Here is a 57671-nt window from a genome sequence, read left to right on the forward strand (position 1 = left end):
GCTGTTCACTTCAGCCATTGGGGCCGCCTTGCGGCCCTTCGCGGGCAAGCCCGCTCCCACAAGTACGCTGCAAACCTCAAGGAATGCACGCTCCTGTGGGAGCGGGCTCGCCCGCGAAGGGCTGCAAGGCAGCCCCAATCGATGTCATATCCGACTTAAGTGAGCAGCATTACGGCACAAGGCCGAGGGTCTGTCTGCCCTACATGCCGATCAGAGCAGCGAACGGCCCTTGTTGGCGGCAATGCGCATGCGCAGTGCATTGAGCTTGATGAAGCCAGCGGCATCGGCCTGGTTGTAGGCGCCACCGTCTTCCTCGAAGGTCGCGATGTTGGCATCGAACAGCGAGTCGTCCGACTTGCGGCCGACGACGACGACGTTACCCTTGTACAGCTTCAGGCGCACCACGCCATTCACGTTGACCTGGGAGGCGTCGATCATCTGCTGCAGCATCAGGCGCTCCGGGCTCCACCAGTAGCCGGTGTAGATCAGGCTGGCGTACTTGGGCATCAGCTCATCCTTCAGGTGAGCGACTTCGCGGTCCAGGGTGATCGACTCGATGGCACGGTGGGCCTTGAGCATGATGGTGCCGCCGGGGGTTTCGTAGCAGCCGCGGGACTTCATGCCGACATAGCGGTTCTCGACGATGTCCAGGCGACCGATGCCGTTCTCGCCGCCGATGCGGTTGAGGGTGGCCAGCACGGTGGCCGGGGTCATCTCGACGCCGTCGATGGCGACGATGTCACCGTTGCGGTAGGTGAGCTCGATGTAGGTCGGCTTGTCGGGGGCGTTCTCCGGGGAGACGCTCCAGCGCCACATGTCTTCCTCGTGCTCGGTCCAGGTATCTTCCAGGACACCGCCCTCGTAGGAGATGTGCAGCAGGTTGGCGTCCATCGAGTACGGCGACTTCTTCTTGCCGTGGCGCTCGATCGGGATGCCGTGCTTCTCGGCGTAGTCCATCAGCTTCTCGCGGGACAGCAGGTCCCATTCGCGCCATGGCGCGATGACCTTGACGCCTGGCTTGAGCGCATAGGCGCCCAGCTCGAAGCGCACCTGGTCGTTGCCCTTGCCGGTGGCGCCATGGGAAATGGCGTCGGCGCCAGTTTCGTTGGCGATCTCGATCAGGCGCTTGGCGATCAGCGGACGGGCGATGGAAGTACCCAGCAGGTACTCGCCTTCATAGACGGTGTTGGCGCGGAACATCGGGAAGACGAAATCGCGCACGAACTCTTCGCGCAGGTCGTCGATGTAGATTTCTTTCACGCCCAGGGCCTGTGCCTTGGCGCGGGCCGGCTCGACCTCCTCGCCCTGCCCCAGGTCAGCGGTGAAGGTCACCACTTCGCAGTTGTAGGTATCCTGCAGCCACTTGAGAATCACCGAAGTATCAAGGCCGCCGGAATACGCCAGTACGACCTTTTTTACGTCCGCCATGCCATCACTCCACGGGGTTGTACGGAAAGCCGTCGATTCTACCGGCCCTGCCGAAAAATTTACAGTGGGGCGACAGCTTGTGACGACAAAGCGACAAGAACTGTCGAGAGCGCGACCACCTGTCGCACTCAGGACGCCTTGCCGGCCGGTGGTACGGCGGTAGCAGGGGCCGGTGCGTTGGCTGCCGGCGCCGCAGGTGGCTGCGCAGCAGGCTTTTGCTGGGGCTGCTCGACCGGCGTGACACGATCGAGGGTGATGTTGACCCGGCGGTTGCGCGCACGGTTGGCGGCGCTGTTGTTCTTCACCAGCGGGTAGCGCTCGCCATGGAAGCGCACGCTGATCTGCTCTTCGGGCACGCCGTGGGCCTTGAGGTAGTCGGCGACCGCCAGGGCCCTGCGCCGCGAGGTGTCACGGTTGGTCAGGCGATTGCCGCTGTTGTCGGAGTGACCGTCGAGCTCGATGTGGTTCACCGACGGGTCGGCCTTGAGGTAGTCGAGGATCACGTCCAAGCGGGCGCGGGCCGCGCTGTCCAGGTCGATGCCCGCGCTGGGGAAGCCTACCTGGGTCTGGCGGATCTGGTCGAAGTTCATCGGCAACAGCTTGCCCACGCACAGCTGGTAGTCGCTGTAGGCCTTGGCGAAACTCACCGGCAGCACGCGCACTTCCATGGGCCTGCCACCTTCGCCGGTGTAGTTGCGCACCACCGTGCTGCGCCCATCGAGCAGGCCATTGATCAAACGGCTGGCCTGGCCCTGGGAGGAGCTCAAGAGCACCCCGCTGCGCCCCAGTCGTACCGCGCCGAGGTTGATGTCGCCCCGCCCGGGCTGCCAGGGCGCCGCGGCGGCCAGCAAGGTCGCCGAGCCTGCGCCCAGGACGTTGCTGTGCGAGCGCAGTTGGAAAACCGCCTGTTCACCGGCTCGCCGCACGAACTCGCCACTGCCGAAACCGTCGATCGGCTGGACCAGCCGGCATTCGAACTGATCGCCCTCGACTGTCCAGGCGATGTTCTCCACGCGCGTCTGGAAGGTCAGTGCCCCAGCCGGCAGGCTGGCAAGCAGGGTGAACAGGGCTAGGTAACGCTGGCGCACAGGCGGCTCCACAGATTCTGGCGGCTTACCAGCAGGCTATCGGACGCCGCCCGGAAAACTTGATAGCCGTGCTCGCCCCGGGGTTTTCCGGTAGCATTCGTCCTTGAGTTCGAACCGCCTGGAATCCCCAATGTCCGATCGCCTGACCCTCCTGCGCCCCGACGACTGGCACATCCATCTGCGCGATGGTGCCGTCCTCCCCCATACCGTCGGCGATGTGGCGCGCACCTTCGCCCGCGCCATCGTCATGCCCAATCTCGTTCCGCCGGTGCGCGATGCCGCCGAAGCCGGTGCCTACCGTGAGCGTATCCTCGCCGCGCGGCCTGCCGGCAGCCGCTTCGAGCCGCTGATGGTGCTGTACCTCACCGACCGCACCAGCCCCGAGGATATCCGCGCGGCCAAGGCCAGCGGTTTCGTGTACGCCGCCAAGCTGTACCCGGCCGGCGCCACGACCAACTCCGATTCGGGCGTGACCAGCATCGACAATATCTTCCCAGCCCTCGAGGCCCTGGCCGAGGCCGGTATGCCGCTGCTGGTGCACGGTGAGGTGACGCGCGCGGAAATCGACGTGTTCGATCGCGAGAAGCGCTTCATCGACGAGCATATGCGGCGTGTGGTCGAGCGCTTCCCCACGCTGAAGGTGGTGTTCGAGCACATCACCACTGCCGATGCCGCGCAATTCGTCACCGAGGCGCCCGCCAACGTCGGCGCGACCATCACCCCCCAGCACCTGCTGTACAACCGTAACCACATGCTGGTGGGCGGTATCCGCCCGCACTTCTATTGCCTGCCGATCCTCAAGCGCAACACCCACCAGGTGGCGCTGCTGGACGCGGCCACCAGCGGCAACCCCAAGTTCTTCCTCGGCACCGACTCGGCGCCGCATGCCCGCCATGCCAAGGAAGCCGCCTGTGGCTGCGCCGGCTGCTACACCGCCTATGCGGCCATCGAGCTGTATGCCGAGGCATTCGAGCAACGCAACGCACTGGACAAGCTGGAAGGCTTCGCCAGCCTGCACGGCCCGGCCTTCTATGGCCTGCCGGCCAACACCGACACCATTACCCTGGTCCGCGAAGAGTGGGCCGCCCCGGACAGCCTGCCGTTCGGCGACAACACCGTGGTCCCGCTGCGCGCCGGTGAAAAACTGCGCTGGCGCCTGCTGGAGGGCAAGGCGTGAGCGAAGTTCTCTTTGATGATGACCAGGAAGGTCAAGGCGGTGGTTCGCGCCATCCGATGGCCGAGCGTTTTCGCGGCTACCTGCCGGTGGTGGTCGACGTCGAGACCGGTGGCTTCAACTGCGCCACCGATGCGTTGCTGGAGATCGCCGCGGTCACCATCGGCATGGACGAGAAGGGTTTCCTGTTCCCGGAGCACACCTACTTCTACCGCGTCGAGCCGTTCGAAGGCGCCAACATCGAGCCGGCGGCCCTGGAGTTCACCGGTATCAAGCTGGATCACCCGCTGCGCATGGCGGTGAGCGAGGAAACCGCGCTCACCGACATCTTCCGCGGGGTGCGCAAGGCATTGAAGGCCAATGGCTGCAAGCGGGCGATCCTGGTCGGCCACAACAGCAGCTTCGACCTGGGCTTCCTCAATGCCGCGGTGACGCGCAACGACCTCAAGCGCAACCCGTTCCACCCCTTCTCGAGCTTCGACACCGCCACCCTGGCGGGCCTTGCCTACGGCCAGACCGTCCTGGCGCGAGCCTGCCAGAGCGCCGACATCGACTTCGACGGCCGCGAGGCCCACTCGGCACGCTACGACACGGAGAAGACTGCCGAGCTGTTCTGCGGCATCGTCAATCGCTGGAAGGAAATGGGCGGCTGGCGGGACTTCAACGACTGAGCGGCAAGCGAGAGTCGGGCACGAACAGCTTTTTCTCGAAACCCCAAGCGAAAAAAAACCGGCCACGAAGGCCAATGCCAGTCAGTTAAGACTTTCAGTTGTCATTTGGGGCCGCTTCGCGCCCCATCGCCGGCAAGCCGGCTCCCACACTGTCCGTGCAAACCGCATCATGTGTGGTCGCCGCGGTCCCTGTGGGAGCCGGCTTGCCGGCGATGGGCTGCAAGGTAGCCCCAAAAATGACAAAGCGCCGCTTAACTGACTGACATTGGCCACGAAGGCCGGTTTTTTTCGCGGGCGATTACAGCTTGCCGGCGTTCTCGCTCAGGTAGGCAGCGACGCCTTCCGGCGAAGCGGTCATGCCCTTGTCGCCTTTCTTCCAGTTGGCCGGGCAGACTTCGCCGTGCTCTTCGTGGAATTGCAGGGCGTCGACCAGGCGCAGCAGTTCGTCCATGTTACGGCCCAGCGGCAGGTCGTTGATGATCTGCGAGCGAACGACACCGTTCTTGTCGATCAGGAAGGCGCCACGGAAGGCAACGCCGCCCTCGGACTCGACGTCATAGGCCTTGCAGATCTCATGAGAGATATCGGCCGCCAGGGTGTACTTGACCTGGCCGATACCGCCCTTGTCGACCGGGGTGTTACGCCAGGCGTTGTGAGTGAAGTGCGAGTCGATCGACACGCCGATCACTTCCACACCGCGCGCCTGGAAGTCAGGAATGCGGTTGTCCAGGGCGATCAGCTCGGACGGGCAGACGAAGGTGAAGTCCAGCGGGTAGAAGAACACCAGGCCGTACTTGCCCTTGATGGCCGAAGCCAGGTTGAAGCTGTCGACGATCTCGCCGTTGCCCAGCACGGCTGGAACGGTGAAATCCGGGGCTTGTTTACCAACGAGCACGCTCATTCGTTATCTCCTGATGATGGTGAAAAACCGTGGCCCGGACGGGTAGGCCCGCCCGGCATCCGACAAAGGCCGCCCATCATACACGGCTTCGCGTGACAGGCCGAATGCCAACCGCCGGTCGCGCGAATGCGCACCGGGCGAGAATGCGCTTTGACAAGCATTCTCATTACCATTAATCTCCAAGCCATCAAATCAACCAGCGATGGTCTGACCTTATGTATGTGTGTCTTTGTGTCGGCGTCACCGACGGACAGATCCGCGATGCGATCTATGAAGGATGCTGCAGCTACAAGGAAGTCCGAGCCGCCACCAATGTCGGCAGCCAATGCGGCAAATGCGCCTGCCTGGCCAAGCAGGTGGTCCGCGAAACCCTGACCGACCTGCAGGTCAGCCAGCAAGCCGCCCTGCCCTACCCCGTTGAATTCAACGTGGCCTAGAGACAACGAATTCGAAGAACCGGACCTTGTGTCCGGTTTTTTTATGTCTGAAATTCAATAAGTTAGCACCATAACGCGGTTCACAAACATTCTTATTCCTATTAAATTTCACTTATTATTCAATAACTTAGGTTTGACAGAAGAAGTTATCGGGCTCAAACTTCCTTGTATTGGCACACTTCTACAGGGCAGGAACCCGACATGAAAGGCGACGTAAGCGTCATCCAGCATCTCAACAAGATCCTCGGAAACGAGCTGGTCGCGATCAACCAGTACTTCCTGCACGCGCGCATGTACGAAGATTGGGGCCTGAACAAGCTCGGCAAGCACGAGTACAAGGAATCCATCGACGAGATGAAGCACGCTGACAAACTGATCAAGCGTATCCTCTTCCTCGAAGGCATCCCCAACGTGCAGGACTTGGGCAAGCTGCTGATCGGCGAGCACACCAAGGAAATGCTCGAATGCGACCTGAAGATCGAGCAGAAAGGCCTGGTCGACCTCAAGGCCGCCATCGCCCACTGCGAGACTGCCGGCGACTTCGGTTCGCGCGAGCTGCTGGAAGACATCCTCGAATCCGAGGAAGAACATATCGACTGGCTGGAAACCCAGCTGGGCCTGATCGACAAGATCGGTATCGAGAACTACCTGCAGTCGCAGATGGGCGAAGAATAAGGCAAGCAATGGTCAGGGCTGCCTCGCAGTCCTTTCACGACACAAGGCCGCTTCCACACGCACAGCGCTTATGAAGAATAGCGCCATGCCTGTGGAGCGGCCTTGTTTCATATGCCAGCCAGGCAAGCGGCATTGAGGCTGCTTGCAGCCTATCGCCGGCAAACCGGCGATGGGCCGCGAAGCGGCCCCAGAATGGCGGCTGAAAGACCGGCCGTGAATACGTCAGCGGCCTCCCAGACGATGGCCGATTCAGGCCTCGGAAGCCTTGGCCTTGGCGGCAGCTTCCTTGATCAGGGTCTGCAGCTCACCCTTCTCGAACATCTCGAGCATGATGTCGCTGCCGCCGACCAGCTCACCGCCGACCCACAGTTGCGGGAAGGTCGGCCAGTTGGCGTACTTGGGCAGGTTGGCGCGGATTTCCGGGTTCTGCAGGATGTCGACGTAGGCGAACTTCTCGCCACAACCCATCACGGCCTGCGCGGCACGCGCCGAGAAGCCACACTGTGGGGCATTCGGCGAGCCTTTCATGTAAAGCAGAATGGTGTTGTTGGCAATCTGCTCTTTGATTGTTTCGATGATATCCATGGAGCACCTCGGCTGAACTTTCCGACGCGGTCGTCGGCACGGTGACGCATTGTAACGGAAAGCCGAGCAGCATGCTCGGCCCTGCCGGCCTTCAGGCGGCCTCCACATGCACAGGGACGCCATTGAGCACGGCATTGCCCGATACAGCATCGAGCAGGTGCTCGTCGGTGAGGTCATTGGCGCTGACCCCGGGCTGGCTGCTGGCGATGCGCAATTGCGCGCCCTGGCGCCCGTGCCCGTAGCCATGAGGCAGGCTGACCACGCCCGGCATCATCTCCTCGCTGGCCTGGACCTGCACTTCCAGCTCACCTGTACGCGAGCGGATCCGCACCCATTGGCCATCCGCCAGCCCGCGCGCCTGCAGGTCCTGCGGATGCATCAGCAACTGATGGCGTGGCTTGCCTTTCACCAGCCGATGGAAATTATGCATCCAGGAATTGTTGCTGCGCACATGCCGGCGACCGATCAGCAGCAGTTGGTCCGGTGCAGGCGGCCTCTGCCGAGCCAGGCGTTGCAGGTCGTCCAGCAAGGCCGCAGGCGCCGCCTCGATGGCCTGGCTGGCGGTGCGCAGGCGCCCGGCCAGGTTCGGCCGCAACGGCCCCAGGTCCAGGCCGTGGGGATGGCGATCCAGGGTCTGCAGCGACAACCGCCAGGGTGAATCGTCGCCATGACGGCCCTGGCGCAGGGCCAGGTCGATCATCTGCGCCGGTGCCAGGGTCGGCTTGAGTGCCAGCCCGGCACGCTCGGCGTAGGCCCTGGCCAGGCCGACGAAGATCTCCCAGTCGTGCAACGCGCCTTCCGGCCTGGGCAGGATCGCCCGGTTGAAGCGCGTGACATTGCGCACCGCCAGCAGGTTGAAGGTGGTGTCGTAGTGGTCGTTTTCCAGCGCCGAGGTAGAAGGCAGGATCAGGTCGGCGTGACGGGTCGTCTCGTTGATGTACAGGTCGATGCTGAGCATGAAGTCGAGCCCCGCCAAGGCCTCGTCCAACTGCCGGCCATTGGGCGTGGATAACACCGGATTGCCGGCCACGGTCACCAGCGCCCGCACCTGCCCCTCGCCGGGCGCCAGGATTTCCTCGGCCAAGGCAGCCACCGGCAGCTCGCCACCATATTCTGGCAGGCCCGAGACCCGGCTCTGCCACTGGTTGAAATGCCCGCCCGAGGTACTGCCCACCAGGTCGACCGCAGGCTCGGTGCACAGCGCCCCACCCTCGCGGTCGAGATTGCCGCTGACCAGGTTGATCAATTGCACCAGCCACTGGCAGAGGGTCCCGAAGGCCTGGGTGGAAACGCCCATGCGCCCATAGCACACCGCCCGCTCGGCCGCCGCGAAATCCTCTGCCAGTTGGCGGATATCGGCCGCCGCGATACCGCACAGCCCGCTCATCGCCTCGGCGCTGAACGGCATAATCGCCTCGCGTACCTGCTCGAGCCCGTTCACTGGCAGGTGCGAGCCCTGGGCCAGGCCCTCGGCGAACAGGGTGTTGAGCATCGCCGCCAGCAGCGCAGCGTCGCCACCGGGGCGAATGAACAGGTGACGGTCGGCCATCGCCGCTGTCTCGCTGCGCCGAGGATCCACCACCACCAGCCGACCACCCCGCGCACGCAGGGCCTTCAGGCGCTTCTCCACATCCGGCACGGTCATGATGCTGCCATTGGAAGCCAGCGGGTTGCCGCCGAGGATCAGCATGAAATCGGTGTGGTCGATATCCGGCACCGGCAACAGCAGGCCATGGCCGTACATCAGGTAGCTGGCCAGATGGTGGGGCAATTGGTCCACCGAGGTGGCGGAAAAACGGTTGCGGGTCTTGAGTAGGCCGAGAAAGTAGTTGCTGTGGGTCATCAGCCCGTAGTTGTGCACGCTGGGATTGCCCTGGTACACCGCAACGGCATTGCGCCCATGGGCCTGCTGGATACTCCACAGCCTGTCGGCGGCCAGGGCGAAGGCCTCGTCCCAGGCGATCGGCTGCCAGCCCCCGCCGACCCGCCGGTGGGGTTGGCGCAAGCGGTCGGGGTCGTCCTGGATGTCCTGCAGGGCCACGGCCTTGGGGCAGATATGGCCACGGCTGAACGGGTCGTGCGGGTCGCCCTTGATCGAGGCGATGCGTACCCGCCCATCGGCTTCGTGGGCCAGTTCGATGTTCAGGCCACAAATGGCCTCGCACAGGTGACAGGCTCGGTGATGCAAGGTCGTGCTCATGGCCGCCTCCGCCGTGACGTTGTGGAACTGCGACTATGCGCTCGCCCCGCAGCGCCGACCAGCGAGGTTCGCCGCATGAATCCCGCGACATCAGGCGGCACGATTGGCGACGCAAGGTTTGCCAAGCGGCCTGCAAGCCGTGTACAAAACCTGTAGAAAATAAAAAACAGTCGCTGCACAACGGGTTACGACATCCTTTGCAACAGAGCGACCGTTCCCCCCCTTGGTTTTAGGCGACATTTAATTATAGTATTGCGCCTTTCCCTATTCCGTCCGCCCCGTGCGGCTTACGCCGCAGGTCACTCCCGTTGTCAAGAAAACCCATACGGTCGACCTGCAAACCGTTGCAGATAAGGTAGTCAATCATGAGCGCTAGGCACTTTCTCTCCCTGATGGATTTCACTGCTGACGAATTGCTCGGCGTGATCCGTCGAGGCATCGAGCTGAAGGACCTGCGTAACCGCGGCGTGTTGTTCGAGCCGCTGAAGAACCGCGTGCTGGGGATGATCTTCGAGAAGTCCTCCACGCGCACCCGCCTGTCGTTCGAAGCCGGCATGATCCAGCTCGGCGGCCAGGCCATCTTCCTGTCGCCCCGCGATACCCAGCTGGGCCGCGGCGAGCCGATCGGCGACAGCGCCATCGTCATGTCGCGCATGCTCGATGCGGTGATGATCCGTACCTTCGCCCACGGTACCCTGACCGAGTTCGCCGCTCACTCGCGCGTCCCGGTGATCAATGGCCTGTCCGACGACCTGCACCCTTGCCAGCTGCTGGCCGACATGCAGACCTTCCTCGAACACCGTGGCTCGATCCAGGGCAAGACCGTGGCCTGGATCGGCGATGGCAACAACATGTGCAACACCTATGTCGAAGCGGCGATCCAGTTCGACTTCCAACTGCGCGTGGCCTGCCCGGAGGGCTATGAGCCCGATCCGCGCTTCCTCGCCCAGGCCGGCGATCGCGTGCAAGTCATGCGCGACCCGAAGGAAGCGGTGCGCGGCGCTCACCTGGTGAGCACGGATGTCTGGACTTCCATGGGCCAGGAGGAGGAAACTGCACGGCGCCTGGCGCATTTCGCGCCTTACCAGGTCAACCGCGAACTGCTCGACCTGGCGGCACCCGACGCCCTGTTCATGCACTGCCTGCCCGCCCACCGTGGCGAGGAAATCAGCCTGGACCTGCTCGACGACCCACGCTCGGTCGCCTGGGACCAGGCCGAGAACCGCCTGCATGCGCAGAAGGCCCTTCTGGAATTCCTTGTAGAACCGGCTTACCACCACGCATGAGTCAACCCCTATTGCTCAACCTGCGCAACCTCGCCTGCGGCTACGGCGACCAGCGCATCGTCCAGAACCTCAACCTGCACCTGAACGCAGGCGACATCGGTTGCCTGCTGGGCTCCTCGGGCTGCGGCAAGACCACCACCCTGCGCGCCATCGCCGGCTTCGAGCCGGTGCACGAAGGCGAGATCCAGCTGGCCGGCGAGGTCATTTCCCGCGCCGGCTTCACCCTCGCGCCGGAAAAACGCCGGATCGGCATGGTATTCCAGGACTACGCCCTGTTCCCGCACCTGACCGTGGCGCAGAACATCGCCTTCGGGTTGGGCAAGCATCCACGCCAGGGCGAGGTGGTCGAGGAGATGCTCGAGCTGGTCAAGCTCGGCAAGCTGGGGGGACGCTATCCTCATGAGTTGTCCGGCGGCCAGCAACAGCGCGTGGCCCTGGCCCGGGCCCTGGCTCCGGAACCACAACTGCTGCTGCTCGACGAACCCTTCTCCAACCTCGACGTGGAACTGCGCCGGCGCCTGAGCCATGAGGTCCGCGACATTCTCAAGAGCCGCGGGACCAGTGCCATCCTGGTGACCCATGACCAGGAAGAAGCCTTCGCCGTCAGCGACCATGTGGGCGTCTTCAGGGAAGGACGCCTGGAGCAGTGGGACACGCCCTACAACCTCTACCACGAACCGCAGACGCCCTTCGTGGCCAGCTTCATCGGCCAGGGCTATTTCATCCGCGGGCAGATGAGCAGCCACGAGGCGGTCAATACCGAGCTGGGCGAGCTGCGCGGCAACCGTGCCTACATCATGGCGCCAGGCAGTTCGGTGGATGTGCTGTTGCGCCCGGACGACATCGTCTACGCACCGGACAGCGACCTGCGGGCGAACATCATCGGCAAGAGCTTCCTCGGCGCCTCTACCCTGTATCGCCTGCTGTTGCCCACCGGCAGCCAGCTGGAGGCGATCTTCCCGAGCCATGTCGATCATCAGGTCGGCGAGGATGTCGGCATTGCCGTGTCTGCCGACCACCTGGTGCTGTTCCCGGCACCAGGCAGCGTCGCGGCGCAGTTGCCACGCCCGGAGAACGGGGTACGACGCTACAGTTCGGCGACCTGAGTTTCAGCGGAGCTTGGGCTTGCTCGCGAAAGGGCCAGCTCAAGCTTCGCAACGGCAAAAACTCAGCCCCGCCCAATCCCGGCGAACGTCGCCTGGGTATGCGTAGCCAGCACCGCCGCCGCCAGCTCCACCTCCAACCCGCGTCGTCCAGCGCTCACATGGATGGTTTCGAACTGTTGCGCCGATTCGTCGATGAAGGTGCGCAAGCGCTTCTTCTGCCCCAGCGGGCTGATCCCGCCCACCAGGTACCCCGTGGCGCGCTGCGCCGCAGCTGGATCGGCCATCTCGCATTTCTTCACACCCGCCGCCTGGGCCAGCGCCTTCAGGTCGAGGGTGCCGCCCACCGGCACCACCGCCACCAGCAACTCACCCTTCTCGCTGCAGGCCAGCAGCGTCTTGAACACCCTCTGGGGATCGAGCCCGAGCTTTTCCGCCGCCTCCAGGCCATAGGACGCAGACTTGGGATCATGTTCGTAGCTGTGCACGCGGTGTTCGGCACGTGCCTTCTTCAGCAGGTCGAGGGCGGGGGTCATGTACGGCTCCAGTCGATGACAGGTCGGCGGCTACTTTAGGGCAAATCCTACAGGCCAGCCAGCACATGGCTGACATGCCTCACGACCTCCGAGTTCGCAGTGAATGCAACCAGTCAGATTGTGGCCGACCGTTCACTTTCGACCTTTGACATCAGCGTTTCTTGTCTATATTTTTTCGTTTGCGAATATTCGATGCACTTTTAAGGTGCATTTTCTTACGTCCGCCCGGGGTCAATGGGGATAGACACCGGGCTTTGCTGTCGAGCGCCCAGCGCCTCACAACAACAAGAACCGAGGTCATACATGACGACTGCTGCAAGACAACCGACGCTTTCCGGCCAGTGCACGGCCGAGTTCCTCGGCACCGCTCTGCTCATCTTCTTCGGCACAGGCTGCGTCGCCGCGCTCAAGGTCGCCGGCGCCAGCTTCGGCCTGTGGGAAATCAGCATCATCTGGGGGATCGGCGTGAGCATGGCGATCTACCTCACCGCCGGCGTGTCCGGCGCGCACCTGAACCCGGCCGTGAGCATCGCCCTGTGCCTGTTCGCCGGCTTCGACAAGCGCAAGCTGCCGTTCTATGTCCTCGCCCAGGTCTGCGGTGCCTTCTGCGCCGCCGCGCTGGTCTACACCCTGTACAGCAACCTGTTCTTCGATTTCGAACAAGCCCACGCCATGGCCCGTGGCAGCCAGGCCAGCCTGGAGCTCGCCTCGGTGTTCTCCACCTACCCGCATCCGGCGCTGTCCATCGCCCAGGCCTTCCTGGTCGAATTGGTCATCACCGCTATCCTCATGGCGGTGATCATGGCCCTGACCGACGACGACAACGGCCTGCCCCGCGGCGCCATGGCGCCCTTGCTCATCGGCCTGCTGATCGCCGTGATCGGCAGTGCCATGGGCCCGCTCACCGGCTTTGCGATGAACCCGGCGCGGGATTTCGGGCCCAAGCTGATGACCTTCCTGGCCGGCTGGGGCGAGATCGCCTTCACCGGCGGACGCGACGTGCCCTACTTCCTGGTGCCGCTGTTCGCTCCGATCCTCGGCGCCTGCCTGGGCGCCGCCTTGTATCGCGGCCTGATCGCCCGCCACCTGCCGATGGCACAAGCCGCGAACCGGCAAACAGACGATAATCCTCAGGGCGACACCCAGGTTTCCTGACGCCGCCGCCGGGCCCCGGGCCCGGCCTGCCCTGACCTACTCCTATTTTGTGCAAGGCCACCGACATGACAGATACCCAGGACAAGAACTACATCATCGCCCTGGACCAGGGCACCACCAGTTCGCGGGCCATCATCTTCGACCGTGACGCCAACGTGGTCGGTACCTCCCAGCGCGAGTTCGTGCAGCATTATCCGCAGGCCGGCTGGGTCGAGCACGACCCGATGGAAATCTTCGCCACGCAGAGCGCGACCATGGTCGAAGCCCTGGCCCAGGCCGGCATCAGCCATGCCCAGGTGGCCGCGCTGGGCATCACCAACCAGCGCGAGACCACCGTGGTCTGGGACAAGGAAACCGGCCGCCCGGTGTACAACGCCATCGTCTGGCAATGCCGGCGCAGCACCGAGATCTGCGAGCAGCTCAAGCGCGACGGCCATGAGGCGTACATCCGCGAAACCACGGGCCTGGTCACCGACCCGTATTTCTCCGGCACCAAGCTCAAGTGGATCCTCGACAACGTCGACGGCGCCAGGGCCCGCGCCGAACGGGGCGAGCTGCTGTTCGGCACCGTCGACAGCTGGCTGATCTGGAAATTCTCCGGTGGCAAGGTGCATGTCACCGACTACACCAATGCCTCGCGCACCCTGATGTTCAACATCCACACCCTGCAGTGGGACGAGAAGCTCCTCGAGATCCTTGGCATTCCACGGCAGATGCTGCCAGAGGTACGTCCGTCTTCGCAGGTGTACGGCCATACCAAGAGCGGCATCGCCATCGCCGGCATCGCTGGCGACCAGCAATCGGCACTGTTCGGCCAGATGTGCGTGGAGCCCGGCCAGGCCAAGAACACCTATGGCACCGGCTGTTTCCTGCTGATGAACACCGGCGACAAAGCGGTGAAATCTTCCCATGGCCTGCTCACCACCATCGCCTGCGGCCCTCGCGGCGAGGTGGCCTATGCCCTGGAAGGCGCGGTATTCAACGGCGGCTCCACCGTGCAATGGCTGCGCGACGAACTGAAGATCGTCAACGATGCCTTCGACACCGAATATTTCGCCAGCAAGGTCAAGGACAGCAACGGCGTCTACCTGGTGCCGGCCTTCACCGGCCTTGGCGCACCGTACTGGGACCCCTACGCCCGTGGCGCACTGTTCGGCCTGACCCGTGGGGTGAAGGTCGATCACATCATCCGTGCGGCCCTGGAGTCGATCGCCTACCAGACCCGTGACGTGCTCGACGCCATGCAGCAGGACTGCGGCCAGCGCCTGAGCGAACTGCGCGTGGACGGCGGCGCGGTGGCCAACAACTTCCTCATGCAGTTCCAGGCCGACATCCTCGGCACCTGCGTCGAACGGCCAAGGATGCGCGAGACCACGGCGCTCGGCGCCGCCTACCTGGCCGGCCTGGCCTGCGGCTTCTGGAGCGGCCTGGACGAGTTGCGCGACAAGGCGATCATTGAGCGCGAGTTCAGCCCGCAGCTGGACGAGGCGCAGAAGGAGAAGCTCTACGCCGGCTGGAAGAAAGCGGTGGATCGTACCCGCGATTGGGAGGCGTAGGCTGCAAGCTGCAAGCTGCAAGCTGCAAGCTGCAAGCTGCAAGCTGCAAGCTGCAAGCTGCAAGCCAAGCATAGGGACACCGGCTGGCGTGTTCGGCTTTTCTTGTCGCTTGTAGCTTGCCGCTTGCCGCTGCCTTTTGGTTTCATTGCAGAATTTGTCCGGCAGCCCAAAAGGACCGCCCATGAATCTGCCTCCCCGCCAACAACAAATCCTCGAACTGGTGCGCGAGCGCGGTTACGTCAGTATCGAAGAAATGGCCCAGCTGTTCGTCGTCACCCCGCAAACCATCCGCCGCGACATCAACCAGCTCGCCGAAGGCAACCTGCTGCGCCGCTACCATGGCGGCGCAGCCTACGATTCGAGCATCGAGAACACCGCCTACGCCATGCGCGCCGACCAGATGCGCGACGAGAAACAGCGCATCGCCGAAACCGTGGCCCGGCAGATTCCCGACCATGCCTCCTTGTTCATCAACATTGGCACCACCACCGAATCCATCGCCCGTGCCCTGCTCAACCACAACCACTTGAAGGTCATCACCAACAACTTGCACGTGGCCGCGATCCTCGGCGCCAAGGATGATTTCGAGGTGCTGGTGGCCGGCGGCACCGTACGCCGCGACGGCGGTGTGGTCGGCCAGGCCAGCGTCGACTTCATCAATCAGTTCAAGGTCGACTTCGCCCTGGTCGGCATCAGCGGCATCGACGAGGATGGCAGCCTGCTGGACTTCGACTACCAGGAAGTCCGGGTATCCCAGGCGATCATCGCCAATGCCCGCCAGGTGATCCTCGCCGCCGACTCCAGCAAGTTCGGCCGCAACGCCATGGTACGCCTCGGCTCGATCAGCCTGGTCGACTGCCTGGTGACCGACCAGGCGCCCTCTCCCGCCCTGACCCAGCTACTCAACCAGCACAAGATCCGCCTGGAAGTGGTCTGAGCAGCCCAGGGCTGCTGTCCAGACCACTCGCGCTCCTTCTCAAGGGCGCTGGGGCTGCCTTGCAGCCCCCAAACGGCAACTGCCTCACCGCAAAGCGCCAACCTTATGTTCGATAATGTTCATTTTCTTGTCATCTGATCAGCTTTTCCTATAAGGACTGACTGGCGACAGGCGTTTCATTGCGCTAGTATTTTCGAAAACGAACATAAATGTTCACATTCGATATGAACAGCACTCCCGGAGGCCTTGCCGTGTCACAGCCCGCTTCGTCCTTGCTCCCCCTCGCCGATTGCTACGACCTCGCCGTGATCGGCGGCGGTATCAATGGCGTGGGCATCGCCGCCGACGCGGCCGGGCGCGGCCTGAAGGTATTGCTCTGCGAAAAGGACGACCTCGCCAGTCACACCTCGTCGGCCAGCAGCAAGCTGATCCACGGCGGCCTGCGTTACCTGGAGCACTACGAGTTCCGCCTGGTCCGCGAGGCGCTGGCCGAGCGCGAGGTGCTGCTCGCCAAGGCGCCGCACATCGTCAAGCCGATGCGCTTCGTGTTGCCCCACCGCCCGCACCTGCGGCCGGCCTGGATGATCCGCGCCGGCCTGTTCCTCTACGACCACCTGGGCAAGCGCAAGCGCCTGGGCGCCTCGCGCAGCTTGCGCTTCGGCCCGGGCAACCCGCTCAAGCCCGCCATCACCCGCGGTTTCGAATACGCCGATTGCGCCGTCGACGACGCCCGCCTGGTGGTGCTCAATGCCATGGCCGCCCGCGAGAAAGGCGCACACATCCGCACTCGCACCCGTTGCCTGGGCGCCGAGCGGGTCGATGGCCTGTGGCAGGTAGAGCTGTCGCTCGCCGATGGCAGCCGGCAGACCATCCGTGCCCGTGCCCTGGTCAACGCCGCCGGCCCCTGGGTCGCCAGCTTCATCAAGGACGACCTGGGGCTCGACGCGCCCTACGGCATCCGTCTGATCCAGGGCAGCCACCTGATCGTGCCGCGCCTGTACGAGGGCGAGCATGCCTATATCCTGCAGAACGAAGACCAGCGCATCGTCTTCGCCATCCCCTACCTGGAGCGCTTCACCCTGATCGGCACCACCGACCGCGAATACAGCGGCGATCCGGCCGAGGTGGCGATCACCGAGGCGGAGACCGACTACCTGCTGAAGGTGGTCAACGAGCACTTCAACCACCAGCTCGGGCGGGCCGACATCCTGCACACCTATTCCGGGGTACGGCCGCTGTGCAACGACGAATCGGACAACCCCTCGGCGGTCACCCGCGACTATACCCTGGCGTTGTCCAGCGCCGAGGGCCAGGCGCCGCTGCTGTCGGTGTTCGGCGGCAAGCTGACCACCTACCGCAAGCTGGCCGAGTCGGCCATGGCGGAACTACGGCCGTTCTTCACCCACATGCGCGACAGCTGGACCGCCAGCGCGCCCTTGCCCGGCGGCGAGCGCATGACCACCGTCCAGGCCCTGGTCGACGGCCTGCTGGCCCGCTGCAGCTGGTTGCCGGAGGATATTGCCAGGCGCTGGGTGCAAACCTACGGCAGCCGAGCCTGGCGCCTGCTCGAAGGCGTGCAGGGTCCGGAGGACCTCGGTCAGGCCATCGGCGGCGGCCTGTTCAGCCGTGAGGTGGATTACCTGTGCAGCGAGGAATGGGCGATCAGCGCCGACGATATCCTCTGGCGCCGTACCAAGCTGGGTCTGTTCACCAGCCAGGCCGAGCAGCAGGGGCTGCGCGAGTACCTGCAGCGTGCCGAGTCGAACCGTGCGCGCGTGCGTGCGGCCTGAGCCTGGCCTGGACCTGCTTCTGCCAATAGAGCTGCTTTGCAGCCCATCGCCGGCAAACCGACTCCACACAGGGTGGTCGCGCCGTTCTTGAGATCGGTGCCGAACCTGGGAGCCGGCTTGCCGGCGATGGAGCGTGAAGCGGCCCCGAATGGCAGGCCTGCACACAACCGCCAACCCGTTCGGATTCCCGAACGGCTCACACCCATCCATTCGGAAATCCGTACACAAACATTCCCTGGAAAACCGTCAGAAAAGATTAATCCCCAGTATTTACGCGGCGTTATGATCAGTATCAGGGCTTGGCATGAGTCATGCTCTACACTTGGTAGCCGAATGCACACCGCTTCATGCTGTATTCGTTGAACGAAGAGTCCGCCAACGGCTCCATAAAAAAAACAACGTCGAGGAAAATTTGATGCGCATCGTTCGTCATCTGTTGGGCGCCGCCATCGCGGCCGCGGTCATCGCTTCGCCAGTCATGGCCGAGGAACTGACCGGCACCCTGAAGAAGATCAAGGACTCGGGGACCATCACCCTGGGGCACCGCGACTCCTCCATTCCGTTTTCCTACCTGGCCGGCAAGCCACAACCCGTGGGCTACTCCCACGACATCCAGCTGGCCGTCGTCGAGCACCTGAAAAAGCAACTGGGCACCGACATCAAGGTCCGCTACAATCTGGTCACCTCCCAGACCCGCATCCCGCTGGTGCAGAACGGCACCGTCGACCTGGAATGCGGCTCCACCACCAACAACGTCGAACGCCAGCAACAGGTCGGCTTCTCCGTGGGCATCTTCGAAGTCGGTACCCGCCTGCTGACCAAGGTCAAGGACGGCCAGCCGGCCTACAAGGACTTCCCGGACCTGGCCGGCAAGAACGTGGTGACCACCGCCGGCACCACCTCCGAGCGCATCCTCAAGGCGATGAACGCCGACAAGCAGATGAAGATGAACGTGATCTCCGCCAAGGACCACGGCGAAGCCTTCAACATGCTCGAAAGCGGCCGCGCCGTGGCCTTCATGATGGACGATGCCCTGCTCGCCGGCGAAATGGCCAAGGCACGCAAGCCTGCCGACTGGGTCATCACCGGTACCCCGCAGTCCTACGAGATCTACGGCTGCATGGTGCGCAAGGGTGACGAGGCGTTCAAGAAAGCGGTCGACGAGGCGATCGTGGAGTACTACAAGTCGGGCGAGATCAACAAGACCTACGAGAAGTGGTTCCAGCAACCGATCCCGCCAAAAGGCCTGAACCTGAACTTCCCGATGAGCGAAGAGCTGAAGAAGCTGATCGCCGAGCCGACCGACAAGGCAGCGGACGAAAAGCAGTCCTGACCCCTGAACGTGGCCCGTGGCTCACCTCGAGCGCGAATTAACCCGACGGGCCACTCGTTAGTGTCTAACCTTTCATCCGAGGGCGCATACCGCCCTCGGATGTTCGAAGGTGCCCGTGAAACAACCGTCTGAGGGGAAATCCCGATGAATTACAACTGGGACTGGGGCGTGTTCTTCAAGTCCACCGGCGTGGGCAGCGAAACCTACCTGGACTGGTACCTCACCGGCCTGGGATGGACCATCGCCATCGCCGTCTCCGCCTGGATCATCGCACTGCTGCTGGGCTCCATACTCGGCGTCATGCGCACCGTGCCGAACCGCCTGGTGGCCGGCATCGCCACCGCCTACGTGGAGCTGTTCCGCAACGTGCCGCTGCTGGTGCAGCTGTTCATCTGGTACTTCCTGGTACCGGACCTGCTGCCCGAAGGCCTGCAGGAATGGTTCAAGCAGGACCTCAACCCGACCACCTCGGCGCTGATCAGCGTGGTCATCTGCCTGGGCCTGTTCACCGCCGCGCGGGTCTGCGAACAGGTGCGTACCGGCATCCAGGCCCTGCCGCGCGGCCAGGAAGCGGCCGCCCGTGCGATGGGCTTCAGCATGCCGCAGATCTACACCAACGTCCTGTTGCCGCAGGCGTACCGGATCATCATTCCGCCGCTCACCTCGGAGTTCCTGAACGTGTTCAAGAACTCCTCCGTGGCCTCGTTGATCGGCCTCATGGAGCTGCTGGCCCAGACCAAGCAGACCGCCGAGTTCTCCGCCAACCTGTTCGAGGCGTTCACCCTGGCCACCCTGATCTACTTCACCTTGAACATGGGCCTGATGCTGCTCATGCGCATGGTCGAGAAGAAAGTCTCGGTACCTGGCCTGATTTCCGTGGGAGGTAAGTAATGGACATGGATTTCACCGAGATCGTCCCGGCCCTGCCTGCGCTCTGGGAAGGCATGCTGATGACCCTCAGGCTGATGGTCATGGGCGTGATCGGCGGCATCGTGCTGGGGACCATCCTGGCCTTGATGCGCCTGTCGTCGAGCAAGCTGCTGTCGAACATCGCCGGCGCCTACGTCAACTACTTCCGCTCCATCCCGCTGCTGCTGGTGATCACCTGGTTCTACCTGGCCGTGCCATTCGTGCTGCGCTGGATCACCGGCGAGGACACCCCGGTCGGTGCCTTCACCTCCTGCGTGGTGGCGTTCATGATGTTCGAGGCCGCCTACTTCTGCGAAATCGTGCGGGCTGGCGTGCAATCGATCTCCAAGGGCCAGATGGGCGCCGCCCAGGCCCTGGGCATGACCTATGGCCAGACCATGCGCCTGATCATCCTGCCCCAGGCCTTCCGCAAGATGACCCCGCTGCTGCTGCAGCAGAGCATCATCCTGTTCCAGGACACCTCGCTGGTCTACACCGTGGGCCTGGTGGACTTCCTCAATTCGGCACGCTCCAACGGCGACATCATCGGGCGCTCCCATGAGTTCCTGATCTTCGCCGGTGTCGTCTACTTCCTCATCAGCTTCACCGCTTCGTGGCTGGTCAAGCGCCTGCAAAAAAGGATCGCCGTATGATTTCCATCAAGAACGTCAACAAGTGGTACGGAGACTTCCAGGTGCTGACCGACTGCAACACCGAAGTCAAGAAAGGCGAGGTGGTGGTGGTCTGCGGCCCGTCCGGCTCGGGCAAGTCCACCTTGATCAAGTGCGTCAATGCCCTCGAGCCGTTCCAGAAGGGCGACATCGTGGTCGACGGCACCTCGATCGCCGACCCCAAGACCAACCTGCCCAAGCTGCGCTCGCGGGTCGGCATGGTGTTCCAGCACTTCGAGCTGTTCCCGCACCTGACCATCACCGAGAACCTGACCATCGCCCAACGCAAGGTGCTCGGCCGCAGCGAAGCGGAGGCCACCAAGAAAGGCCTGGCCCTGCTCGAGCGGGTCGGCCTGAGCAGCCAGGCCAAGAAGCACCCTGGCCAGCTTTCGGGGGGTCAGCAGCAACGCGTGGCGATCGCCCGCGCCCTGTCGATGGACCCGATCGTCATGCTGTTCGACGAACCGACCTCGGCACTGGACCCGGAAATGGTCAGCGAAGTCCTGGATGTGATGGTCGAACTGGCCCATGAAGGCATGACCATGATGTGCGTGACCCACGAGATGGGCTTTGCCCGCAAGGTCGCCAACCGGGTCATCTTCATGGACAAGGGCAACATCATCGAAGACTGCACCAAGGAAGAGTTCTTCGGCGACCAGGCCGCCCGCGACCAGCGTACCCAGCACTTCCTCAGCAAGATCCTGCAGCACTGAGCAGGCCCCACGCCGCTGCCCGGCCCCGCCGGGCAGCGGATGCTGGTGGTGACAAGGCCACTGTGATGAAATGCGACCCTTCGCTCCTTCGCCCTGCCCAGCCTGCCGTGAAATCCCGCTTGATCCGCCAGTTGCTCCTACCGCCCCTGATCATCCTGCTGATGGTCGGCCTGGGCATGGCCGGCTACCTGGTCAGCGAGAGCAACGGCATCCGCGCCCTGAGCGAGAATGGCGAGCGCCAGCTGGAACTGCACGCGCGCACCGTCGAGAGCGAGATCAGCAAGTACACCTACCTGCCGAGCCTGCTGGAGCTGGAAAACAGCGTCTCGCAGTTGCTCACCGACCCTGACAGCGGTTTTCGCCAGCGGGTCAACGAATACCTCGAGGGCCTGAACCGCCGCAGCCGCAGCCGGGCGATCTTCGTCCTCGACACCAACGGCCGGGTCCAGGCCACCAGCAACTGGCGCGATGCCGACTCCTTCCTCGGCGAGGACCTGTCGTTCCGTGCCTATTTCCAGGATGCCGTGCGCGGCGAGCCTGGGCGCTTCTATGGCATCGGCAGCACCACCGGCGAGGCCGGCTACTACCTGGCCCACGGCCTGGAGGAGCATGGCAAGATCATCGGCGTGGCGGTGATCAAGGTCCGCCTGGACACCCTCGAGGAGCGCTGGCAACGCGCCCGCCTGGAGGCGTTCGTCAGCGACGAGAACGGCATCATCATCCTCTCCAGCGATCCGGCCCGCCGCCTCAAGTCGGTGCGCCCGCTGACCCCGCAGATCAAGGAGCGCCTGGCGCGCAGCCTGCAGTACTACTGGTGGCCGCTGAACGAGTTGCAGCCCCTGGCTCGCGAAACCCTGGCCGATGGCGTCGAGAAGCTGACCTTCCCGGCCAACAGCGAGAACGGCCGCAGCAAGCCCCACGAGGTGGCCTACCTGACCCAGACCCGGCGCCTGGCCGACACCCCCTGGCATTTCACCCTGCTCACTCCGCTGCAGGACCTGCACCGCGAATCCACGGTGCAGGGCATCCTGGTGGGCGCGGCCTTCGCCTTGCTGGCCATCCTGGCGATCGCCTGGAACGAGCGCCGCAAGGTGATCGCCACCCGCCTGGCCGCCCGCGAGGCCTTGGAAGAGGCCAACAGCCAGCTGGAGCGGCGGATCGCCGAGCGTACCGCGGACCTTCGCGCCAGCAACGAGCGGCTCAAGGGCCAGATCCGCGAGCGCCGGCATGCCGAACAGACCCTGCGCCACGCCCAGGACGAACTGGTCCAGGCCGGCAAGCTGGCGGCCATCGGGCAGATGTCCACCAGCATCGCCCACGAATTGAACCAGCCCCTGGCGGCCCTGCGTACCCTGTCCGGCAATACCGTGCGTTTTCTCGAGCGCGGTGCCCTGGAGACCGCCAGCACCAACCTGCGCACCATGAACGACCTGATCGACCGCATGGGCCGCATCACCGCCAGCCTGCGCTCGTTCGCCCGCCGCGGCGACGACAGCGGCCAGGCCTCGCTGGCCAAAGCGGTGGAGGCCACCTTGCAGGTGCTGGGTAACCGCATCGCCAGCTGCCACCTGCAGTTGCACAGCCAGTTCGACGACCAGCGGCTGGCCATCGACCAGACCCGCCTGGAGCAGATCCTGGTCAACCTGATCGGCAACGCCCTGGACGCCATGGCCGGCCAGCCTCAGCCGCAGTTGTGGCTGGAAGGCGAACCGCAGGGCGACAAGTACCGCCTGCGGGTGCGCGACAACGGCCACGGCATCGATGCCGAGGCACGCAAGCACCTGTTCGAACCCTTCTTCACCACCAAACCGGGCGAGCACGGCCTGGGCCTGGGCCTGACCCTGTCGGCGAGCCTCGCCGCCGCCGCCAAGGGCACCCTGGGCGTCGAGCATCCCGCCAGCGGCGGCACCGCCTTCGTCCTCGCCCTGCCCCTGGTCACGCCCCCAACCGAATTGGCTGAGCCTCTATGAACCAAGCGCCCCTCACCGTCCTGATCGTCGAAGACGACCCGCATGTGCTGCTCGGCTGCCAACAGGCACTGGCCCTGGAAGACATCGCCTGCGAAGGCGTGGGCAGCGCCGAACGGGCGCTGGAACGCATCGGCGACGACTTCGCCGGTATCGTCGTCAGCGACATCCGCCTGCCGGGCATGGACGGCCTGGAACTGCTCGGCCGGCTCAAGGCCCGCGACCGCAGCTTGCCGGTGGTGCTGATCACCGGCCATGGCGATATCGACATGGCGGTCGGAGCCATGCGCAACGGCGCCTACGATTTCATGGAGAAACCCTTCTCCCCGGAGCGCCTGGTGGACGTGGTGCGCCGGGCCCTGGAGCAACGCGGGCTGTCCCGCGAAGTGCATGCGCTGCGCCGCCAGCTGGCCGGCCAGAGCACGCTCGAAGGGCGCATCATCGGCCGCTCGCCGGCCATGCAGAACCTGCGCGAGCTGATCGCCAACGTCGCCGACACCTCGGCCAACGTACTGATCGAGGGCGAGACCGGCACCGGCAAGGAACTGGTCGCCCGTTGCCTGCACGACTTCAGCCGACGCCAGGGCCAGCCCTTCGTCGCCCTCAACTGCGGCGGCCTGCCGGAAAACCTGTTCGAGAGCGAGATCTTCGGTCACGAGGCCAACGCCTTCACCGGTGCCGGCAAGCGGCGCATCGGCAAGATCGAGCATGCCAATGGCGGTACCCTGTTCCTCGACGAGGTCGAGAGCATGCCGCTCAACCTGCAGATCAAACTGTTGCGCGTGCTGCAGGAACGCACCCTGGAGCGCCTGGGCTCGAACCAGAGCATCCCGGTGGACTGCCGGGTGATCGCCGCGACCAAGTCCGACCTCGACGCCATGGGCCAGAGCGGCCAGTTCCGCAGCGACCTGTACTACCGCCTGAACGTGGTCACCCTCGAGCTGCCGCCGCTGCGCGAGCGCCGCGAGGACATCCTGCAACTGTTCGAGCACTTTCTCCAGCAATCGGCGCTGCGCTTCGACCGCGAGATGCCGGAGCTGGACAGCCAGACCTTGTCGCGTCTGATGGCCCACGACTGGCCGGGCAACGTGCGCGAACTGCGCAATGTCGCCGAACGCTACGCGCTGGGCCTGCCGGCATTCAAGAAAAGCGGCGGCGGTGCCAGCCAAGGCCTGGGCTTCGCCGAAGCGGTGGAGGCCTTCGAGCGCAACCTGCTCAGCGATGCCCTGCAACGCACCGGGGGCAACCTCAGCCAAGCCAGCCAGGAGCTGGGCATGGCCAAGACCACGCTGTTCGACAAAGTGAAGAAATACGGCCTCGCCTGAGCCGAAGGAAACCGACGTGGACCTCGTACTGAAAGCCGGCCTGGGTGCCGCCGTGGTGGTGCTCCTGGCCATCCTTTCCAAGACCCGCAACTACTACATCGCAGGCCTGGTGCCGTTGTTCCCGACCTTTGCCCTGATCGCCCACTACATCGTGGGCAAGGGGCGACCGCTGGCGGACCTGAAGACCACCATCCTGTTCGGCATGTGGTCGATCATTCCCTATTTCGTCTACCTGGCGGCGCTGTACCTGTTGGTCGACCGGATGCGCCTGGAGACCTCGCTGGCCCTGGCCACGCTGGCCTGGCTGGTGGCGGCGACCGTGCTGGTGACACTGTGGATGCGCTTTCACTGAGACTGGTCGCGTCTGTACCGGCCCCATCGCCGGCAGCCCCGAAAATGACAACCCGCCGCTTAACTGACCGGCCTCGAGACGGTGCAGCGTCAAAGCCTGGCAAGGTGGGTCAGGTCTTCACGATGCGCCTTCAGGTAAGGCAGCACCGCCCCCAGCAACGGCGCCTTGAACGGCTCCTGGAAGCGATGGGCCAAACCCGGGATCAGCCGCAGCTGGCTCCCCCGGATATGCGCAGCCAGGTGCACCCCATGCATCACCGGCAACAGCGGGTCGGCCGTGCCATGCACCACCAGCGTGGGTACGCGCAACTGGTTGAGCAGCGCCACCCGGCTCGGCTCGGCGAGGATCGCCATGATCTGGCGCTTCACCCCTTCCGGGTTGAAGGCCCGGTCGTAGGCCATCGCCGCCTGGTGCAGCAGGGCCGCACGGTCATCGGCGACCTCGGGGCTGCCCAAGGCCGCCAGCAGGTCGGCCTGGTGCTCGATGGCCAGCGCCCGGTTCGGCGCATCGCGGCGCGCCAACAGTTGCACCAACGCAGGGCTGGGCGCCGGCAGGCCCTCGGCGCCCGAGCTGGACATGACCAGGGTCAGGCTGCGCACACGCCCGGGCGCCATGGCCGCCAGGTGCTGGGCGATCATCCCGCCCATGCTCACCCCCAGCACATGGAACCGCTCGACCCCGAGTGCATCCATCAGGCGCAAACCGTCCCCGGCCATGTCGGTCAGCGTATAGGGCGCAGCCACTGGCAGCCCCAGGCGGTAGCGCAACAGCTCGACCGTCAAGTTGGCCGAGGCCGGCAGTTGGTTCCAGCGCGACAGGCCGACATCCCGATTGTCGTAGCGAATCACCCGAAAGCCCTGGCGACACAGGGCCTCGACCACGTCGTCGGGCCAGTGGATCAATTGTCCGCCCAGGCCCATGACCAGCAGCAAGGCAGGGTCCGACGGTGCACCGACGCTCTGGTACACCAGGCTCAGTTCGCCCAGCTCGGCCCGTTGCACCGGCACCTGGGCGTCGCAGCGCTGAACGGCGAAGCTGGCCGGCACGCTACACAGCAAGAAGAAGAAAACCAGTAAAACCCGCATGAAAAGAAACACCAGAATGCAAATCCCCAGTAGAGCGCGAGTCTGATGAAATTCATGCGGGCGCGCTGCCACAGTTGCGTGACAGTTTGATGAATGGCGCCGAGCGGTCAGCGGGCGTTGCCAGTCGACAGCACCTGCAACATGAGGGAAACTCAACACCCTGTATTTTTTACCAAGTGTTTCCCCGGAGTGCTGCAGTGCTGGAAATCCGCCACCTGAAAACCCTTCATGCCCTGCGCGAGGCCGACAGCCTGGTGGAGGCCGCCGAACGCCTGCACCTGACCCAGTCGGCACTGTCGCACCAGTTCAAGGAACTGGAAGAACGCCTGGGGTTGCCGCTGTTCGTGCGCAAGACCAAGCCGATCCGCTTCACCAGCGCCGGCCTGCGCCTGCTGCAACTGGCCGATGCCACCCTGCCGCTGCTGCGCAGCGCCGAACGCGACATCGCCCGCTTGGCCGGTGGCACCGCCGGGCGCCTGCACATGGCTATCGAGTGCCACAGCTGCTTCCAGTGGCTGATGCCGACCATCGACCAGTTCCGCGACGCCTGGCCAGAGGTGGAACTGGACCTGGCCTCGGGCTTCGCCTTCGCACCGTTGCCGGCCCTGGCCCGGGGCGACCTCGACCTGGTGGTGACCTCCGACCCGCTGGACCTGGCCGGCATCACCTATGTACCGCTGTTCACCTACGAGGCCATGCTCGCCGTGGCCAACCAGCACCCCTTGGCCAGCAAGCCCTATATCGTGCCCCAGGACCTGGCCGACCAGACCCTGATCACCTATCCGGTGGAGCGCGACCGCCTGGATATCTTCACCCGCTTCCTGGAGCCGGCCGACATCGAGCCGGCCGCGGTGCGTACCTCGGAGCTGACGGTGATGATGATGCAACTGGTGGCCAGCGGCCGTGGCGTGTGCGGCATGCCCCACTGGGCGCTGCACGAATACAGCTCACGGGGCTACGTGAAGGGCAAGCGCCTGGGCGAGAAGGGCCTGTTCGCCACGCTCTACGCGGCAGTACGTACCGACATGCTCGATGCGCCGTACATGCGCGACTTCCTGCTGACGGCCAAGGATACGTCCTTCGCCACCCTCGACGGGGTCAGCGCGGTGCGTTGAGGGCCTTGCGGTAGAGCGGCAGGATCAGGTCACGGGTCAGCGGCGCCAGGGGCTGGGCCGGCACTTCGTCGGCGGCCAGCCACACCGCCTCCTCGATCTCCGCCGCCGGGGCCACAGCCTCGGCACTGTCGACCCGGAACAGCTCGGCCTGCACCTCGAAACCCGGCTCGTTGGCCGCCGGGGCGCTGAAGCTGCCCAGGTAGACGGCCTGCTGCGGGTCGATCCGCAACCCCAGTTCTTCATGCAGCTCGCGCACCAGGGCCGCTGCGGGCGACTCCTCGGCATCGATCTTGCCACCCGGCTGCATGAAGGCCTGTGTGCCACGCTTGCGCACCAGCAAGGTACGCCCCTGGGGGTCGATCAGCAGGGCGGCGGCGATGCGAATGATCTTGCTCATGGGCTGGGCTCTTGGGCGGGCTGAAGGCGCGGAAGGATCACATGGGGTGGCCTGGCTGACAAGCCTCGTGCCATCCGCTTCGCGGGCAAGGCCCAGTCAAGCGACATCGGGGCTGCGTTGCAGCCCTGTCAGCGGACGAACGGCCCCTTGCCAACCTGTCCCAGGCCCGCCATAAACGACACATGAACCTCCCCGCCCAGCACCACCCGGTGCTCGAACTGTTCCACCCCGCCGTCGGCGCCTGGTTCGGCCAGCAGTTCGCCACCGTGACCGACGCCCAGGCCCGCGCCTGGCCGCTGATCCATGCCGGCCAATCGATGCTGCTCGCCGCGCCGACCGGCTCGGGCAAGACCCTGAGCGCCTTCCTCGCCGTCCTCGACGAACTGTTCCGCCAGGGCCTGGCGCACGCCGGCCCCCTGCCCGCCCAAACCCAGGTGGTGTACGTTTCGCCGCTCAAGGCGCTGTCCAACGATATCCGCCTGAACCTGCAGGCTCCCCTCGAAGGCATCAGCCAGGCCCTGCAAGCCCAGGGCCTCGAAGCGCCGCGCATCACCACCGCGCTGCGCACCGGCGACACCCCGCAGAAGGAGCGTGCCGCCATGCGCAAGCTGGCGCCGCACATCCTGGTGACCACCCCCGAGTCGCTCTATGTACTGCTCGGCTCGGCGTCCGGGCGCGAAGGCCTGGCCAACGTGCACACGGTGATCGTCGACGAGATCCATGCTCTGGCCGGCAACAAGCGCGGCTGCCACCTGGCGTTGACCCTGGAACGCCTGCAGGCGCTGTGCGCCAGGCCCTTGCGGCGTATCGGGCTGTCTGCCACGCAACGACCGGTGGAGCGCGTCGCACACTTCCTGGTGGGGCACGAGCGCCCCTGCGCCATCGTCGACATCGGCCACGCCCGCCGCCGCGACCTGGCCATCGAAGTCCCGCCCGTACCCTTGGGCGCGGTCATGGCCACGGATGTCTGGGACCTGGTCTACGACCGCATCGCCGCCCTGGCCCGCGAGCACCGCACCACGCTGGTGTTCGTCAACACCCGGCGCCTGGCCGAACGCCTGACCCGTCACCTGGGCGAGCGCCTGGGCACGCAGGCGGTGGCGGCGCACCACGGCAGCCTGGCCAAGGAATATCGCCTGGCCGCCGAACAACGCCTCAAGGGTGGTGAGCTGCAGGTCCTGGTGGCCACCGCCTCGCTGGAACTGGGTATCGACATCGGTGACGTCGAACTGGTGTGCCAGATCGCCTCGCCCGGCTCGATCGCGGCCTTCCTGCAACGCGTCGGCCGCTCCGGGCACCAGATCGACGGCGTGCCCAAGGGACGGCTGTTTCCGACCTCGCGGGACGACCTCATCGAATGCGTGGCCCTGCTCGACTGCGTGCGCCGTGGTGAACTGGACGAGCTGCATGTCCCCCGGGCCCCGCTGGACGTGCTCGCCCAGCAGATCGTCGCCGAGGTGAGCAACCAGCCCTGGCCGGAGCAGGCGCTGTACCACTGCCTGCGCCAGGCCACGCCCTACGCGCAGTTGGACGAAGCACACTACCAGGCCGTGCTGCGCATGCTCGCCGAAGGCTTCAATGGCCGCCAGGGCGTGCGCAGCGCCTACCTGCACCGCGATGCCGTCAGCGGTTCCCTGCGCGGGCGCCGGGGTAGCCAACTGACCGCGTTGACCTGCGGCGGCACCATCCCCGAGACCGCCGACTATGCCGTGCTGCTCGAGCCGCAGGCGCTGAACATCGGCAGCGTCAACGAAGACTTCGCGGTCGAGAGCATCGCCGGTGACATCTTTCAGCTGGGCAATGCCTCCTACCGCATCCTGCGGGTCGAACCCGGGCGGGTACGGGTCGAGGACGCCCATGGCCTGCCGCCGACCATCCCGTTCTGGCTGGGCGAAGCTCCCGGGCGCAGTGACGAGCTGTCCGCCGCGCTCGCCCGCCTGCAGGCACGGCTCGATGAACAGTTGCAGCGCAGCGCCGGCGACATCGCCACGGTGCTGGCATGGCTGCAGGAAAACTACGCACTGGCCCCGGACAGCGCCAGCCAGTTGCTCGACTACCTGGGCCGTACCCGCCAGGTCCTCGGTGCCCTGCCCTCCCAGCAGACCCTGGTGATGGAGCGCTTCTTCGATGAGTCCGGCGGCACCCAGCTGGTCATCCACTCGCCCTATGGCAGCCGTATCAATCGTGCCTGGGGGCTGGCCCTGCGCAAGCGTTTTTGCCGGACCTTCAATTTCGAACTGCAGGCCGCGGCCAGCGAGGACGCCATCGTGCTGTCGCTGTCCACCAGCCACAGCTTCGAGCTGGACGAGGTCTGGCGCTACCTGGCGAGCCGCAGCGCCGAGCCGATCCTGGTCCAGGCCCTGCTCGACGCCCCGCTGTTCGGGGTGCGCTGGCGCTGGAACGCAGCCGTGGCCCTGGCCTTGCCGCGCTATGTCGGCGGACGCAAAGTGGCGCCGCAGATCCAACGAATGAAAAGCGAGGACCTGGTCGCCGCGGTGTTCCCCGACCAGATCGCTTGCCTCGAGAACATCGTCGGCGAGCGGCAGATCCCCGACCATCCGTTGGTGGCGCAGACCCTCGACGACTGCCTGCACGACGCCATGGATTGCGAAGGCTGGCTGGCCCTGCTGCGGCGCATGGAAAACGGCGAGGTGCGCCTGCTCAGCCGCGACCTGCCCGCCCCTTCGCCACTGGCCTCGGCCATCCTCAATGCACGGCCGTATACCTTCCTCGACGACGCCCCGCTGGAGGAGCGCCGCACCCAGGCCGTGCTCAACCGACGCTGGAACGAGACAAGCAGCAGCGACGACCTGGGCGCGCTGGATCCCGAGGCCATCGCCGCCGTAAGGGACGAAGCCTGGCCGCAACCGGCCAGCACCGATGAGATGCACGAAGCGCTGATGAGCCTGGGTGCGATCAGCCGGGCGGAAGCACAGGCCAATGCTGGCTGGGAGAGCTTGCTCGATCAATTGGCGAAGGCCGGTCGCGCCTGCCTGCTGCAGGATGCAGGGCAGGCCCTGTGGCTGGCCCGCGAACGCCTCGACCTGCTGACGGCCCTGTATCCCCTGGGCCGTCTCGAACCACCCCTGGGGCTGCTGCCCGGCTTCGACCAACCGATCGACGCCGATACCGCGCTGACCGAACTGCTGCGTGCCCGGCTCAGCGCTTTCGGCCCGTTGACGGTGACGCAGATCGCCGCGCCCCTGGGCCAGCCGAGCCCGGACATCGAGCAGGCGCTGGCTCGCCTGGAGGGCGAAGGCTATGTGCTGCGTGGTCACTTCAGCCCCGGCCAGCAAGTGCAGCAATGGTGCGAAAGGCACCTGCTGGCGCGCATCCACCGCTACACGATCAAACGCCTGCGCCGGGAGATCGAACCGGTCAGCCTGCAGGACTTCATGCGCTTTCTGTTCGACTGGCAGCACCTGGCCACCGGGACGCGGCTGCGCGGCCCGCAGGCGGTGGCCGAGGCGCTCGGCCAGTTGCAGGGTTTCCCCAGCGCCGCGGGGGCCTGGGAGGCGGAGCTGCTGCCGGCGCGGATCGAGGACTACAGCCGGCACTGGCTGGACGATGCCTGCCGCAGCGGTCAATGGGCCTGGAGCCGGCTGGCCGCCACGGTGTCCACCAGTACGCTGTCCAGCACGCCCCTGGTGCTGCTGCCCCGCGAACACCTCGGGCTGTGGCGCAGCCTGGCCAACACCCCCGACCCCGAGCAATTGGCGCCGCGTGCGCAACGGGTGCACCAGGCTCTTCGGGAGCAGGGTGCGCTGTTCTTCGACGAACTGGCCCACGAGGCCCATCTGCTGCCCAGCGAACTGGAAACGGCGCTGCAGGAGCTGGTGGGTTCGGGGTTGGTCGGGGCCGACAGTTTCAGCGGCCTGCGCAGCCTGATCCTGCCGGCGGCGAAGCGCACGTCGCGCAACAGCCGCCGTGGCCATCCGCCGCTGTCCAGCAGCATGGCCCATGCCGGACGCTGGGCGCTGCTCCGGCGTGGGGGCGGCACTGCGGACACCGAGCAGCGCCTGGAACACATCGCCCGTACCTTGCTGCGGCGCTACGGGGTGATCTGTTGGCGCCTGCTGGAACGGGAAAGCGATGTGCTGCCGCCCTGGCGCGACCTGCTGCGCTGCTATCATCGACTGGAGGCGCGAGGGGAGATTCGCGGTGGGCGCTTCATCGCCGGGCTGGCCGGCGAGCAGTTCGCCCTGCCGGAGGCGGTCGGGCTGTTGCGCCAGGTCAGGCGCCGGGGCATGGACGGCGCCTTGGTGATGGTCAGTGCGTGCGACCCGTTGAACCTGCTAGGAACCTTGCTGCCGGGGGCGAAGGTGCCGGCGGTGGGCGGCAATCGCCTGCTGTACCGGGACGGAGTGGCAGTGGCGACGCGGGTTGCCGGGCAGTATCGGTTTCTCGTCGAGGCGCCGGGGGCGGAGCAGGAGGTTTGGCGGCAGAAATTGCTGCGGGACGTGTATTCGGGCTGATGCGGCTTGGCGAGGTGGATGGCCACAGTCATTTGGGGCCGCTTCGCGCCCCAAATGGCAACCAGGTCCCTTAACTGCGAATGAAGCAGCGCAACCGTATCACCTGACCTTGCCGGCAAACCCGGCGAAGCGCTTGTTGAACCCAGCCACCCGCCCTTCGACGGTAGCCTTGCGCTGTTGGCCGGTGTAGACCGGATGCGAGGCGCTGGACACATCCAGGGCCACATAGGGATAGGTCTGGCCATCACTGTGCACCTGGGTACGGTCAGTCTCCACGGTGGAGCCGATCAGGAAATACACATCGGCAGCGGTGTCATGGAACAGCACAGGACGGTAGGCGGGATGAATATCGGGTTTCATGGTGAATCACCTCAGGTTTGAATCGATACTTTATAACATAATTTATCGAGAATGATTTTCGATACCCGATTTTTCATTTTTCTCCTCCCCTGCACGCTGGCAAAGCGCCGCCCAACCGGGCTATGGTCGGGGTTTGCCCAGGCCCTGAGCCTGACCGAGCCATTCGCAAGGACCCCGTATGAGCCTGTCACTTCTCAGTCGCTATGCCTTCTTCGCTGCCTGCGTGTTATTCACCCTGGCCAGCCTGCCGTTGCTCCACCATGAGTGGCTGTGGCCATTCACCCTGGCCACCGCCGTGCTCAGCCTGATCGGCCTGTTCGACCTGCTGCAGCAACGCCACGCGGTACGGCGCAACTACCCGATCCTCGGCAATATCCGCTACCTGGTCGAAGGCATCCGCCCGGAAATCCGCCAGTACCTGCTGGAAGCCGACAGCGACGCCCTGCCCTTCTCCCGGGCACAGCGCTCGCTGGTCTACGCACGGGCCAAGAACGAAGCCTCGGACAAACCGTTCGGTACCCTCATCGATGTCTATGAGTCTGGCTTCGAGTTCATCGGCCACTCCATGCGCCCGGCGCCACTGGCCGACCCGGCGAGCTTTCGCGTGGAGGTCGGCGGCCCGCAGTGCAGCCAGCCCTACTCCGCGTCGATCTTCAACATCTCGGCCATGAGCTTCGGCTCGCTCAGCGCCAATGCCATCCGTGCCTTGAACCAGGGGGCCAAGCTTGGCAATTTCGCCCATGACACCGGCGAAGGCAGCATCAGCCCGTACCACCGCGAGCACGGCGGCGACCTGGTCTGGGAGCTGGGCAGCGGCTACTTCGGCTGCCGCACGCCAGACGGGCGCTTCGACCCCGAGCGCTTCGCCGAACAGGCGCGCAGCCCGCAGGTACGGATGATCGAGATCAAGATGAGCCAAGGCGCCAAGCCGGGCCATGGCGGCATCCTGCCCAAGCACAAGGTGACCAAGGAAATCGCCGAGACCCGCGGCATCCTCATGGGCGAGGACTGCATCTCGCCGTCACGCCACACCGCGTTCTCCACGCCGATCGAGATGATGCAGTTCATCGCCCGCCTGCGCGAGTTGTCCGGCGGCAAGCCAGTGGGCTTCAAGTTCTGCCTGGGCCACCCCTGGGAGTTCATGGGCATCGCCAAGGCCATGCTGGAAACCGGCATCCTGCCGGACTTCATCGTCGTCGACGGCAAGGAGGGTGGCACCGGTGCGGCCCCTGTGGAGTTCACCGACCATATCGGCGTGCCGCTGCGCGAGGGCCTGCTATTCGTGCACAACACCCTGGTCGGCCTGAACCTGCGCGACAAGATCAAGCTCGGTGCCAGCGGCAAGATCGTCAGCGCCTTCGACATCGCCAGCGTGCTGGCCATCGGCGCCGACTGGGCCAACTCGGCACGCGGCTTCATGTTCGCCATCGGCTGCATCCAGTCGCAGAGCTGCCACACCAACAAGTGCCCGACCGGCGTGGCGACCCAGGATGCCTTGCGCCAGCGTGCGCTGGTGGTCCCGGACAAGGCCCAGCGGGTGCTCAACTTCCACCACAACACCCTGCGCGCCCTGGCCGAGATGCTCGCCGCGGCGGGCCTTGAGCATCCGTCGCAGCTGGAGGCCAAGCACCTGGTGCGACGCATCAGCGCCACCGAGATCAAGCTGTTCTCGCAGATGCACGTGTTCCTCAAGCCCGGTGAATTGCTCACCGGCGAGGTCAATGGCCAGTTCTACTCACGCATGTGGCAACTGGCCCGGGCCGACAGCTTCGAGCCGCACAGCGAGGTGGCGGCCTGAAGTATTCATCGTGGCCTGGGGCTGCTTTGCAGCCCCAGGCCCACTGGGTCAGGAGGCGGTGCTCGCCACTCCTTGCGCTTGGCCCTTGGGCGCCAGGCGGAACACGTGGTACAGCACCGTCAACAGCACCAGGAACGCCGGGCCGATGTACAGCGCCACGCGGGTGTCCTCGAAGTACGCCATCAGCCCCACCACCAGCACCAGGAAGGCCAGCGCCAGGTAGGAACTCAGTGGCCACAGCCACATGCGGTACTTCAGGCCCTGGCGCTCGGCAGTGGAAAGCCCGACACGGAACTTGAGCTGGGCCAGCAGGATCATCACCCAGGTCCAGATCGCACCGAAGGTGGCGATCGAGGTCACCCAGACGAACACCTTCTCCGGGACCAGGTAGTTGGCCAGCACGCCCAGCAACAGCGCACCGATCGACAGCAGCAGGGCATTGCGCGGTACGCCGTTGTTCGAGGTGCGGGCGAAGATGGACGGTGCCTGGCCATTCTGCGCCAGGCTATAGAGCATGCGCCCAGTGCTGAAGATACCGCCGTTGCAGGACGACAGCGCGGCGGTGATCACCACGAAGTTGATGATGCCGGCAGCGGTCTTGATCCCCAGGCGCTCGAAGGTCATCACGAACGGGCTGCCCTGGCTGCCGATCTCGTTCCACGGGTAGATCGACAGGATCACGAACAGCGCGCCGACATAGAACAGCAGGATGCGCCAGAACACCGAGCCGATGGCCTGGGGAATGGTCTTCTGTGGGTTGCGCGCTTCACCGGCGGTCAGGCCGATCATTTCCACGCCCAGGTAAGCGAACATCACCATCTGCAGCGACATCAGCACGCCGGTCACGCCGTTGGGCATGAAGCCGCCATTGCTCCACAGGTTGGAAATGCCTACGGCCACGCCGTCGTTGCCGAAACCGAAGGCGATGATGCCGATGCCACCCAGGACCATGGCGATGATGGTGACGATCTTGATCAGAGCGAACCAGAACTCGAACTCGCCGAACGCCTTGACCGCGATCAGGTTGATCGCCCCCATGCTGCCCAGGGCCGCCAGGGCCCAGATCCAGCGAGGTACGTCAGGGAACCAGATGCCCATGTAGATGGCCACGGCGGTGATTTCCGCGACGCAGGTGACCAGCCACAGGAACCAGTAGTTCCAGCCGGTGAGGAAGCCCGCCAGCGGGCCGAGGTAATCCTGGGCGTAGCGGCTGAAGGAACCGGCGACCGGGTTGTGCACGGCCATCTCGCCGAGGGCACGCATGATCACCAGGATCGCCAGGCCGCCAATGATGTAGGAAAGCATGATCGCGGGGCCGGCCATTTCGATGGCCTTGGCCGAACCGAGGAACAGGCCGACACCGATACAGGCGCCCAGCGCCATCAGACGGATGTGCCGTTCGCCCAGTTCTCGCTTGAGTGGGCCGCCCTGGGCGGTCTCACCATGGGCAGGGTGGTTGCCGACTGGCATAGCAATACAACCTCATTTTGTTATTGGATATGACCTTCGTGCAGAGCCGACCCTGCCGATGGGCCGGGTGTCGTCTTGCCGGGCGAGCCTTGTGGGCCAGCCCGTCCACCGCTGCGCAAGGCAGCCGGCAGGGCGAAGGGGTCGAGCAGTATAGGAATCCGCCGGTAGGGCTTTTCACTATATAAACAAGGAAATTTGGCGAGAATTCTCGGTCAAAAAGCCTTTCGCGGAGGGCATTCAAGCCCTTCCAGCCCCTCTCCACGGATCGGGGCGGCTACCATAGCAACATTGCCGAAGAATGGAAGCAGCACCAAAGCCGCATATTCCCACCTCGGTTTTCGACGCTTCTTACAAATTTTTCACCAAATCCGGCCAACGTCTAAGCTTCAGACAAGCAAGACGAAAATACCCGGCCGGATTGAAGACTATGGGCGCACTGTGGCAATCGGAACCAACCAGAATGGAAGCACCCGAAACACATCTGGCTGAAGCCCCATTGCCAAAGACCCCACGCCAACGCCGCCTGTGGTGGAGGCTGATCGTCCTGGTCCTGCTGCTGGCGATCATCGCCATCGGCTTCGCCGTCTATGACGAAGTGCAGACTTCGAAGCTGCAGTCGCGGGAGTTCAGCCGCCTGGCCAGCACCCTCACCTACTCCCTGGAGCCGGGCCCCAGCGATGCCATCATCTACCCAGGCGACGGCCCGTTCGACAAACGCCTGGGCTACAGTTCGCTGGGCGAGTTCCTGCCACGCCTGCTCAAGCGTGACTATCTGATCAGCGAACAGGTGCGTTTTTCGCCGGCGCTGATGAACTATGTCGAGCACGGCCTGTTCGCGCCCTACGTGGAGAAGATCCAGACCGGCCTGTCGATCACCGACTGCCGCGGCGACACCCTCTATCAATACAAATACCCACAACACCTGTACCCGGACTTCGCCTCGATCCCGCCGGTGATCGTCAACAGCCTGCTGTTCATCGAGAACCGCGAACTGCTCGACCCGAACGATCCACGCAACAACCCAGCCGTGGACTGGCCGCGCTTCGCCAAGGCGGCGTACAGCCAGGTGGCCAAGTACCTGGCCTTGCCCGGCCAGTCCGCTGGCGGCAGCACCCTGGCCACCCAGCTGGAGAAATACCGCCACTCGCCCGACGGGCTGACCGTTTCCGGCGCCGAGAAGATCCGCCAGATGATTTCCGCCAGCGTACGCGCCTACCAGGGCGGGCCGGATACCACGGTGGCGCGCCAACGCATCGTGCGCGACTACCTCAACAGCGTGCCGCTGTCGGCCGTGCCCGGCCATGGCGAAGTGCATGGCATGGCCGAAGGGTTGCGGGTCTGGTATGGCGCCGACTTCGCCCAGGTCAACCGGGCCCTGGCCTCCACCGCCACGGATGCCCAGAGCATGGCCGAGCGCGGCCTGGCCCTGCGTCAGGTGCTGTCGCTGATGATTGCCCAGCGCCGGCCATCCCACTACCTGACCAAGGGCCGGGTAGACCTGGCGCGGCTCACCGATGCGCACATCCGCGTGTTGAGCGCCAATGGCGTGATCGACCAGGCGCTGGCCGATGCGGCACTGGCCAGCAAGGCGGTGTACCGTGACTGGGTGGCCCAGCCGACCATCGTGCCGATCATCACCAACAAGGGCATCAGCCTGGCCCGCAACCGCCTGGCGGCCATGCTCAATCGCCCGCTGTACGACCTCGATCGCCTGGACCTGTCAGCCACCAGTACCCTGCAGGCCGACCTGCAGATGCAGGTCAGCCAGTACCTGAGGAACCTCTCCGACCCCGAGTTCGCCGCCCAGATTGGGCTGATCGGCGAGCGCCTGCTCACGCCCAAGACCACCGATCAGGTGCGCTACAGCTTCACTCTGTTCGAGCGTACGGCCGACGGCTCGCGGGTACGGGTGCAGACCGACAGCACCGACCAGCCGTTCGACATCAACGAAGGCAGCAAGCTGGAGCTCGGTTCGACGGCCAAGCTGCGGGTCCTGACCACCTACCTGGAAATCATCGCCGAACTGCACGACAAGTACGCCGGCAAGCCGGTGGCCGAGCTGAAGCAGGTCGAGGTGGCAGCCCTTGACCGCATCACCCGCTGGTCGCTGGACTGGCTGATGCAGAACAGCAAGGACCAGAACCTCGACGCCATGCTCGATGCCGCCCTGGAGCGCAAGTATTCGGCCAACACCGGCGAAGCCTTCTTCACCGGCGGCGGCATGCATGTGTTCAACAACTTCCGCAAGGAAGACAACAGCCGCAACCCGACCCTCAAGGTGGCCCTGCGCGAGTCGATCAACCTGCCGTTCATCCGCCTGATGCGCGACCTGGTCCGCTACGTCACCTACCAGCAGCCCTACAACCGCGAGCCGCTGCTCAAGGACGATGCCGACCCGCGCCGCCAGGAGTACCTGGCCCGCTTCGCCGATCGCGAAGGCACCAGCTACCTGATGCGCTTCTGGCGCAAGTACCAGCGCAAGACCTCCCAGCAGCGCCTGGACACCTTCCTCGACAGCATGCGCGTCACCCCGCAGCGCCTGGCCGCGGTGCACCGCTACCTGTTTCCCGAGGCCGGCCAGGAAACCTTCAACGCCTTCGTCCGCGCCCATAGCCAGAAGGACAAGCAAGCCCTGGCCAAGCTCACCGACGGGCGCCTGTCGCAGATGTACGATGCCTATGGCCCCGGCAAGTACGACCTGCCCGACCAGGGCTACATCGCCAAGGTCCACCCGCTGGACCTATGGCTGCTCGGCTACCTGCTGAAGAACCCCGGCGCCTCGCTCACCGAGACCATCAACGCCAGCCGCTTCGAGCGCCAGGAGGTCTACAGCTGGTTGTTCAAGAGCCGCCACCAGGGGGCCCGCGACAGCCGCATCCGCACCATGGTCGAGATCGAGGCCTTCCTGGATATCCACCAGCGCTGGAAGCGCGTGGGCTATCCGTTCGACCACCTGGTGCCGTCCCTGGCCACGGCCATCGGCAGCTCCGGCGACCGCCCCGCGGCGTTGTCCGAGCTGGTCGGCATCATCCAGAACGATGGCGTGCGCCTGCCTACCCTGCGCATCGACACCCTGCACTTCGCCGCCGATACACCCTACGAGACCAAGCTGATCAGCGACCCGGACCGTGGCCAGCGGATCCTCCCGGTGGAAGTCGCCCGGGCCCTGAAGGGCGCCCTGTCGCAGGTGGTCGATGCCGGTACCGCGCGGCGCATCTCCGGCAGCTTCAAGCTGCACGACGGCACCTCGCTGGTGATGGGCGGCAAGACCGGCACCGGCGACAACCGCATCGAAAGCTTCGGCGCCGGCGGCCGGCTGATCGCTTCGCGCTCGCTCAACCGTACTGCCACCTTCGTGTTCTTCCTCGGCGACAACCACTTCGGCACCCTCACCGCCTTCGTCCCAGGGCGCGCGGCCGAAGCGTTCAAGTTCACCTCGGCCCTGCCGGTGCAGGTGCTCAAGGGCATGGCGCCGATCCTCATGCCGTACCTGGAACCGGGCGGCGCCACCCAATGCAAGGCGCCGGAGGTCGCGCACGCGGCCCCTTGAATGGGCATTACCCGAGCCCTGGGAAATGCATCGAATATCCAGATGATAATCATCATCATTCAAGGCTTGTCTAAAGATATATCTTGAGTAATATCTAGCGATATATCGTCAAAGACGGAGCCTTGCATGCGTGACCATGACCCATTCGAACGCCGCCCTGGTCGCGGCGAGCGCGGCCCTCGAGTGTTCGCCCCGGGCGATCTCAAGCTCCTGCTGCTGTCGATGCTCGCCGAACAACCCGGCCACGGCTACGACCTGATCCGCCAGATCGAAAGCCTCTTCGATGGTAGCTACAGCCCCAGCCCAGGGGTGATCTACCCGACCCTCAATTTCCTCGAGGAGGCCGAACTCATCAGCGGCCAGGTGCAGGGCAGCAAACGTCTCTACGCCATCACCGACAGCGGCCGCGACGCCCTGCTCGCCCAGGCTGTGGCGCTGGACGGCGTGCGCATGCGTATTGAGGTGAGCAAGCGCGCCTTGCGTGGCCATGACCGCCCCCCACAAATCCACGAAGCCGTCGGCAACCTGCGCCACGCGCTGCACATGCACAGCGGACGCTGGTCGCCCGAAGAGATCGAGCGGGTGCGCACGCTGCTCAACGACACTGCCAAGGCCATCGCCTCCGGGCCGGCCGATTCCGTTCAGGAGAACACCCCATGAGCGACACCATCCACCGCGTCAACCACACGATCAAGCAACGCCGCCTGCAGGTACTGCGGGTCACCGAGCTGACCCCGCGCATGCGCCGCATCACCCTCGGCGGCCCTGAGCTCGCCGGCTTCACCAGCCTCGGCAGCGACGACCACATCAAGCTGTTGTTCGCCCTCACGCCCGAGCAGCAACAAGCCATCGATGCCCGCGACCTGGGCCGCGACGGCGGCGCTCGCCCGACCATGCGCGAATACACGCCACGGCGTATCGACCTGCAGGCCAACGAGCTGGACATCGACTTCGTCCTGCATGGCGACGGCCCCGCCTCCACCTGGGCGGCCCAGGCCACGCCAGGCCAGACCCTGGACATCGCCGGCCCGCGCGCCTCGATGGTGGTGCCGGACATCTTCGATAGCTACCTGCTGGTCGGCGACGAGACCGCCATTCCCGCCATCGCCCGGCGCCTGGAGGAACTGCCGACCGGCCGCCAGGTACTGGCGGTGATCCAGGTCGAGGATGAACAGGAACGCCAGCCACTACCGAGCAAGGCCCAGGTGGAAGTGATCTGGGTGCGTCGCCACGAGGAAGACCTGCTCGACCGGGTGCGACACCTGGCACTGCCAGCGGGCCGGCTGTACGGCTGGATCGCCCTGGAAAGAACCCTGACCCGCCAGGCCAAGGCGTTGCTGCTGGAGAAAGGTGTGTCCGAGGATGCCTTGAAGGCTGCGGCCTACTGGCGTGTGGACGGTAGCGCTGACGACGAATGAGGTTTGCAGCCCCGATGCCGTTTGGGGCCGCTTCGCGCCCCATCGCCGGCAAGCCCTCCCCTAGAGGGCCCCTGCAAAGCGCATCATTTGTGGTCGACTCGGCCCCTGTGGAAGTTGCCCACGAATGGGGCCCAGCGATTCACCGCGACTGCGCCATCCCCGGCAACCGCCTGCCCCGCCAACGATCCACCCCCAGCAGCACCAGGCCGATGCCCCAGAACCCCACCAGTACCCCCAGGGCATTGAGCATCACCTGCCCGTACCCCAGACTGGCCACATCGATGAACGGATAGGCATACACCCCGATCTCGTGCCCACGCCACAGGGTAAAGGCGAAGTACAGCGCCGGGTACAGGCTCCAGGCCGGCAAGTGCCAGAGCCGCAGACTGCCCTTGGGTACCTCGAGCCACCAGTACAGGACGAACACCAACGGCATCACGTCGTGCAGCAGTGCATCCGCCAGCCATTGCCACCCCTGCGGCTGCCAGAGGTGCCGCAGCAACAGGTTGTAGGCCACGGCGACCAGGACGATGCTCGTGGCAATCCCCGAACTCACCATGGGTGAAAGAAAGATCCCCCTCGCCCGCGACGCCCTGCCAAAGGCCCGGTAGCTCAGCACCGTGGCCACCAGGGTATTGGTCAATACCGTGAAATAGCCGAACACATTGATCAGGCCGCCGACCAGGCTGGCCTGCTCCTGCCAACGCGCCAGCAGCACCAGCCAGACCTGTATCGCCAGGCCGCTCCAGCCAAGCAGCGCGGCCAGGACCAGCCAGGGATGACGCGGCATTCAGCCGGCCCGCTGCAGCTTCACGTAGAGCTGCTCGACCCGCTCTCGGGCCCAGGGTGTCTTGCGCAGGAAGGTCAGGCTCGACTTGATGCTCGGGTTGCTCTTGAAACAGCGGATGTCGATGCGCTCGGCCAGGCCCTGCCACTGGTAGTGGGCCACCAGCTCGGTGAGGATCTGCTCCAGCGTCTTGCCGTGCAGCGCGTTGTGTTGGGCCGTGCTCATGCCAGTGCTCCAGCGGTGAAAAGATGCGCACCTTACACGAGTCTAGCGGCCGGTGGGGCTGGCGGAGCGGTTCCAGGCAGATGGGGCCGGCAGCTGCCGGTTGCCATTTTGCGGTCCATCGCCGGCAAGCCGGCGCCCACAGGGTTCGAGTCGATCCCCCCATGATGATGCGGTCCGCCCAAGACCCTGGGCGCGGCTTGCCCGCGAAGGGGCCGGCATCGACGACACAAAACCCCTGGCCAGAGGCCATACCCTTGTGCTGAAATAGTGATGTTATATTGTAACAGAACAACTATTCTGCCAAGGAACGTCACAGCCCCATGCTTCACATGCCCTTGCGTCTCTCCCCACTCGCCGTCGCGCTCTGGCTGGCCTCGACGCCCAGCCAGGCGGTGGAACTGGAACCCCAGGTGATCACCGCCAACCCGCTGGGCAGCCGCCAACTGGCCACGCCGAGCACCGTCCTCGAAGGCGACGACCTGCTGCAACAGCAGCAGGGCAGCCTCGGCGAAACCCTCAACAAACAACCCGGTGTCGCCTCCACCTGGTTCGGGCCCGGCGCCAGCCGCCCGGTGATCCGTGGCCTGGACGGCGACCGTATCCGCATCCTGCGCAACGGCGTGGGCGCCCTGGACGCCTCGTCCCTGTCCTATGACCATGCCGTGCCCCTGGACCCGGTCAATGTCGAGCGCATCGAAATCGTCCGGGGCCCGGCCGCCCTGCTCTACGGCGGCAATGCCATCGGTGGCGTGGTCAATACCTTCGACAACCGCATTCCCGACTCGCCCATCGACGGCATCCACGGTGCCGGCGAACTGCGCTATGGCGGCGCCGACACCACCCGCAGCAGCGCCGGCAAGCTGGAAGCCGGCAACGGCGCCTTCGCCCTGCACCTGGATGCCAACAGCCGCCAGTTCAACGACCTGCGCATCCCAGGCTACGCCCGCAGCTCCAAGGTCCGCGATGCCGACGAACCGGGCAGCCGCCACCGCCTGGAGAACAGCGACGGACGCCAGGACGGCGGTGCGCTCGGGGGGGCCTACCACTGGGACCACGGCTATGCCGGCCTGTCCTACAGCCGCTACGACAGCAACTATGGCTCGGTGGCCGAGCCCGGCGTACGCCTGGACATGCAGCAGGACCACTACGGCTTCGCCTCGGAGCTGCGCGACCTGCAAGGCCCGTTCAGCTCGGTCAAGGTCGATGCCGGCTACACCGACTACGAACACCGCGAGATCGAAAGCGGCGAAGTGCATACCACCTTCAAGAACAAGGGCTACGAAGCCCGCATCGAAGCGCGCCACCAGCCACTCGGCCCGGTCGAGGGCGTGATCGGCGCCCAGGTCAGCCGCAACGAGTTCTCCGCCCTGGGTGAGGAAGCCTTCGTCCCGCACACCGACACCGACAGCCTGGCGCTGTTCATGCTCGAACAGTGGCAGGCCAGCGAACGCCTGAACCTGAGCCTGGGTGCGCGCCTGGAACACACCCGGGTCGACCCGGACGCCAAGGGCAACGAGCACTTCATCGGCGCCGACGACGCCAGCAGTTTCACCGCCGCCAGCCTGTCGTCCGGCGCGGTGTACCAGTTCGACCCGGTCTGGTCGCTGGCCGCCAGCCTCGCCTACACCGAACGCGCACCGACCTTCTATGAGCTGTACGCCAACGGCGCACACGTGGCCACCGGCGCCTACGAAGTGGGCGACCCAGGCCTGAATAAGGAAAAGGCCATCTCCGGCGACCTGGCACTGCGCTTCGACAATGGCACCCACAAGGGCAGCGTCGGAGTGTTCTACAGCCACTTTCGCAACTACATCGGCCTGATCGGCAGCGGCAACCTGCGCGAAGGTCACGATCACGATCACGATCATGACGACGATCACGACCATGACCACGAACATGAGCACGGCGACATTCCCGAGTACCTGTACCAGGGCGTGCGCGCTCGCTTCTACGGCATCGAGGCCCAGGACCGCTGGCAACTGGCCGAGAACCGCTATGGCAGCTTCGCCCTGGAGCTGTCTGGCGATTACACCCGGGCCAAGAACCTCGACAGCGGCGAGCCGCTGCCGCGCATCGCGCCGTTGCGCCTGAACAGTGCCCTGCTCTGGGAGCGCGATCGCTGGCAGGCGCGCGTCGACGTCCAGCATGCCGCCTCCCAGCACCGCAAGCCGTCGAACGAGACCAGCACCGATGGCTACACCACCCTCGGTGCCAGCCTCGGTTATCGCTTCGACATCGGCCAGAGCCAGTGGCTGGCGTTCGTGCGGGGCGAGAACCTGACCGACCAGACCGTGCGCTACGCCAGCTCGATCCTGCGGGATATCGCCCCGGCGCCGGGGCGTAGCGTCCAGGTGGGGTTGCGTACGTCCTTCTGATCGCAAGGGGGCGCTGTGCGCCCCATTCGCCGGCAAGCCGGCTCTCAGGTCCGGCGCCGACCTCAAGAACGGCGCGGTCCCTGTGTGCGCAGCTTGCCGGCGATAGGCTGCGAAGCAGCCCCGACGCGCCCGACTGTTACCCCAGCGACAACAATCCCCTGCGACATTTTGTCTTTTTTTCTTACAACTTCCCCTATATCCTCCTCGCCACACGCTGAAACGCTTCACCCACGAACCTTGCACGCAATCTCATCGACGGGCCCGTCTCTTCGATGCGTTCGCCGTTTTTTCAATAATCAAAAGATAGCGCTATCTCATGCTCCAACTGCCTCGATCCCGATACCCGGGCCTTGCCCTTGCCACCCTGCTCGGCAGCCTGTCACCCCTCGTCGGCGCCAGTGAAATGTTCGCCAGCGACTCGCCATGGATGCTCGGCGACTGGGACGGCACCCGCAGCGAACTGCTGGAAAAAGGCTACGACTTCACCCTTGGCTATACCGGCGAGATGGGCAGCAACCTGCAGGGTGGCTACGACCATGACCGCACCGCGCGCTACAGCGACCAGTTCACCTTCGCCAGCCACCTGGACCTGGGGAAGATCCTCGGCTGGCACGACGCCGAGTTCCAACTGACGATCACCGAGCGCCATGGCCAGAACATCAGCAATGACCGGATCAACGACCCACGGGTCGGTGGCTTCACCTCGGCCCAGGAAGTCTGGGGCCGTGGCCAGACCTGGCGGCTGACCCAACTGTGGATCAAGCAGAAGTACCTCGACGGCGCCCTGGACGTGAAATTCGGCCGCTTCGGCGAGGGCGAGGACTTCAACAGCTTCCCCTGCGACTTCCAGAACCTGGCGTTCTGCGGCTCCCAGGTGGGCAACTGGGTCGGCGACATCTGGTACAACTGGCCGGTCAGCCAGTGGGCCCTGCGCGTGCGCTACAACCTGCGCGACGACCTCTATGCCCAGGTCGGCCTCTTCGAACAGAATCCCTCCAACCTCGAGTCCGGCAACGGCTTCAAGCTCAGCGGCAGCGGCACGCAAGGCGCCGTGATGCCGGTCGAACTGGTCTGGAGCCCACGGGTCAATGGCCTGAAAGGGGAATATCGCGCCGGCTACTACTACAGTAATGCCAAGGCACAAGATGTTTACCGGGACGACAACGGCCAGGCCGCGGCCCTCAGTGGCCAAACCTACCGCAGCAGGTCCAGCAAGCACGGCTTCTGGCTCGGCGGCCAGCAGCAGTTGACGTCCCTGGCCTCTGACCAGTCGCGTGGCCTGAGCCTGTTCGCCAATGCCACGTTGCACGACAAGAAGACCAATGCCATCGACAACTATGTTCAGGCAGGTGTGGTGTACAAAGGGCCCTTCGATGCCCGCGCCAAGGACGACATCGGTTTCGCCCTCGCTCGCGTGCACGTCAATCCCGCCTACCGCAAGAACGCGCGCCTCATCAACCAGGCCGCGGGCCTCGACGACTACGACAACCCAGGCTACCTGCCCGTCCAGGACACCGAGTACAGCGCCGAGCTCTACTACGGCATCCACCTGGCCGACTGGCTCACCGTACGCCCCAACCTGCAGTACATCCGCCATCCGGGCGGTGTGTCGCAGGTCGACGCCGCCCTGATCGGCGGCCTGAAGATCCAGAGCAGTTTCTAAACCCACCCTTCGACCTACGGAGAACATACGATGAGCACTGACGGTGCCAAGAATGGAACCCGCTGGCTACCGCGCCTTCTGGGCGTGCTGCTGTTGCTGATGGGCCTGGCCCTGCTGGCCGGCGGCATCAAGCTGAGCCAGTTGGGAGGTTCCCTGTACTACCTGATCGCCGGTATCGGCTTCGCCCTGTCCGGCATCCTGCTGCTGGCCATGCGCCGCATCGCCCTGGGCCTGTATGGCCTGGTGCTGCTGGGCAGCACGCTCTGGGCCCTGTGGGAAGTGGGCCTGGACTGGTGGCAACTGGTGCCGCGCCTGGCCATCTGGTTCGCCATCGGCGTGCTCCTGCTGCTGCCCTGGGCGCGTCGCTCGCTGGTGGGCCCTTCCTCCAAGGTCAACACCGCCGTGCTGAGCCTTGCGGTCGTCGCCTCCGGTGCTACCGCCGTGGCCAGCCAGTTCACCCACCCGGGCGAGATCCATGGCGAACTGGGCCGTGACAGCAGCGAAATGGCCAGCGCCGCCCCGGCGATGCCCGACGGCGAATGGCAGGCCTACGGCCGTACCGAGCATGGCGATCGCTACTCGCCGCTGCGCCAGATCACCCCACAGAACGTCTACCGCCTGGAGGAAGCCTGGCGCATCCGCACCGGCGACCTGCCGACCGAAAACGACCCGGTGGAGCTGACCAACCAGAACACCCCGCTGAAGGTCAACGGCATGCTCTATGCCTGCACCGCCCACAGCAGGCTGCTGGCCCTGGACCCGGACACCGGTGCCGAGATCTGGCGCTACGACCCGCAGATCAAAAGCCCAGTGGGCACCTTCAAGGGCTTCGCCCACATGACCTGCCGTGGCGTCTCCTACTATGACGAGAACCGCTACGTCAGCCGCGACGGCAGCCCGGCGCCGAAGATCTCCGACGCGGGCCTGGCAGTCGCCCAGGCCTGCCCGCGCCGGCTCTACCTGCCTACCGCCGACGCCCGCCTGATCGCCATCAACGCCGACACCGGCAAGGTCTGCGAAGGCTTCGCCAACCAGGGCGTGATCGACCTGACCACCGGCATCGGCCCGTTCACCGCCGGCGGCTACTACTCCACCTCGCCCGCGGCGATCACCCGTGACCTGGTGATCATCGGCGGCCACGTCACCGACAACGAGTCGACCAACGAGCCGTCCGGGGTGATCCGCGCCTACGACGTGCACGACGGCCGCCTGGTGTGGAACTGGGACAGCAACAACCCGGACGACACCAAGCCCCTGGCCGCCGGCCAGATGTACAGCCGCAACTCGGCCAACATGTGGTCGATCGCCAGCGTCGACGAAGACCTTGGCATGATCTACCTGCCCCTGGGCAACCAGACCCCGGACCAGTGGGGCGCCGACCGCACCCCAGGCGCCGAGAAGTACAGCGCCGGCATCGTCGCCCTGGACCTGGCCAGCGGTAAGGTGCGCTGGAACTACCAGTTCACCCACCACGACCTGTGGGACATGGACGTGGGCAGCCAGCCGACCCTGGTCCACCTGAAGACCGACGACGGCATCAAGCCAGCGGTCATCGTGCCGACCAAGCAGGGCAGCCTGTACGTGCTCGATCGCCGCGACGGCACGCCGATCGTGCCGATCCGCGAGATCCCGGTGCCGCAAGGTGCCGTCAAGGGCGACCGTACCGCGCCGACCCAGGCCCGCTCCGACCTCAACCTGCTCGGCCCTGAGCTGACCGAACAGGCCATGTGGGGCGCCACGCCGTTCGACCAGATGCTCTGCCGCATCCAGTTCCGCGAGCTGCGCTACGAAGGCCAGTACACCCCGCCCTCCGAGCAGGGCACCCTGGTCTACCCGGGCAACGTCGGCGTGTTCAACTGGGGCAGCGTATCGGTCGATCCGGTGCGCCAACTGCTGTTCACCACCCCGAACTACATGGCCTTCGTGTCGAAGATGGTACCTCGCGAGAAAGTCGCCGCCGGCAGCAAGCGCGAGAGCGAGACCAGCGGCGTGCAACCGAACACCGGCGCACCCTACGCGGTGATCATGCACCCGTTCATGTCGCCGCTGGGCGTACCTTGCCAGGCACCGGCCTGGGGCTACGTGGCAGCCATCGACCTGTTCACCAACAAGGTGGTGTGGAAGCGCAAGAACGGCACCACCCGCGACAGCACCCCGGTGCCGATCGGCCTGCCGGTAGGTGTGCCGAGCATGGGCGGCTCGATCGTCACCGCCGGCGGCGTGGGCTTCCTCAGCGGCACCCTGGACCAGTACCTGCGTGCCTATGACGTGAACAACGGCAAGGAGCTGTGGAAAGCCCGCCTGCCGGCAGGCGGCCAGGCCACGCCGATGACCTACACCGGCAAGGATGGCAAGCAGTACGTGCTGGTCACCGCCGGAGGCCACGGCTCGCTGGGCACGAAGATGGGCGACTACATCATCGCCTACAAGCTCGCCGAGTAAGCTGCAAGCTGCAAGAAGAAAGTGGAGCATGCACGATCTGCTTCTTCTTGCAGCTTGAAGTGAAGCGCCTTGCCCCTGGGACGGGTTGAAACCCGTCCTCCCCCGCCCCATCTAAGCACCATAGCCATTCACGCAGGTGCCCCATGAGCGACCAGCAGGATTTCCCGGAACATCCCGACGAACACAGCGAAGTCGAGCATCTCGAAGCCAAGGCCACCACCGGCCACCACCTCGCCCTGCCCGGCCAGCAACTGCCGGACAAGGTCTATGTGATCCCGATCCACAACCGCCCGTTCTTCCCGGCCCAGGTGCTGCCGGTGATCGTCAATGAAGAGCCCTGGGCGGAAACCCTCGACCTGGTGGCCAAGACGCCCCACCACTCCCTGGCCCTGTTCTTCATGGACACCCCGCCAGAAGACCATCGCCATTTCGATACCTCGGCCCTGCCGCAGTACGGCACCCTGGTCAAGGTCCACCACGCCAGCCGCGAGAACGGCAAGCTGCAGTTCGTCGCCCAGGGCCTGACCCGGGTACGCATCCGTACCTGGCTCAAGCACCATCGTCCACCCTACCTGGTAGAGGTCGACTACCCCCGCCAGCCGGCCGAGCCGACCGACGAGGTCAAGGCCTACGGCATGGCCCTGATCAACGCGATCAAGGAGCTGCTGCCGCTGAACCCGCTGTACAGCGAGGAGCTGAAGAACTACCTCAACCGCTTCAGCCCCAACGACCCGTCGCCGCTGACCGACTTCGCCGCGGCACTCACCTCCGCCACCGGCGCCCAACTGCAGGAAGTGCTCGACTGCGTGCCGATGCTCAAGCGCATGGAAAAGGTCCTGCCGATGCTGCGCAAGGAGGTCGAGGTCGCGCGCCTGCAGAACGAGATCTCCGCCGAGGTCAACCGGCAGATCGGCGAGCACCAGCGCGAATTCTTCCTCAAGGAGCAGCTCAAGGTCATCCAGCAGGAACTGGGCCTGACCAAGGACGACCGCAGCGCCGACCTGGAGCAGTTCCAGCAACGCCTGGAGGGCAAGACCCTGCCCGAGTCGGCGAAAAAGCGCATCGACGAGGAAATGAGCAAGCTGGCGATCCTCGAGACCGGTTCGCCGGAATACGCCGTTACCCGCAACTACCTGGAATGGGCCACCGCCCTGCCCTGGGGCGTGTACGGTGCGGACAAGCTCGACCTCAAGCACGCCCGCAAGGTCCTCGACCAGCACCATGCAGGGCTGGACGACATCAAGGAACGCATCCTCGAATTCCTCGCCGTGGGCGCCTGGAAGGGCGAGATCAGCGGCTCGATCGTCCTGTTGGTCGGCCCGCCCGGGGTCGGCAAGACCAGCATCGGCAAGTCGATCGCCGAATCCCTCGGCCGGCCGTTCTACCGCTTCAGCGTCGGCGGCATGCGCGATGAAGCCGAGATCAAGGGCCACCGGCGCACCTACATCGGCGCCCAGCCAGGCAAGCTGGTGCAGGCGCTCAAGGAGGTCGAGGTGATGAACCCGGTGATCATGCTCGACGAGATCGACAAGATGGGCCAGAGCTACCAGGGCGACCCAGCCTCGGCGCTGCTGGAAACCCTGGACCCGGAGCAGAACGTCGACTTCCTCGACCATTACCTGGACCTGCGCCTGGACCTCTCCAAGGTGCTGTTCGTGTGTACCGCCAACACCCTGGACTCGATCCCCGGCCCCCTGCTCGACCGCATGGAGGTGATCCGCCTGTCTGGCTATATCACCGAGGAAAAACTGGCCATCGCCAAGCGCCACCTGTGGCCCAAGCAGTTGGCCAAGGCCGGCGTGGCCAAGAGCAGCCTGGGCATCAGCGACAGCGCCCTGCGCCTGGTGATCGAAGGCTATGCCCGCGAAGCCGGTGTGCGCCAGTTGGAGAAACAACTGGGCAAGCTGGTGCGCAAGGCCGTGGTCAAGCTGCTGGAAGACCCGGACGCCAAGCTCAGGATCGGCCCCAAGGACCTGGAGCCGGCGCTGGGCATGCCGGTGTTCCGCAGCGAACAGGTGCTGGCCGGCAAGGGCGTGATCACCGGCCTTGCCTGGACCAGCATGGGCGGCGCCACCTTGCCGATCGAGGCCACGCGTATCCATACCCTCAACCGTGGTTTCAAGCTGACCGGCAAGCTGGGTGATGTGATGAAGGAGTCCGCTGAGATCGCCTACAGCTATGTCAGTGCCAACCTCAAGCAGTACGGGGGCGACCCTGGTTTCTTCAACGAGGCCTTCATCCACCTGCACGTGCCGGAGGGCGCCACGCCCAAGGACGGCCCCAGCGCCGGCATCACCATGGCCAGCGCCCTGCTGTCCCTGGCCCGCGACCAGTCGCCGAAGAAAGGCGTGGCCATGACCGGCGAGCTGACCCTCACCGGCCAGGTCCTGCCCATTGGCGGAGTGCGCGAGAAAGTGATCGCCGCAAGGCGCCAGAAGATCTTCGAGTTGATCCTGCCGGAAGCCAACCGGGGGGATTTCGAGGAGTTGCCGGACTACCTGCGCGACAGGTTGACGGTGCACTTCGCCAAGCGCTTCGCCGATGTGGCGAAAGTGCTGTTCTGAAGGCCGGCGGCCGCAGTGCGGCCCATTCGCAGCGGTTCGAGGCGAATGGGCCGGCACAGGCTACACATTGATCCGACACCTTCGGTATCCTCAGGCCATCGCCAGCCTCCGGAGCCAACATGACCGTCCTTCGCCTGCTCGTTCCCCTGAGCCTCGCCCTGCTCGCCGCCTGCGCCCAGCAGCCACGCCAGAATGTCGACCTGGACGCCGAGAGCGAATGCCCCAGGCACCTGCAGGTCGGCCAGACGCTGACCCTGACCCTGCCCAGCAATCCCTCCACCGGCTATCGCTGGCTGCTGCAAGACCCCGCTGCGAACATACTGCGCAGCCTCGGCCCCGAGGTCTACAGCGCCCCTGAAGAGGCCGGCATCGTCGGCAGCGCCGGTGTTTCCACCTGGCGCTTCCAGGCCCAGGCCGCCGGCGAGGGCCACCTGATCCTGGTCTACCAGCAACCTTGGGCACCGGAAGTCCGCCCCGTGCAGACCTTCGACTGCACGATTCGGGTGCAATGAGCACACGGCGCCGGTCAGCCAACCATGCAAGCTTGCCGCGGTTTGGCTAGAATGCCGGCCCTCTAGTTTGCCAGCCGCCTGGATCCACCGTGAGCAAAGAACCCGACCGCCTATTCGCCCAGCCCTTGGAGCAGGTGCCCGACTTCGTCTTCAACGAGGATGTGGTGCGGGTGTTCCCGGACATGATCAAGCGCTCGGTGCCCGGTTACCCGACCATCGTCGAGAACCTTGGCGTGCTGGCGGCCCGCTTCGCCCAGCCGCACACGGCCCTCTATGACCTGGGCGCCTCGCTCGGCGCGGTGACCCAGGCCCTGCGCCGCCATGTACGTACCGACGGCTGCCGGGTGATCGCGGTGGACAACTCCGTCGCCATGGTCGAGCGCTGCCGCCAGTACCTCACTGCCCAGGACTCGATGTTCCAGGAACTGCTGCCGGTGCAGGTGCTGGAAGCCGACATCCTCGCCCTGCCGTTCGAACCGGCCTCGGTGGTGGCGATGAATTTCACCCTGCAGTTCATCGCCCCGGAGCAACGCCTGGCACTGCTTGGCCGCATCCACCAGGCCCTGCTGCCCGGCGGTGCGCTGATCCTCTCCGAGAAACTGCGGTTCGAGGATGACCAGGAACAGGCGCTGCTCAACGAACTGCACCTGGACTTCAAGCGTGCCAATGGCTACAGCGAACTGGAAATCGCCCAGAAGCGCAGCGCCATCGAGAACGTGATGAAGCCCGATAGCCTGGAGAGCCACAAGCAACGCCTGCGCGACGCCGGCTTCTCCAAGGTCGTGCCCTGGTTCCAATGCCTCAACTTCGCCTCGCTGATTGCCCTGCCATGATCGATCTGTCCCCTCTCGTCCGCCGCCTGGCGGGTACGCCTCTCGCCACCTGGTCCCAAGGCCTGCAGGCACAACTGGAAGCCAAGCTGGAAAAAGGCCATGGCGATCTCGACCGCTGGCGTGGCGCCCTGGAGGCCCTGCCTGATTTACAGGCGAGCGAAATCGACCTGGCCGACGGCCTGCGCCTGGACTGTGCGTGCGACGACGCTACCCGCGCCGTGCTACACCAGGCACTGATGGGGCTCTCGCCCTGGCGCAAGGGGCCGTTCGACCTGTTCGGCGTGCACGTGGACACCGAATGGCGCTCGGACTGGAAATGGTCGCGAGTCTCCCCGCACCTGGACCTCAAGGGCAAACGCGTGCTCGACGTGGGCTGCGGCAATGGCTACTACCAGTGGCGCATGCTCGGCGCCGGGGCCGACATGGTCATCGGCGTCGACCCCAACTGGCTGTTCTTCTGCCAGTTCCAGGCCGTGCAGAAATACCTGCCCGACCTGCCGGCCTGGCACCTGCCGTTCGCCCTGGAAGACCTGCCCGCCAACCTGGAAGGTTTCGACACGGTCTTTTCCATGGGCGTGTTCTACCATCGCCGCTCGCCCATCGAGCACCTGCTGGCGCTCAAGGACTGCCTGGTCAAGGAGGGCGAGCTGGTGTTGGAAACCCTGGTGATCGAGGGCGACGAACACCAGGTGCTGGTGCCCGAGGACCGCTACGCACAGATGCGCAACGTCTGGTTCCTGCCGTCGGTACCGGCGCTGGAGCGCTGGCTGCGCCGGGCCGGGTTCCGTGACGTGCGCTGTGTCGACCTGAGCGTCACCAGCGTGCAGGAGCAGCGCAGCACCGAGTGGATGCGCTACCAGTCGCTCGGCGACTTCCTCGACCCGCACGACCACAGCCTGACCATCGAAGGCCTGCCAGCCCCGCGTCGGGCGACGCTGCTGGCGCGCAAGTAAGCCATTCGCGAAAGGGCCGCAAGGCGGCCCCACCTGGGTCAGCGCGCGCTGGCCGCGACGATCAAGGCCTTCATCTCGGCCACCGCCGCCTTGAAACCGACGAACAACGCATGCGCCACCAGCGCATGGCCGATGTTCAGCTCATTGATGCCCTCGATCGCCGCCACCGCCTCGACGTTGTGGTAATGCAGACCATGGCCTGCGTTGACGATCAGGCCCTGGCCAACGCCGAAGGCGACACCGTCGACGATACGCTTGAGTTCCTCGGCCACCTCGGTCGGCGACTGAGCATCGGCATAGCGCCCGGTATGCAGTTCGATGGCCGGGGCACCGACCCGACGAGAGGCTTCGATCTGCCGTTCGTCGGCATCGATGAACAGCGAAACCTCCGCACCGGTACGCGCCAGGCGCTCCACCGCCGCCTTGATCCGCGCTTCCTGGCCGGCGACGTCAAGGCCACCTTCGGTGGTCAGTTCCTGGCGCGTCTCGGGGACCAGGCAGATATGCGCCGGACGGATCTTCTCGGCGAAGGCCATCATCTCTTCGGTGACGCCCATCTCGAAGTTCATGCGGGTCTGCAGCACGTCCTTGAGCAGCAGCACGTCGCGCTCCTGGATGTGCCGGCGGTCTTCGCGCAGGTGCACGGTGATGCCGTCGGCGCCCGCTTCCTCGGCGTCCAGCGCGGCCTTGACCGGATCCGGGTAACGCGTGCCCCTGGCCTGGCGGAGCGTCGCCACGTGGTCGATGTTGACGCCGAGAAGCATGCGGTTGCTGTGAGTCACGAAAGGCTCTCCTGAAAATCGGGCCTCACAGCATACGACGTGCTCAGCGCTTGCGAAACAGTTCCCGGCTGACCAGTGGCTTGGGCCCCAGGTGCACGGCCAGGGCCTGGCGCATCAGGCGCTTGGCCGCCAGCAAGGCACCCGGTGCATCCCAGTCGGCCTCGGCCAGGGCCAGCAGCTCGGCACCGTTGAACAGCCCAGGCTGGACCAGGTACACCCGCTCCAGCCCGGCATCCACCTGCAGACGATACAGGCCGTCGGCCTGGACCGGATCGTCGTTGACGTCGCGGTCCAGGGCGAAGGCATAGCCCAGCTCATCCAGCAGGCGCCATTCGAAGGCGCGCAGCAACGGCTCCAGCGGCCGGCCGGCGGCCAGGGCCTGGAGGGTCAAGGTGTAATGCTCGAACAACAGCGGATGGGCCACTTCCGCCGGCAGCAGGCGCATCAGCAGCTCGTTGAGGTAGAGCCCGCTGAACAGCGCGTCGCCATGCAGCCAGGCGGCCACGCCGACGCTGTCCAGGCGGCCGACGTTCTTCAGCTCGCCACGCCCGCGCAGTTCTACCTCCAACGGCACGAACGGCCGCACCAGGCTGCCGCCCTTGCCCCGGGCCCGGCGCAGCACCGCGCGCACGCGCCCCTGGGGCGTGAGGAAATCCACCAGCGCGCTGGTTTCCCGGTAGGCGCGGCTGTGCAGCACGTAAGCCGGTTGGCCGACTGGTTGTTCCATGGGGAAGGGCCCGGAGGGTGGGCGGCCCGTGAAGCGCCGGGCCGCCGGAAATTACAGGTCGCCGTAGCCCAGCGAGCGCAGGGCGCGCTCGTCGTCGGACCAGCCGCCCTTGACCTTGACCCAAAGGTTGAGCATGACCTTGGCGTCGAACAGCAGCTCCATGTCCTTGCGCGCGTCGGAGCCGATGCGTTTGATGCGCTCGCCCTTGTCGCCGATGATGATCTTCTTCTGCCCGTCACGCTCGACCAGGATCAGCGCATGGATGTGCAGCACATGGCCCTGCTGCTTGAACTCCTCGATCTCCACGGTGATCTGGTACGGCAGCTCCGCGCCGAGCTGACGCATGATCTTCTCGCGTACCAGCTCGGCGGCGAGAAAGCGGCTGCTGCGGTCGGTGATCTGGTCTTCCGGGAAGAAATGCTCGTTCTCCGGCAGGTGCTGGCCGATCAGTTCTTCCAGCGCCTGCAGGTTGTGCCCCTGCTGGGCGGAGATCGGCACGATCTCGGCGTTCGGCAGTTGCTCCTGGAGCCATTGCAGGTGCGGGATCAGCTCGGCCTTCTCGTCCATGCGGTCGGTCTTGTTGACCGCCAGGATCACCGGGCCCTTGACGTACTGCACGCGCTCGAGCACCAGTTGGTCCTCGTCGGTCCAGCGGGTGCGGTCGACCACGAAGATCACCACGTCCACGTCCTTCAGGGCGGCCGAGGCGGTGCGGTTCATGTAGCGGTTCAGGGCCTTGTCGTTGGCCTTGTGCATGCCGGGCGTGTCGACGTAGATCGCCTGCACGTCGCCTTCGGTCTTGATGCCGAGCATGGTGTGACGGGTGGTCTGCGGCTTGCGCGAGGTGATCGCCAGCTTCTGGCCGAGGATGTGGTTGAGCAGGGTCGACTTGCCCACGTTGGGGCGGCCGACGATGGCCACGTAGCCGCAGCGGGTCGGGTTGCTATCAGTCATTGCCATTCTCCACGCCCAGGGCGATCAGTGCAGCGGCGGCGGCGACCTGCTCGGCGATACGCCGGCTCACGCCCTGGCCGCGGCTCTTGTTGTTCAGCAGCACCACTTCGCACTCGACGAAGAAGGTCCGGCAGTGAGGTTCGCCCTGGATGTCCACCACTTCATAGCGCGGCAGCTCGCAGGCACGCGACTGCAGGAACTCCTGCAGGCGGGTCTTGGGGTCCTTGTTGGTGTCGACCAGGGTCAAGCCGTCGAACTCGCCAGCCAGCCAGGCCAGGATGCGTTCGCGGGCGGTCGCCATGTCGGCGTCCAGGTAGATCGCCCCGATCAGCGCCTCGAGGGCGTCGGCGAGGATCGACTCACGGCGAAAGCCGCCGCTCTTGAGCTCGCCAGACCCCAGGCGCAGGTACTCGCCCAGGTCGAAGCCGCGGGCCAGGCGGGCCAGCGTCTCGCCCTTGACCAGGCGCGCGCGCAGGCGCGACAACTGGCCTTCGCGGGCCTGCGGAAAGCGCTCGAACAGCGCCTCGCCGACCACGAAGTTGAGGATCGCATCGCCCAGGAACTCCAGGCGCTCGTTGTTGCGCCCGGCATAGCTGCGATGGGTCAGGGCCAGGAGCATCTGCTCCTGGTTCTTGAAGGTATAGCCGAGCTTGCGCTCCAGGCGGGCAAGGGAAGCACTCATGGGGCCACCCGTGGGTTGTTCAACGCGTTGTTCAAATCAACATCCTGAAAGACTGTTTGGCTGTGGCCCACCACCCCGGGGCGGTGGAATCTCCCGATCCCTGAGAACACAGCCTATGTCAGAAAAGCATTCGGCGCTGTCTATCAGGACAGCGCCGTTGGTATCAATGGATCAGGCCGACCCGCGACAGGTTGGGGAAGTGGCTGAGCTTGGGCTCCGGCCAGCTCATCCACACCGCGAAGGCCTTGCCGACGATGTTCCGATCCGGAACCATGCCGTGCAGTTCCTTCGGAATGTTCGGATCGTCCCAGTAGCGGCTGTCGTTGGAGTTGTCGCGGTTGTCGCCCATCATGAAGTAGTGACCGGCCGGCACGGTCCATTGCTGGTCCGGCGGCATACGGTAACGGCTCATTTCCTTGCGGATCAGGTGCTCGGCCTCGCCCAGTTTCTCCTTGTACAGCTGGGCGCTGCCCAAGGTACCCGGCTCGGCGCCGACCAGCTGCTCGGCGACCGGCTGGCCATTGACGTACAGGCGCTTGTCGCTGGTATAGCGGACCTGATCGCCCGGCAGGCCGACCACGCGCTTGATGTAGTTGACGTTCGGGTCGCTGGGGTAGCGGAACACCATCACGTCGCCGCGCTGCGGGTCACCCACCTCGATGACCTTCTTGTCGATCACCGGCAGGCGAATGCCGTAGGAGAACTTGTTCACCAGGATGAAGTCGCCCACTTCCAGGGTCGGTTTCATCGATCCCGAAGGGATCTGGAACGGCTCGACCAGGAACGAGCGCAGCACCAGCACGATGAACAGCACCGGGAAGAACGACTTGCCGTACTCGACCAGCAGCGGTTCCTTGCTCAGACGCTCGACCACCGCCATCTCGGGCTGGCTGACGCTGCCCTGGTAGTTGGCGACCGCCGCCCGCCGGCGCGGAGCCAGGAACAGCAGGTCGATCAAGCCCAACAGGCCGCAGACGGCAACGGCGATGACTAGCAACAGCGGGAAATTTAGCGACATAGGACCTAGCTATCCAACCTGAGCACGGCGAGGAAGGCCTCCTGTGGAATTTCCACGTTGCCCACCTGTTTCATGCGTTTCTTACCGGCCTTCTGCTTCTCCAGCAGCTTCTTCTTACGGCTGACGTCACCGCCATAGCACTTGGCCAGTACGTTCTTTCTGAGCGCCTTGACAGTGGTGCGCGCGATGATCTGGCCGCCGATGGCTGCCTGGATCGCCACGTCGAACATCTGCCGAGGGATCAGTTCCTTCATTTTCTCCGTCAACGCACGGCCCTTGTAGTGGGCATTGTCGCGGTGAACGATCAGCGCCAGGGCGTCTACCTTGTCGCCGTTGATCAGCACGTCCAGCTTGACCAGGTTGGCCGACTGGTAGCGATCGAAATGATAATCCAGCGAGGCATAGCCGCGGCTGGTGGACTTCAGACGGTCGAAGAAGTCGAGCACCACCTCGTTCATCGGCAGGTCGTAGCGCACCTGCACCTGGGAGCCGAGGAACTGCATGTCGCGCTGAACGCCACGCTTCTCGATGCACAGGGTGATGACGTTGCCCAGGTGCTCCTGGGGCACCAGGATGGTGGCCTGGACGATCGGCTCGCGGAAGTCGGCGACCGCCGAGACGTCCGGCAGTTTGGACGGGTTGTCGACGTAGATGGTCTCGCCGGTCTTGAGCTCGAGTTCGTAGATCACGCTCG

The 57671-nt window shown here is 65.1% G+C and carries 48 protein-coding genes (1 of these 48 running past the window's edge); 30 read left to right on the plus strand and 18 right to left on the minus strand.

The annotated features are described in order from the left end of the window. Positions 1-210: 210 nt before the first annotated feature. Both NJF35_RS20765 and NJF35_RS20770 read right to left on the minus strand, forming a co-directional pair. A complete protein-coding gene (locus NJF35_RS20765; protein WP_225788131.1) occupies positions 211-1428 on the minus strand; it encodes an argininosuccinate synthase in 1218 nt (405 codons plus the stop codon). Positions 1429-1556: 128 nt separating this feature from the next. Beyond that, positions 1557-2516: a flagellar protein MotY gene (locus NJF35_RS20770; RefSeq protein ID WP_225788130.1), complete on the minus strand. Its 960-nt coding sequence runs from the start codon at positions 2514-2516 to the stop codon at positions 1557-1559. 130 nt (positions 2517-2646) lie between these two features. On the opposite strand from NJF35_RS20770, the gene pyrC reads away from it, so the two are divergent. Beyond that, positions 2647-3693 (plus strand): dihydroorotase, encoded by a 1047-nt coding sequence (gene pyrC / locus NJF35_RS20775; protein WP_225788129.1) that lies wholly within the window; start codon positions 2647-2649, stop codon positions 3691-3693. Next, positions 3690-4361: a ribonuclease T gene (gene rnt / locus NJF35_RS20780; protein WP_225788128.1), complete on the plus strand. Its 672-nt coding sequence runs from the start codon at positions 3690-3692 to the stop codon at positions 4359-4361. Before pyrC ends, rnt begins: the two co-directional genes overlap by 4 nt. A 298-nt stretch (positions 4362-4659) precedes the next feature. On the opposite strand, the gene NJF35_RS20785 is transcribed toward rnt, so the two are convergent. Further along, positions 4660-5262: a peroxiredoxin gene (locus NJF35_RS20785; protein ID WP_225788127.1), complete on the minus strand. Its 603-nt coding sequence runs from the start codon at positions 5260-5262 to the stop codon at positions 4660-4662. Positions 5263-5477: 215 nt separating this feature from the next. Here NJF35_RS20785 and NJF35_RS20790 point away from each other — a divergent pair, with 215 nt between their 5' ends. Further along, positions 5478-5699, plus strand: a complete 222-nt coding sequence (locus NJF35_RS20790) for a bacterioferritin-associated ferredoxin (RefSeq protein WP_225788126.1) — start codon at positions 5478-5480, stop codon at positions 5697-5699. Positions 5700-5900: 201 nt separating this feature from the next. Continuing rightward, on the plus strand, positions 5901-6374 hold the full coding sequence (gene bfr / locus NJF35_RS20795; protein ID WP_225788125.1) for a bacterioferritin: 474 nt from the start codon (positions 5901-5903) through the stop codon (positions 6372-6374). A gap of 249 nt (positions 6375-6623) precedes the next feature. On the opposite strand, the gene grxD is transcribed toward bfr, so the two are convergent. Both grxD and NJF35_RS20805 read right to left on the minus strand, forming a co-directional pair. Beyond that, a complete protein-coding gene (gene grxD / locus NJF35_RS20800) occupies positions 6624-6959 on the minus strand; it encodes a Grx4 family monothiol glutaredoxin (RefSeq protein ID WP_043206518.1) in 336 nt (111 codons plus the stop codon). Positions 6960-7050: 91 nt separating this feature from the next. Beyond that, positions 7051-9159, minus strand: coding sequence for a molybdopterin oxidoreductase family protein (locus NJF35_RS20805; RefSeq protein WP_225788124.1), 2109 nt, complete (start codon positions 9157-9159; stop codon positions 7051-7053). Positions 9160-9524: 365 nt separating this feature from the next. Between NJF35_RS20805 and argF the strand changes: the two genes are divergently transcribed. Then, on the plus strand, positions 9525-10445 hold the full coding sequence (gene argF, locus NJF35_RS20810; protein ID WP_225788123.1) for an ornithine carbamoyltransferase: 921 nt from the start codon (positions 9525-9527) through the stop codon (positions 10443-10445). Beyond that, complete coding sequence (locus tag NJF35_RS20815; RefSeq protein WP_225788122.1) at positions 10442-11551, plus strand: ABC transporter ATP-binding protein; 1110 nt, start codon at positions 10442-10444, stop codon at positions 11549-11551. Before argF ends, NJF35_RS20815 begins: the two co-directional genes overlap by 4 nt. A 62-nt stretch (positions 11552-11613) precedes the next feature. Here NJF35_RS20815 and ybaK read toward each other — a convergent pair whose 3' ends face one another. Beyond that, positions 11614-12084 (minus strand): Cys-tRNA(Pro) deacylase, encoded by a 471-nt coding sequence (ybaK, locus tag NJF35_RS20820; RefSeq protein WP_225788121.1) that lies wholly within the window; start codon positions 12082-12084, stop codon positions 11614-11616. A 303-nt stretch (positions 12085-12387) separates the two neighbouring features. Here ybaK and NJF35_RS20825 point away from each other — a divergent pair, with 303 nt between their 5' ends. The 11 genes from NJF35_RS20825 to NJF35_RS20875 all read left to right on the plus strand — a co-directional run bounded on the left by NJF35_RS20825 (position 12388) and on the right by NJF35_RS20875 (position 24792). Continuing rightward, positions 12388-13239 carry an MIP/aquaporin family protein gene (locus tag NJF35_RS20825; RefSeq protein WP_225788120.1) on the plus strand — a complete coding sequence of 284 codons (852 nt, stop codon included), beginning with the start codon at positions 12388-12390 and terminating at the stop codon, positions 13237-13239. Positions 13240-13304: 65 nt separating this feature from the next. Then, entirely contained in the window at positions 13305-14795 is a 1491-nt protein-coding gene (glpK, locus tag NJF35_RS20830; protein ID WP_225788119.1) for a glycerol kinase GlpK, read from the plus strand. 181 nt (positions 14796-14976) lie between these two features. Beyond that, on the plus strand, positions 14977-15732 hold the full coding sequence (gene glpR, locus NJF35_RS20835; protein ID WP_225788118.1) for a DNA-binding transcriptional repressor GlpR: 756 nt from the start codon (positions 14977-14979) through the stop codon (positions 15730-15732). A 251-nt stretch (positions 15733-15983) separates the two neighbouring features. After that, a complete protein-coding gene (gene glpD / locus NJF35_RS20840) occupies positions 15984-17522 on the plus strand; it encodes a glycerol-3-phosphate dehydrogenase (protein WP_253091429.1) in 1539 nt (512 codons plus the stop codon). Positions 17523-17937: 415 nt separating this feature from the next. After that, positions 17938-18855 (plus strand): glutamate/aspartate ABC transporter substrate-binding protein, encoded by a 918-nt coding sequence (locus NJF35_RS20845; RefSeq protein WP_225788116.1) that lies wholly within the window; start codon positions 17938-17940, stop codon positions 18853-18855. A 144-nt stretch (positions 18856-18999) separates the two neighbouring features. Further along, complete coding sequence (locus tag NJF35_RS20850) at positions 19000-19746, plus strand: amino acid ABC transporter permease (RefSeq protein ID WP_225788115.1); 747 nt, start codon at positions 19000-19002, stop codon at positions 19744-19746. Further along, positions 19746-20417 (plus strand): amino acid ABC transporter permease, encoded by a 672-nt coding sequence (locus NJF35_RS20855; protein WP_225788114.1) that lies wholly within the window; start codon positions 19746-19748, stop codon positions 20415-20417. The genes NJF35_RS20850 and NJF35_RS20855 overlap by 1 nt, the downstream gene beginning before the upstream one ends. Further along, positions 20414-21148, plus strand: a complete 735-nt coding sequence (locus tag NJF35_RS20860; protein WP_225788113.1) for an amino acid ABC transporter ATP-binding protein — start codon at positions 20414-20416, stop codon at positions 21146-21148. Before NJF35_RS20855 ends, NJF35_RS20860 begins: the two co-directional genes overlap by 4 nt. A 65-nt stretch (positions 21149-21213) precedes the next feature. Next, complete coding sequence (locus NJF35_RS20865) at positions 21214-23118, plus strand: ATP-binding protein (RefSeq protein WP_253091430.1); 1905 nt, start codon at positions 21214-21216, stop codon at positions 23116-23118. After that, positions 23115-24440 carry a sigma-54-dependent transcriptional regulator gene (locus NJF35_RS20870; RefSeq protein WP_225788111.1) on the plus strand — a complete coding sequence of 442 codons (1326 nt, stop codon included), beginning with the start codon at positions 23115-23117 and terminating at the stop codon, positions 24438-24440. The genes NJF35_RS20865 and NJF35_RS20870 overlap by 4 nt, the downstream gene beginning before the upstream one ends. Before the next feature lie 16 nt (positions 24441-24456). Beyond that, entirely contained in the window at positions 24457-24792 is a 336-nt protein-coding gene (locus NJF35_RS20875; RefSeq protein WP_225788110.1) for a GlpM family protein, read from the plus strand. A gap of 89 nt (positions 24793-24881) precedes the next feature. Here the strand turns inward: NJF35_RS20875 and NJF35_RS20880 are convergent, their stop codons facing one another. Further along, complete coding sequence (locus tag NJF35_RS20880) at positions 24882-25877, minus strand: alpha/beta fold hydrolase (RefSeq protein WP_225788109.1); 996 nt, start codon at positions 25875-25877, stop codon at positions 24882-24884. A gap of 197 nt (positions 25878-26074) precedes the next feature. On the opposite strand from NJF35_RS20880, the gene metR reads away from it, so the two are divergent. Next, positions 26075-26992 carry a transcriptional regulator MetR gene (metR, locus tag NJF35_RS20885; RefSeq protein ID WP_225788108.1) on the plus strand — a complete coding sequence of 306 codons (918 nt, stop codon included), beginning with the start codon at positions 26075-26077 and terminating at the stop codon, positions 26990-26992. On the opposite strand, the gene NJF35_RS20890 is transcribed toward metR, so the two are convergent. After that, complete coding sequence (locus NJF35_RS20890) at positions 26976-27389, minus strand: NUDIX hydrolase (protein ID WP_225788107.1); 414 nt, start codon at positions 27387-27389, stop codon at positions 26976-26978. The two genes, metR and NJF35_RS20890, sit on opposite strands and share 17 nt — an antisense overlap. Positions 27390-27571: 182 nt before the next feature. Between NJF35_RS20890 and NJF35_RS20895 the strand changes: the two genes are divergently transcribed. Then, the gene (locus NJF35_RS20895; protein ID WP_225788106.1) at positions 27572-31864 is read left to right on the plus strand and encodes a DNA glycosylase AlkZ-like family protein; all 4293 of its coding nucleotides are present in this window, start codon (positions 27572-27574) and stop codon (positions 31862-31864) included. A 99-nt stretch (positions 31865-31963) separates the two neighbouring features. Here the strand turns inward: NJF35_RS20895 and NJF35_RS20900 are convergent, their stop codons facing one another. After that, on the minus strand, positions 31964-32224 hold the full coding sequence (locus NJF35_RS20900; RefSeq protein ID WP_225788105.1) for a type B 50S ribosomal protein L31: 261 nt from the start codon (positions 32222-32224) through the stop codon (positions 31964-31966). A gap of 178 nt (positions 32225-32402) precedes the next feature. On the opposite strand from NJF35_RS20900, the gene NJF35_RS20905 reads away from it, so the two are divergent. Then, positions 32403-34022, plus strand: a complete 1620-nt coding sequence (locus NJF35_RS20905) for an FMN-binding glutamate synthase family protein (RefSeq protein ID WP_253091431.1) — start codon at positions 32403-32405, stop codon at positions 34020-34022. A gap of 48 nt (positions 34023-34070) precedes the next feature. Here NJF35_RS20905 and NJF35_RS20910 read toward each other — a convergent pair whose 3' ends face one another. Then, positions 34071-35492: an amino acid permease gene (locus NJF35_RS20910; RefSeq protein ID WP_225788103.1), complete on the minus strand. Its 1422-nt coding sequence runs from the start codon at positions 35490-35492 to the stop codon at positions 34071-34073. A gap of 427 nt (positions 35493-35919) precedes the next feature. Between NJF35_RS20910 and NJF35_RS20915 the strand changes: the two genes are divergently transcribed. The 3 genes from NJF35_RS20915 to NJF35_RS20925 all read left to right on the plus strand — a co-directional run bounded on the left by NJF35_RS20915 (position 35920) and on the right by NJF35_RS20925 (position 40460). After that, on the plus strand, positions 35920-39042 hold the full coding sequence (locus tag NJF35_RS20915) for a biosynthetic peptidoglycan transglycosylase (RefSeq protein ID WP_253091432.1): 3123 nt from the start codon (positions 35920-35922) through the stop codon (positions 39040-39042). A gap of 126 nt (positions 39043-39168) precedes the next feature. After that, the gene (locus NJF35_RS20920; RefSeq protein WP_225788101.1) at positions 39169-39702 is read left to right on the plus strand and encodes a PadR family transcriptional regulator; all 534 of its coding nucleotides are present in this window, start codon (positions 39169-39171) and stop codon (positions 39700-39702) included. Next, positions 39699-40460, plus strand: coding sequence for a siderophore-interacting protein (locus NJF35_RS20925; protein ID WP_253091433.1), 762 nt, complete (start codon positions 39699-39701; stop codon positions 40458-40460). Before NJF35_RS20920 ends, NJF35_RS20925 begins: the two co-directional genes overlap by 4 nt. A 139-nt stretch (positions 40461-40599) precedes the next feature. Here the strand turns inward: NJF35_RS20925 and NJF35_RS20930 are convergent, their stop codons facing one another. Together NJF35_RS20930 and NJF35_RS20935 are read right to left on the minus strand one after the other, a co-directional pair. Beyond that, positions 40600-41250, minus strand: a complete 651-nt coding sequence (locus NJF35_RS20930) for a Pr6Pr family membrane protein (RefSeq protein WP_253091434.1) — start codon at positions 41248-41250, stop codon at positions 40600-40602. Then, positions 41251-41472: a VF530 family DNA-binding protein gene (locus NJF35_RS20935; protein WP_225788098.1), complete on the minus strand. Its 222-nt coding sequence runs from the start codon at positions 41470-41472 to the stop codon at positions 41251-41253. 320 nt (positions 41473-41792) lie between these two features. On the opposite strand from NJF35_RS20935, the gene NJF35_RS20940 reads away from it, so the two are divergent. The 7 genes from NJF35_RS20940 to cmoB all read left to right on the plus strand — a co-directional run bounded on the left by NJF35_RS20940 (position 41793) and on the right by cmoB (position 52814). Further along, on the plus strand, positions 41793-43847 hold the full coding sequence (locus NJF35_RS20940) for a TonB-dependent receptor (RefSeq protein WP_253091435.1): 2055 nt from the start codon (positions 41793-41795) through the stop codon (positions 43845-43847). A 316-nt stretch (positions 43848-44163) separates the two neighbouring features. Next, positions 44164-45510 carry a carbohydrate porin gene (locus NJF35_RS20945; protein ID WP_253091436.1) on the plus strand — a complete coding sequence of 449 codons (1347 nt, stop codon included), beginning with the start codon at positions 44164-44166 and terminating at the stop codon, positions 45508-45510. A gap of 30 nt (positions 45511-45540) precedes the next feature. Further along, entirely contained in the window at positions 45541-47952 is a 2412-nt protein-coding gene (locus NJF35_RS20950; RefSeq protein WP_253091437.1) for a glucose/quinate/shikimate family membrane-bound PQQ-dependent dehydrogenase, read from the plus strand. Positions 47953-48095: 143 nt separating this feature from the next. Continuing rightward, positions 48096-50516 carry an endopeptidase La gene (gene lon, locus NJF35_RS20955; protein ID WP_253091438.1) on the plus strand — a complete coding sequence of 807 codons (2421 nt, stop codon included), beginning with the start codon at positions 48096-48098 and terminating at the stop codon, positions 50514-50516. Positions 50517-50635: 119 nt separating this feature from the next. Further along, positions 50636-51028 carry a protease inhibitor I42 family protein gene (locus NJF35_RS20960; protein WP_225788093.1) on the plus strand — a complete coding sequence of 131 codons (393 nt, stop codon included), beginning with the start codon at positions 50636-50638 and terminating at the stop codon, positions 51026-51028. Positions 51029-51117: 89 nt separating this feature from the next. Continuing rightward, positions 51118-51861 (plus strand): carboxy-S-adenosyl-L-methionine synthase CmoA, encoded by a 744-nt coding sequence (gene cmoA / locus NJF35_RS20965; protein WP_225788092.1) that lies wholly within the window; start codon positions 51118-51120, stop codon positions 51859-51861. Next, positions 51858-52814 carry a tRNA 5-methoxyuridine(34)/uridine 5-oxyacetic acid(34) synthase CmoB gene (cmoB, locus tag NJF35_RS20970; RefSeq protein WP_225788091.1) on the plus strand — a complete coding sequence of 319 codons (957 nt, stop codon included), beginning with the start codon at positions 51858-51860 and terminating at the stop codon, positions 52812-52814. Before cmoA ends, cmoB begins: the two co-directional genes overlap by 4 nt. A gap of 38 nt (positions 52815-52852) precedes the next feature. Here the strand turns inward: cmoB and pdxJ are convergent, their stop codons facing one another. From pdxJ to lepA, 6 genes are all read right to left on the minus strand, one after another. After that, positions 52853-53578 carry a pyridoxine 5'-phosphate synthase gene (gene pdxJ / locus NJF35_RS20975; RefSeq protein ID WP_262924644.1) on the minus strand — a complete coding sequence of 242 codons (726 nt, stop codon included), beginning with the start codon at positions 53576-53578 and terminating at the stop codon, positions 52853-52855. A gap of 61 nt (positions 53579-53639) precedes the next feature. Further along, the gene (recO, locus tag NJF35_RS20980) at positions 53640-54323 is read right to left on the minus strand and encodes a DNA repair protein RecO (protein WP_253091439.1); all 684 of its coding nucleotides are present in this window, start codon (positions 54321-54323) and stop codon (positions 53640-53642) included. 51 nt (positions 54324-54374) lie between these two features. Continuing rightward, entirely contained in the window at positions 54375-55277 is a 903-nt protein-coding gene (gene era / locus NJF35_RS20985) for a GTPase Era (RefSeq protein ID WP_225788088.1), read from the minus strand. Beyond that, positions 55270-55959, minus strand: a complete 690-nt coding sequence (rnc, locus tag NJF35_RS20990; protein ID WP_225788087.1) for a ribonuclease III — start codon at positions 55957-55959, stop codon at positions 55270-55272. The genes era and rnc overlap by 8 nt, the downstream gene beginning before the upstream one ends. A 163-nt stretch (positions 55960-56122) precedes the next feature. Then, positions 56123-56977: a signal peptidase I gene (gene lepB, locus NJF35_RS20995; RefSeq protein WP_225788086.1), complete on the minus strand. Its 855-nt coding sequence runs from the start codon at positions 56975-56977 to the stop codon at positions 56123-56125. Positions 56978-56982: 5 nt separating this feature from the next. Beyond that, positions 56983-57671, minus strand: the end of a protein-coding gene (gene lepA, locus NJF35_RS21000; RefSeq protein WP_225788085.1) for a translation elongation factor 4. The gene runs 1111 nt beyond the window's last position; the window shows 689 of its 1800 coding nt (coding positions 1112-1800); its start codon lies beyond the right edge, outside the window — the gene reads right to left on this strand; the stop codon is at positions 56983-56985.

Origin of the sequence: Pseudomonas guariconensis (assembly GCF_024127895.1) — a bacterium.
Taxonomy (GTDB): Bacteria; Pseudomonadota; Gammaproteobacteria; order Pseudomonadales; family Pseudomonadaceae; genus Aquipseudomonas; species Aquipseudomonas guariconensis_B.

Excerpts from the sequence above, each read along its gene's own strand:
- NJF35_RS20930 (WP_253091434.1), bottom strand. The coding sequence starts at position 41,250 with ATGCCGCGTCATCCCTGGCTGGTCCTGGCCGCGCTGCTTGGCTGGAGC.
- NJF35_RS20860 (WP_225788113.1), top strand. The coding sequence starts at position 20,414 with ATGATTTCCATCAAGAACGTCAACAAGTGGTACGGAGACTTCCAGGTG.
- glpR (WP_225788118.1), top strand. The coding sequence starts at position 14,977 with ATGAATCTGCCTCCCCGCCAACAACAAATCCTCGAACTGGTGCGCGAG.
- NJF35_RS20855 (WP_225788114.1), top strand. The coding sequence starts at position 19,746 with ATGGACATGGATTTCACCGAGATCGTCCCGGCCCTGCCTGCGCTCTGG.
- NJF35_RS20845 (WP_225788116.1), top strand. The coding sequence starts at position 17,938 with ATGCGCATCGTTCGTCATCTGTTGGGCGCCGCCATCGCGGCCGCGGTC.
- cmoB (WP_225788091.1), top strand. The coding sequence starts at position 51,858 with ATGATCGATCTGTCCCCTCTCGTCCGCCGCCTGGCGGGTACGCCTCTC.
- NJF35_RS20870 (WP_225788111.1), top strand. The coding sequence starts at position 23,115 with ATGAACCAAGCGCCCCTCACCGTCCTGATCGTCGAAGACGACCCGCAT.
- NJF35_RS20915 (WP_253091432.1), top strand. The coding sequence starts at position 35,920 with ATGGGCGCACTGTGGCAATCGGAACCAACCAGAATGGAAGCACCCGAA.
- NJF35_RS20895 (WP_225788106.1), top strand. The coding sequence starts at position 27,572 with ATGAACCTCCCCGCCCAGCACCACCCGGTGCTCGAACTGTTCCACCCC.
- NJF35_RS20935 (WP_225788098.1), bottom strand. The coding sequence starts at position 41,472 with ATGAGCACGGCCCAACACAACGCGCTGCACGGCAAGACGCTGGAGCAG.
- NJF35_RS20880 (WP_225788109.1), bottom strand. The coding sequence starts at position 25,877 with ATGCGGGTTTTACTGGTTTTCTTCTTCTTGCTGTGTAGCGTGCCGGCC.
- NJF35_RS20960 (WP_225788093.1), top strand. The coding sequence starts at position 50,636 with ATGACCGTCCTTCGCCTGCTCGTTCCCCTGAGCCTCGCCCTGCTCGCC.
- NJF35_RS20945 (WP_253091436.1), top strand. The coding sequence starts at position 44,164 with ATGCTCCAACTGCCTCGATCCCGATACCCGGGCCTTGCCCTTGCCACC.
- NJF35_RS20940 (WP_253091435.1), top strand. The coding sequence starts at position 41,793 with ATGCTTCACATGCCCTTGCGTCTCTCCCCACTCGCCGTCGCGCTCTGG.
- lepB (WP_225788086.1), bottom strand. The coding sequence starts at position 56,977 with ATGTCGCTAAATTTCCCGCTGTTGCTAGTCATCGCCGTTGCCGTCTGC.
- rnc (WP_225788087.1), bottom strand. The coding sequence starts at position 55,959 with ATGAGTGCTTCCCTTGCCCGCCTGGAGCGCAAGCTCGGCTATACCTTC.
- recO (WP_253091439.1), bottom strand. The coding sequence starts at position 54,323 with ATGGAACAACCAGTCGGCCAACCGGCTTACGTGCTGCACAGCCGCGCC.
- NJF35_RS20865 (WP_253091430.1), top strand. The coding sequence starts at position 21,214 with ATGAAATGCGACCCTTCGCTCCTTCGCCCTGCCCAGCCTGCCGTGAAA.
- NJF35_RS20790 (WP_225788126.1), top strand. The coding sequence starts at position 5,478 with ATGTATGTGTGTCTTTGTGTCGGCGTCACCGACGGACAGATCCGCGAT.
- pyrC (WP_225788129.1), top strand. The coding sequence starts at position 2,647 with ATGTCCGATCGCCTGACCCTCCTGCGCCCCGACGACTGGCACATCCAT.
- argF (WP_225788123.1), top strand. The coding sequence starts at position 9,525 with ATGAGCGCTAGGCACTTTCTCTCCCTGATGGATTTCACTGCTGACGAA.
- glpK (WP_225788119.1), top strand. The coding sequence starts at position 13,305 with ATGACAGATACCCAGGACAAGAACTACATCATCGCCCTGGACCAGGGC.
- NJF35_RS20910 (WP_225788103.1), bottom strand. The coding sequence starts at position 35,492 with ATGCCAGTCGGCAACCACCCTGCCCATGGTGAGACCGCCCAGGGCGGC.
- ybaK (WP_225788121.1), bottom strand. The coding sequence starts at position 12,084 with ATGACCCCCGCCCTCGACCTGCTGAAGAAGGCACGTGCCGAACACCGC.
- NJF35_RS20920 (WP_225788101.1), top strand. The coding sequence starts at position 39,169 with ATGCGTGACCATGACCCATTCGAACGCCGCCCTGGTCGCGGCGAGCGC.
- NJF35_RS20850 (WP_225788115.1), top strand. The coding sequence starts at position 19,000 with ATGAATTACAACTGGGACTGGGGCGTGTTCTTCAAGTCCACCGGCGTG.
- NJF35_RS20900 (WP_225788105.1), bottom strand. The coding sequence starts at position 32,224 with ATGAAACCCGATATTCATCCCGCCTACCGTCCTGTGCTGTTCCATGAC.
- NJF35_RS20950 (WP_253091437.1), top strand. The coding sequence starts at position 45,541 with ATGAGCACTGACGGTGCCAAGAATGGAACCCGCTGGCTACCGCGCCTT.
- grxD (WP_043206518.1), bottom strand. The coding sequence starts at position 6,959 with ATGGATATCATCGAAACAATCAAAGAGCAGATTGCCAACAACACCATT.
- lon (WP_253091438.1), top strand. The coding sequence starts at position 48,096 with ATGAGCGACCAGCAGGATTTCCCGGAACATCCCGACGAACACAGCGAA.
- era (WP_225788088.1), bottom strand. The coding sequence starts at position 55,277 with ATGACTGATAGCAACCCGACCCGCTGCGGCTACGTGGCCATCGTCGGC.
- bfr (WP_225788125.1), top strand. The coding sequence starts at position 5,901 with ATGAAAGGCGACGTAAGCGTCATCCAGCATCTCAACAAGATCCTCGGA.
- pdxJ (WP_262924644.1), bottom strand. The coding sequence starts at position 53,578 with ATGCTTCTCGGCGTCAACATCGACCACGTGGCGACGCTCCGCCAGGCC.
- NJF35_RS20765 (WP_225788131.1), bottom strand. The coding sequence starts at position 1,428 with ATGGCGGACGTAAAAAAGGTCGTACTGGCGTATTCCGGCGGCCTTGAT.
- NJF35_RS20815 (WP_225788122.1), top strand. The coding sequence starts at position 10,442 with ATGAGTCAACCCCTATTGCTCAACCTGCGCAACCTCGCCTGCGGCTAC.
- NJF35_RS20925 (WP_253091433.1), top strand. The coding sequence starts at position 39,699 with ATGAGCGACACCATCCACCGCGTCAACCACACGATCAAGCAACGCCGC.
- NJF35_RS20890 (WP_225788107.1), bottom strand. The coding sequence starts at position 27,389 with ATGAGCAAGATCATTCGCATCGCCGCCGCCCTGCTGATCGACCCCCAG.
- NJF35_RS20785 (WP_225788127.1), bottom strand. The coding sequence starts at position 5,262 with ATGAGCGTGCTCGTTGGTAAACAAGCCCCGGATTTCACCGTTCCAGCC.
- NJF35_RS20805 (WP_225788124.1), bottom strand. The coding sequence starts at position 9,159 with ATGAGCACGACCTTGCATCACCGAGCCTGTCACCTGTGCGAGGCCATT.
- NJF35_RS20905 (WP_253091431.1), top strand. The coding sequence starts at position 32,403 with ATGAGCCTGTCACTTCTCAGTCGCTATGCCTTCTTCGCTGCCTGCGTG.
- NJF35_RS20825 (WP_225788120.1), top strand. The coding sequence starts at position 12,388 with ATGACGACTGCTGCAAGACAACCGACGCTTTCCGGCCAGTGCACGGCC.